The 57,671-nt window shown below is 39.3% G+C and carries 56 protein-coding genes, 1 other RNA gene and 1 riboswitch; of the genes, 15 read left to right on the forward strand and 42 right to left on the reverse strand.

Going from position 1 to position 57,671, the window contains the following annotated elements:
• Positions 1-816 (reverse strand): ABC-three component system protein (locus H9632_RS12100; RefSeq protein ID WP_318247696.1); only part of this gene is annotated, 816 nt, incomplete at its 3' end.
• A gap of 335 nt (positions 817-1,151) precedes the next feature.
• Here H9632_RS12100 and H9632_RS12105 point away from each other — a divergent pair.
• Together H9632_RS12105 and H9632_RS12110 are read left to right on the forward strand one after the other, a co-directional pair.
• Positions 1,152-1,637: a hypothetical protein gene (locus H9632_RS12105; protein ID WP_191704332.1), complete on the forward strand. Its 486-nt coding sequence runs from the start codon at positions 1,152-1,154 to the stop codon at positions 1,635-1,637.
• Positions 1,634-2,410, forward strand: coding sequence for a hypothetical protein (locus H9632_RS12110; protein ID WP_191704333.1), 777 nt, complete (start codon positions 1,634-1,636; stop codon positions 2,408-2,410). The genes H9632_RS12105 and H9632_RS12110 overlap by 4 nt, the downstream gene beginning before the upstream one ends.
• A gap of 73 nt (positions 2,411-2,483) precedes the next feature.
• On the opposite strand, the gene H9632_RS12115 is transcribed toward H9632_RS12110, so the two are convergent.
• Positions 2,484-3,830, reverse strand: coding sequence for a hypothetical protein (locus H9632_RS12115; protein WP_191704334.1), 1,347 nt, complete (start codon positions 3,828-3,830; stop codon positions 2,484-2,486).
• A 254-nt stretch (positions 3,831-4,084) separates the two neighbouring features.
• Between H9632_RS12115 and radC the strand changes: the two genes are divergently transcribed.
• Positions 4,085-4,690: a RadC family protein gene (radC, locus tag H9632_RS12120; protein WP_191704335.1), complete on the forward strand. Its 606-nt coding sequence runs from the start codon at positions 4,085-4,087 to the stop codon at positions 4,688-4,690.
• 221 nt (positions 4,691-4,911) lie between these two features.
• Here the strand turns inward: radC and H9632_RS12125 are convergent, their stop codons facing one another.
• On the reverse strand, positions 4,912-5,922 hold the full coding sequence (locus H9632_RS12125; RefSeq protein WP_191704336.1) for a hypothetical protein: 1,011 nt from the start codon (positions 5,920-5,922) through the stop codon (positions 4,912-4,914).
• A 331-nt stretch (positions 5,923-6,253) separates the two neighbouring features.
• On the opposite strand from H9632_RS12125, the gene H9632_RS12130 reads away from it, so the two are divergent.
• Both H9632_RS12130 and H9632_RS12135 read left to right on the forward strand, forming a co-directional pair.
• Entirely contained in the window at positions 6,254-6,490 is a 237-nt protein-coding gene (locus H9632_RS12130) for a MerR family transcriptional regulator (protein ID WP_191704337.1), read from the forward strand.
• Positions 6,491-6,594: 104 nt separating this feature from the next.
• The gene (locus H9632_RS12135) at positions 6,595-7,314 is read left to right on the forward strand and encodes a site-specific integrase (protein WP_191704338.1); all 720 of its coding nucleotides are present in this window, start codon (positions 6,595-6,597) and stop codon (positions 7,312-7,314) included.
• A gap of 126 nt (positions 7,315-7,440) precedes the next feature.
• Here the strand turns inward: H9632_RS12135 and ssrA are convergent.
• The 9 genes from ssrA to H9632_RS12180 form a co-directional block, all read right to left on the reverse strand.
• Positions 7,441-7,797, reverse strand: a transfer-messenger RNA (tmRNA) gene (ssrA, locus tag H9632_RS12140).
• Between the two features lie 247 nt (positions 7,798-8,044).
• On the reverse strand, positions 8,045-8,299 hold the full coding sequence (locus H9632_RS12145) for a hypothetical protein (RefSeq protein WP_191704339.1): 255 nt from the start codon (positions 8,297-8,299) through the stop codon (positions 8,045-8,047).
• A gap of 272 nt (positions 8,300-8,571) precedes the next feature.
• Entirely contained in the window at positions 8,572-9,036 is a 465-nt protein-coding gene (gene smpB, locus H9632_RS12150; protein WP_191704340.1) for an SsrA-binding protein SmpB, read from the reverse strand.
• A gap of 76 nt (positions 9,037-9,112) precedes the next feature.
• On the reverse strand, positions 9,113-11,521 hold the full coding sequence (gene rnr / locus H9632_RS12155; protein WP_191704341.1) for a ribonuclease R: 2,409 nt from the start codon (positions 11,519-11,521) through the stop codon (positions 9,113-9,115).
• Between the two features lie 244 nt (positions 11,522-11,765).
• Positions 11,766-12,512 carry an alpha/beta hydrolase gene (locus tag H9632_RS12160; RefSeq protein ID WP_191704342.1) on the reverse strand — a complete coding sequence of 249 codons (747 nt, stop codon included), beginning with the start codon at positions 12,510-12,512 and terminating at the stop codon, positions 11,766-11,768.
• 181 nt (positions 12,513-12,693) lie between these two features.
• A complete protein-coding gene (locus tag H9632_RS12165; protein WP_191704343.1) occupies positions 12,694-13,362 on the reverse strand; it encodes a M73 family metallopeptidase in 669 nt (222 codons plus the stop codon).
• A 27-nt stretch (positions 13,363-13,389) separates the two neighbouring features.
• Positions 13,390-14,004 (reverse strand): signal peptidase I SipW, encoded by a 615-nt coding sequence (gene sipW / locus H9632_RS12170; protein ID WP_191704344.1) that lies wholly within the window; start codon positions 14,002-14,004, stop codon positions 13,390-13,392.
• 44 nt (positions 14,005-14,048) lie between these two features.
• Positions 14,049-14,915 carry a hypothetical protein gene (locus tag H9632_RS12175; protein ID WP_191704345.1) on the reverse strand — a complete coding sequence of 289 codons (867 nt, stop codon included), beginning with the start codon at positions 14,913-14,915 and terminating at the stop codon, positions 14,049-14,051.
• 264 nt (positions 14,916-15,179) lie between these two features.
• Positions 15,180-15,788 carry a CalY family protein gene (locus H9632_RS12180; RefSeq protein WP_191704346.1) on the reverse strand — a complete coding sequence of 203 codons (609 nt, stop codon included), beginning with the start codon at positions 15,786-15,788 and terminating at the stop codon, positions 15,180-15,182.
• A gap of 1,000 nt (positions 15,789-16,788) precedes the next feature.
• A riboswitch (cyclic di-GMP riboswitch) is annotated at positions 16,789-16,872 on the forward strand.
• 56 nt (positions 16,873-16,928) lie between these two features.
• On the opposite strand from H9632_RS12180, the gene H9632_RS12185 reads away from it, so the two are divergent.
• Positions 16,929-17,582, forward strand: coding sequence for a LuxR C-terminal-related transcriptional regulator (locus H9632_RS12185; protein WP_191704347.1), 654 nt, complete (start codon positions 16,929-16,931; stop codon positions 17,580-17,582).
• A gap of 108 nt (positions 17,583-17,690) precedes the next feature.
• On the opposite strand, the gene secG is transcribed toward H9632_RS12185, so the two are convergent.
• From secG to H9632_RS12205, 4 genes are all read right to left on the reverse strand, one after another.
• Positions 17,691-17,918, reverse strand: a complete 228-nt coding sequence (gene secG, locus H9632_RS12190) for a preprotein translocase subunit SecG (RefSeq protein ID WP_191704348.1) — start codon at positions 17,916-17,918, stop codon at positions 17,691-17,693.
• Positions 17,919-18,044: 126 nt separating this feature from the next.
• Positions 18,045-18,890, reverse strand: a complete 846-nt coding sequence (locus H9632_RS12195) for an ABC transporter ATP-binding protein (protein ID WP_191704349.1) — start codon at positions 18,888-18,890, stop codon at positions 18,045-18,047.
• Positions 18,887-19,888, reverse strand: coding sequence for a FecCD family ABC transporter permease (locus H9632_RS12200; RefSeq protein WP_191704350.1), 1,002 nt, complete (start codon positions 19,886-19,888; stop codon positions 18,887-18,889). The genes H9632_RS12195 and H9632_RS12200 overlap by 4 nt, the downstream gene beginning before the upstream one ends.
• 17 nt (positions 19,889-19,905) lie before the next feature.
• Positions 19,906-21,027 carry an ABC transporter substrate-binding protein gene (locus H9632_RS12205; RefSeq protein ID WP_191704351.1) on the reverse strand — a complete coding sequence of 374 codons (1,122 nt, stop codon included), beginning with the start codon at positions 21,025-21,027 and terminating at the stop codon, positions 19,906-19,908.
• A 211-nt stretch (positions 21,028-21,238) separates the two neighbouring features.
• Here H9632_RS12205 and H9632_RS12210 point away from each other — a divergent pair, with 211 nt between their 5' ends.
• Both H9632_RS12210 and H9632_RS12215 read left to right on the forward strand, forming a co-directional pair.
• Entirely contained in the window at positions 21,239-21,880 is a 642-nt protein-coding gene (locus H9632_RS12210) for a phosphate starvation-inducible protein PhoH (protein ID WP_191704352.1), read from the forward strand.
• Positions 21,877-22,488 (forward strand): type 1 glutamine amidotransferase family protein, encoded by a 612-nt coding sequence (locus H9632_RS12215; RefSeq protein ID WP_191704353.1) that lies wholly within the window; start codon positions 21,877-21,879, stop codon positions 22,486-22,488. The genes H9632_RS12210 and H9632_RS12215 overlap by 4 nt, the downstream gene beginning before the upstream one ends.
• A gap of 61 nt (positions 22,489-22,549) precedes the next feature.
• On the opposite strand, the gene H9632_RS12220 is transcribed toward H9632_RS12215, so the two are convergent.
• Positions 22,550-22,759: a hypothetical protein gene (locus H9632_RS12220; protein WP_191704354.1), complete on the reverse strand. Its 210-nt coding sequence runs from the start codon at positions 22,757-22,759 to the stop codon at positions 22,550-22,552.
• A 183-nt stretch (positions 22,760-22,942) separates the two neighbouring features.
• Here H9632_RS12220 and H9632_RS12225 point away from each other — a divergent pair, with 183 nt between their 5' ends.
• Positions 22,943-23,881: a nuclease-related domain-containing protein gene (locus tag H9632_RS12225; RefSeq protein WP_318247697.1), complete on the forward strand. Its 939-nt coding sequence runs from the start codon at positions 22,943-22,945 to the stop codon at positions 23,879-23,881.
• Between the two features lie 69 nt (positions 23,882-23,950).
• On the opposite strand, the gene H9632_RS12230 is transcribed toward H9632_RS12225, so the two are convergent.
• The 3 genes from H9632_RS12230 to H9632_RS12240 form a co-directional block, all read right to left on the reverse strand.
• Positions 23,951-24,181, reverse strand: a complete 231-nt coding sequence (locus tag H9632_RS12230) for a hypothetical protein (RefSeq protein ID WP_191704356.1) — start codon at positions 24,179-24,181, stop codon at positions 23,951-23,953.
• A 520-nt stretch (positions 24,182-24,701) separates the two neighbouring features.
• The gene (locus H9632_RS12235; protein WP_191704357.1) at positions 24,702-26,117 is read right to left on the reverse strand and encodes a DHA2 family efflux MFS transporter permease subunit; all 1,416 of its coding nucleotides are present in this window, start codon (positions 26,115-26,117) and stop codon (positions 24,702-24,704) included.
• A 461-nt stretch (positions 26,118-26,578) separates the two neighbouring features.
• Positions 26,579-27,163 (reverse strand): TetR/AcrR family transcriptional regulator, encoded by a 585-nt coding sequence (locus H9632_RS12240; protein WP_191704358.1) that lies wholly within the window; start codon positions 27,161-27,163, stop codon positions 26,579-26,581.
• A gap of 261 nt (positions 27,164-27,424) precedes the next feature.
• On the opposite strand from H9632_RS12240, the gene H9632_RS12245 reads away from it, so the two are divergent.
• The gene (locus H9632_RS12245; RefSeq protein ID WP_191704359.1) at positions 27,425-28,144 is read left to right on the forward strand and encodes an L-2-amino-thiazoline-4-carboxylic acid hydrolase; all 720 of its coding nucleotides are present in this window, start codon (positions 27,425-27,427) and stop codon (positions 28,142-28,144) included.
• Positions 28,137-29,354, forward strand: a complete 1,218-nt coding sequence (locus tag H9632_RS12250) for a Zn-dependent hydrolase (RefSeq protein ID WP_191704360.1) — start codon at positions 28,137-28,139, stop codon at positions 29,352-29,354. The genes H9632_RS12245 and H9632_RS12250 overlap by 8 nt, the downstream gene beginning before the upstream one ends.
• Before the next feature lie 150 nt (positions 29,355-29,504).
• Here H9632_RS12250 and eno read toward each other — a convergent pair whose 3' ends face one another.
• From eno to H9632_RS12295, 9 genes are all read right to left on the reverse strand, one after another.
• Positions 29,505-30,797, reverse strand: a complete 1,293-nt coding sequence (gene eno, locus H9632_RS12255) for a phosphopyruvate hydratase (RefSeq protein ID WP_191704361.1) — start codon at positions 30,795-30,797, stop codon at positions 29,505-29,507.
• 75 nt (positions 30,798-30,872) lie between these two features.
• Positions 30,873-32,414 carry a 2,3-bisphosphoglycerate-independent phosphoglycerate mutase gene (gpmI, locus tag H9632_RS12260; RefSeq protein WP_191704362.1) on the reverse strand — a complete coding sequence of 514 codons (1,542 nt, stop codon included), beginning with the start codon at positions 32,412-32,414 and terminating at the stop codon, positions 30,873-30,875.
• Positions 32,407-33,168 (reverse strand): triose-phosphate isomerase, encoded by a 762-nt coding sequence (tpiA, locus tag H9632_RS12265; protein WP_191704363.1) that lies wholly within the window; start codon positions 33,166-33,168, stop codon positions 32,407-32,409. Before tpiA ends, gpmI begins: the two co-directional genes overlap by 8 nt.
• A gap of 243 nt (positions 33,169-33,411) precedes the next feature.
• Positions 33,412-34,596 carry a phosphoglycerate kinase gene (locus H9632_RS12270; RefSeq protein ID WP_191704364.1) on the reverse strand — a complete coding sequence of 395 codons (1,185 nt, stop codon included), beginning with the start codon at positions 34,594-34,596 and terminating at the stop codon, positions 33,412-33,414.
• Between the two features lie 370 nt (positions 34,597-34,966).
• Positions 34,967-35,980 (reverse strand): type I glyceraldehyde-3-phosphate dehydrogenase, encoded by a 1,014-nt coding sequence (gap, locus tag H9632_RS12275; RefSeq protein ID WP_191704365.1) that lies wholly within the window; start codon positions 35,978-35,980, stop codon positions 34,967-34,969.
• Positions 35,981-36,046: 66 nt separating this feature from the next.
• Positions 36,047-37,075: a sugar-binding transcriptional regulator gene (locus H9632_RS12280; RefSeq protein ID WP_225223820.1), complete on the reverse strand. Its 1,029-nt coding sequence runs from the start codon at positions 37,073-37,075 to the stop codon at positions 36,047-36,049.
• A 169-nt stretch (positions 37,076-37,244) separates the two neighbouring features.
• A complete protein-coding gene (locus tag H9632_RS12285; RefSeq protein ID WP_191704366.1) occupies positions 37,245-37,478 on the reverse strand; it encodes a glutaredoxin family protein in 234 nt (77 codons plus the stop codon).
• Positions 37,479-37,788: 310 nt separating this feature from the next.
• Positions 37,789-38,565: a TPM domain-containing protein gene (locus tag H9632_RS12290; protein ID WP_191704367.1), complete on the reverse strand. Its 777-nt coding sequence runs from the start codon at positions 38,563-38,565 to the stop codon at positions 37,789-37,791.
• Positions 38,566-38,612: 47 nt separating this feature from the next.
• Positions 38,613-39,200 (reverse strand): LemA family protein, encoded by a 588-nt coding sequence (locus H9632_RS12295; protein ID WP_191704368.1) that lies wholly within the window; start codon positions 39,198-39,200, stop codon positions 38,613-38,615.
• Between the two features lie 94 nt (positions 39,201-39,294).
• Here H9632_RS12295 and H9632_RS12300 point away from each other — a divergent pair, with 94 nt between their 5' ends.
• A complete protein-coding gene (locus H9632_RS12300) occupies positions 39,295-39,906 on the forward strand; it encodes a spore coat protein (RefSeq protein ID WP_191704369.1) in 612 nt (203 codons plus the stop codon).
• A gap of 184 nt (positions 39,907-40,090) precedes the next feature.
• Entirely contained in the window at positions 40,091-40,267 is a 177-nt protein-coding gene (locus tag H9632_RS12305; RefSeq protein ID WP_008406370.1) for a hypothetical protein, read from the forward strand.
• Between the two features lie 131 nt (positions 40,268-40,398).
• On the opposite strand, the gene H9632_RS12310 is transcribed toward H9632_RS12305, so the two are convergent.
• The 9 genes from H9632_RS12310 to H9632_RS12350 form a co-directional block, all read right to left on the reverse strand.
• Entirely contained in the window at positions 40,399-40,836 is a 438-nt protein-coding gene (locus H9632_RS12310) for a nucleotide-binding protein (RefSeq protein WP_191704370.1), read from the reverse strand.
• Positions 40,837-41,278: 442 nt separating this feature from the next.
• Positions 41,279-41,491 carry a hypothetical protein gene (locus H9632_RS12315; RefSeq protein ID WP_191704371.1) on the reverse strand — a complete coding sequence of 71 codons (213 nt, stop codon included), beginning with the start codon at positions 41,489-41,491 and terminating at the stop codon, positions 41,279-41,281.
• Positions 41,492-41,510: 19 nt separating this feature from the next.
• Complete coding sequence (locus H9632_RS12320; RefSeq protein ID WP_191704372.1) at positions 41,511-42,992, reverse strand: NCS1 family transporter; 1,482 nt, start codon at positions 42,990-42,992, stop codon at positions 41,511-41,513.
• 117 nt (positions 42,993-43,109) lie between these two features.
• A complete protein-coding gene (gene preA / locus H9632_RS12325; RefSeq protein WP_191704373.1) occupies positions 43,110-44,393 on the reverse strand; it encodes an NAD-dependent dihydropyrimidine dehydrogenase subunit PreA in 1,284 nt (427 codons plus the stop codon).
• An 11-nt stretch (positions 44,394-44,404) separates the two neighbouring features.
• On the reverse strand, positions 44,405-45,742 hold the full coding sequence (locus H9632_RS12330; RefSeq protein ID WP_191704374.1) for an NAD(P)-dependent oxidoreductase: 1,338 nt from the start codon (positions 45,740-45,742) through the stop codon (positions 44,405-44,407).
• A 108-nt stretch (positions 45,743-45,850) separates the two neighbouring features.
• Positions 45,851-47,248 carry a dihydropyrimidinase gene (gene hydA / locus H9632_RS12335; RefSeq protein WP_191704375.1) on the reverse strand — a complete coding sequence of 466 codons (1,398 nt, stop codon included), beginning with the start codon at positions 47,246-47,248 and terminating at the stop codon, positions 45,851-45,853.
• 625 nt (positions 47,249-47,873) lie between these two features.
• Positions 47,874-49,391 carry a CoA-acylating methylmalonate-semialdehyde dehydrogenase gene (locus tag H9632_RS12340; RefSeq protein ID WP_191704376.1) on the reverse strand — a complete coding sequence of 506 codons (1,518 nt, stop codon included), beginning with the start codon at positions 49,389-49,391 and terminating at the stop codon, positions 47,874-47,876.
• 15 nt (positions 49,392-49,406) lie between these two features.
• The gene (locus H9632_RS12345; protein ID WP_191704377.1) at positions 49,407-50,762 is read right to left on the reverse strand and encodes an aspartate aminotransferase family protein; all 1,356 of its coding nucleotides are present in this window, start codon (positions 50,760-50,762) and stop codon (positions 49,407-49,409) included.
• A 189-nt stretch (positions 50,763-50,951) separates the two neighbouring features.
• Positions 50,952-52,493, reverse strand: a complete 1,542-nt coding sequence (locus tag H9632_RS12350; protein ID WP_191704378.1) for a PucR family transcriptional regulator — start codon at positions 52,491-52,493, stop codon at positions 50,952-50,954.
• Between the two features lie 125 nt (positions 52,494-52,618).
• Here H9632_RS12350 and H9632_RS12355 point away from each other — a divergent pair, with 125 nt between their 5' ends.
• Complete coding sequence (locus H9632_RS12355) at positions 52,619-53,866, forward strand: Zn-dependent hydrolase (protein WP_191704379.1); 1,248 nt, start codon at positions 52,619-52,621, stop codon at positions 53,864-53,866.
• A gap of 177 nt (positions 53,867-54,043) precedes the next feature.
• On the forward strand, positions 54,044-54,301 hold the full coding sequence (locus H9632_RS18880; protein ID WP_225223827.1) for a Parvovirus coat protein VP1-like protein: 258 nt from the start codon (positions 54,044-54,046) through the stop codon (positions 54,299-54,301).
• 154 nt (positions 54,302-54,455) lie between these two features.
• On the opposite strand, the gene H9632_RS12360 is transcribed toward H9632_RS18880, so the two are convergent.
• The 4 genes from H9632_RS12360 to H9632_RS12375 all read right to left on the reverse strand — a co-directional run bounded on the left by H9632_RS12360 (position 54,456) and on the right by H9632_RS12375 (position 57,626).
• Positions 54,456-55,241: a basic amino acid ABC transporter substrate-binding protein gene (locus H9632_RS12360; RefSeq protein WP_191704380.1), complete on the reverse strand. Its 786-nt coding sequence runs from the start codon at positions 55,239-55,241 to the stop codon at positions 54,456-54,458.
• Positions 55,242-55,391: 150 nt separating this feature from the next.
• Positions 55,392-56,114, reverse strand: coding sequence for an amino acid ABC transporter ATP-binding protein (locus H9632_RS12365; RefSeq protein ID WP_191704381.1), 723 nt, complete (start codon positions 56,112-56,114; stop codon positions 55,392-55,394).
• Positions 56,115-56,816: an amino acid ABC transporter permease gene (locus H9632_RS12370; protein WP_191704382.1), complete on the reverse strand. Its 702-nt coding sequence runs from the start codon at positions 56,814-56,816 to the stop codon at positions 56,115-56,117.
• Positions 56,817-56,846: 30 nt separating this feature from the next.
• Positions 56,847-57,626: a basic amino acid ABC transporter substrate-binding protein gene (locus tag H9632_RS12375; protein WP_191704383.1), complete on the reverse strand. Its 780-nt coding sequence runs from the start codon at positions 57,624-57,626 to the stop codon at positions 56,847-56,849.
• Between the last annotated feature and the right edge of the window lie 45 nt (positions 57,627-57,671).

A 57,671-nucleotide genomic window follows, 5' to 3' on the forward strand; every position in this document is an offset into this window, starting at 1 on the left:
ATATATATATAATGATTTAGGTAATTTTTCATAATCTTTAGTTAAAATATTATGAATCTCAATTAAATTTATCTCTTTCTCATAATCTTCAGTACCTTTTTGTCTATGAAAATGTCTATAATTTATGTGTTTATCAATAAATCCCAAAAGGTTAACATACACACTTTCTTTATAGTCATTTAATAATCCTTTTTGTTCTAAATCTTGTTTCTTACCCGTAAATTCAAAGTATTCTTCAATTTTTTTCTTGGTCAACTCTTCTATATTTAATAAAGTACAATATAAATCACCATTAGAATATTCATAAATTGATAACTTCTTAAAAGCATCATCCAATAGGTTATTATCTTCTACATATTTATATAATTCAAAAGGGCTCATTTGAGTTTTGGATTTTGAACTTGAAGGTGCTTTTGAGGCTATTAATGCTTCTCTTAAAGTAGCAATATCTAAAAGAGTTTTTCCATTTGATTCAATACGTTCTGCTGTATGCAAATATGCTCTAGTAATTGATTTATAATTATCATATACAGATTTTCCAAGTAATAACCATATTGCATCCCTGTAATTACTTAAAGAATCTACCCCATAAGATTTCACTTGATGAATTTGAACATAATCTTCATTTTTAAGTATCGAAAAATCCTCTAAATACTCAAATTCCAAACTATACTGATTAATTAATTCAATATTTCCAATTGAATTAATCATATAATCGATTACAGCAATAATCGCTACCTTCCCTTGATAACAAAAACCATTCCAACTGTGTGTGGCATCAAATTCAATACTTTTATCAACAACTTTACTTTCCACTACTTTATATACCTCCCGAATTTATTTACAGTACTATCTCTCTTTTATATTGTAAGGTAATGTAAATTCAATAGTAACAAAATTCTAAACATAATTGTTAAATATATATTTCAACCCCAGTACCTGGTCACTTTAATTACAAAGAGGAGTACCCGTGTTTCATGCCCCACCCCTCTATACATAAGTCGCTATGTATCCATTTGGATATGTAGCGGCTTTTTTGTGTTACAGCGAAAAAAGGCGTAGTGAGAAGAGCGCCAGCAAGAAGGAGGCATTCTCATCAAGTTGACAGTGAAAAGTTATCACCAATATAAAAAGGTATCGGAGGAATAAACATGTTAAAACGATTTAAACAACGTTTCCAAGCATCGTCGTTAGAAGATGGTGTTGATTTATCAAGGAAGGAAATAAAGGAGCTACACATCGATTTAACGCACCAACTACAAACAGTTGAAGAGGCAGTATTAATTGCTATCGACAGAAATAATTACACGTTATTTTCCAATTTAGTCATTGAAAGAAAAAGAATTTCCATTGCTATTGATACCGTAGAAACGACAATCGATCAAACACATCGACGTCGTTTCTTTTCATCTACAAACATTAAAACATTGTCGACAAAGCTCGATGATTCAATCTCATCCATCAACAACAAATCAAGAATCATCGCTGCTAGCGTCATCAACCGCGCGGCAAAGAGTTTAGATTATAATTCTCAACTTAGTGAAAAAATGCAGCATTCTCTTCAACAATCATCGACACGTCTTTCTCAATTATCTAAGCAAGTCATCCAACAAACAAAGGAGCGAAAAAACAAATGAAACAATCAAAACAAGAATCCGCAAACAACATCGTTCAACTACAACAGGAATCAACATCAATTCCATCGTCGACATCAACACTACCTGATTTAATCATTACGTCGACAGAAGCAAAGGAACGTATCAATAAGCTTCAGGATTTTGTAAAGACGTCGATGGTACGCGGGGTTGATTATGGCTCAATCGATGGTTTCTCAAAACCTACATTATTAAAGCCTGGTGCTGAAAAGTTATGTGACGCATTTGGTTTTTCTAAAACAGTTGATGTCATCAATCGTATTGAACAATGGGAAGTTGGGATTTTTTCATATGAGGTGAAGGTAACATTATCAAATAAGAAAACAGGTGTTGTAGAAGCTGAGGGAATCGGTTCATGCAATAGCAAGGAGGCTTCTTTCCGCTACCAAGATCCTTTTACAATCGTCAACACATTACTAAAGATGGCAAAGAAACGTGCATTGATTGACGCTGTATTATCCGCTACTAGAACTTCCGGATTATTTACACAAGATATTGAAGACTTTCCTAAACCAGACCGTAAAGGAGGTGATGCCCCTGCAACAGAGCAGCAATTAAAAACACTATTTCGTATCGTTAAGCAAATGGACATGTCTAACGGTGTAGCAAAGGAGATGATGAAGATAAAATACGATGTCGACAAAAGCATCTTGTTGACGAAGCGACAAGCACATGAATTCACACAAGAATTATTGTTACTACAGTACGCTCAACAACACGGCAATGATGCTGTTATCGACCATATTCAGCAATAACAAAACCCATCCATTGCATAAGCAGTAGATGGGTTTTAAAATTTTTTTATAGAATAATTATGATTAAAACTAATCATCTATATTTGTTTTCCAAAACTTTTTCTTTAAACTTTAAAAACTCAATTATTGATGTTGGTTTGAAAAACTGATTAAACATTTTTTCAAAAATACCACCACCTAATATCTCTGTAATACCCTGATGCTCTATTTGAATTGCTTGTCCTTTGTACTCGAAAGGTTTTACGATATTGGGTACTTTATTAATTTTCTCAGTTTCTTTTTGCGTCAGCAGTTTGACATTAACTCCTGCTGTTATTAACATCTTAATCCATTTATCAAAATCTATAGACATCAAAATGTATATTTCACCACTTAGTATCTTAACTATATCATTTATACTGAAATTGCATAAAAAAAGTGGTCTTGCTGTTGGATCATATAAAAAAGTTTTTAAATCTATAGTTGGGAAATCAATACCACATGTCTTTTTCCAGCTTTCAAATGCTGTATGAATAGGAATATGCCTAGCATTATATACTCCAATAATTAAACATTCGTCAATAAGTCTTAAACTATAACTCTTTTTCTGAACTTCTTTAAGCATATCTCCTACAATATTTTCAAAGAATACCGGTTCGAAAACTTCTTCTGGAATAAATACGTTGTAACCAGAAGCCAAATCCTTTCCTTCTCCAGTATTTATTGTATTAAGCACTTCATGCGTTTTAATTTCTTGTTTAAGATATCTATCCATTTGCTTCATAAATTTTTTATCTTTATCTTTTACTGATTGATATAACGCAAATTCACAATTTGTTTCAAAAAAATGATTTAGTGTGTCTGAAATTTCTTCATTTATTCTTCCTTCTTTTAACTCTGCAAAACCTATTTTCTTAGAGTTAAAATCCATTACCATTAAATCTGCAATTTGTATAAAGGAAGTGATATCAGTTAATAAAGCGAAACTATGTACATCATTTTGAAATATCTCTTCCATGACTTTAATTTCATGTGCTAAGTTAGAATTATATATTTCCACTTGGGGATTATTTAAGAATAACCTTTTTACTTTTGTGCTATCAAAACTTAGTAAAGTCCAAGCAATAGAATCTGCAACTTTCCTTAGAATTACTTTTTTATATTGTACAGATTTGATTTTACCTTCTAAATCATTTATTAAATCTGTCTCTCTATTCTTTCTAGAAGTCTTAAGTCTATCCTTTAACTTCTTTTCTTCTCTACCAATAATCAATAAATTTTGTATTATCATTTTTTGAGTCTTCATAAAACCTTCATGTACTTTCCCTATAAACTCTATTGGAGGTTTTTTATAATTTTGAATTTCAACATGTTTTATACCATATTCTAATGCAAAAAATAATATAGACTTAAGCTCTTTTTGAAACTTACTATCTATCATTTTATCACCCCTAAATATTTTTATTAAATGGGAAATTTATTTAAAATATTATGAACAAAACTAATAAGTAAAATATTACATTAAAGCCCATCTATTGCAAATGCAGCAGATGGGCTTTTCTTTATCTAAATACATTTAACAGATGTATCTAGATGCGTTATCAACGTAATTCAAGTTTATCACACACAAGGGAGTGGCGTCGACGCTGCTCCTTTTTGTATTTAAAAAACTTATACAAATTGGAGGAATTAATTATGACTACAATTAACGAAAATACATTCAAATCATTAATCGCAACGACATTACGTGAAAAGGAAGATGGCTATATCCTTTCTGAAATCTTCACTCGCTATCCATCTATTCAGGAGTTATTAGATGTAACGGAAGAAGAGTTATTAAACATTAAAGGTATCGGTAAAACAAAAGCACAACAAATCATCGCCGCGCTTCAATTAGCTCGCATGAATCCAGTAACAACAGAGCAACGCTTCAAAATTCGTAGCCCACAAGATGCATACACATATCTACAAGATTTACAGCATCTACAACAAGAGCATTTCGTTGTACTAGGGTTAAATACAAAAAATGAAGTAACATTCCGTAAAACAGTCTTTGTCGGCTCTTTAAATGCATCCATCTGTCATCCTCGCGAAATCATGAAAGAATTAGTCAAACGCTCTTGTGCATGTGCAATCCTATCACACAACCACCCTTCGGGAGATACGTCACCATCTCCTGAAGACATCCAAGTAACTGAACGATTAGTAGAAGCTGGCCGAATCATTGGTATCGAAATTGTCGACCATATCATCGTCGGTTCAAATAAATATCTGTCGATGAAAGAAAAAGGTTATTTCTAAGCTATTTGAAGGTGCATATATTCAAGGCGTACCTTTTCTGCCATATTTCAATTAATGGGCGAAGAAATCATTAAAAATGTGATTCTTTGCTCTTATCCTCGTTAATTCAGGGCTTTTAAGTCATGGCTTTCTATAAAGAACACAAATATTAACTTAAAAGTTAAATGCTTATATTTATATACTAGCCAACCATGCGAATTGTAACATTGGATTTTAAAAATTTAATTAAATTTTGCAAAATCAAATTTATTGACACTTAATTGCTCAAGATTTTGAGTTATTATGGTTGCATTTTTAAGACGGAAATCATCATAGCTAGATTTAATTTTATAGAAACCTGCTTGGGAATATGATTGTTTTGTCTGACTCTCTCCTAATGTATGTATTTTTGTAACAAAAGCTATTAAACTACTTTTACTACGAGTACTAATGGTACTATCGCTTTCAATAAGATTCAAAACTCGCTTAAGTTCTGTACTTTGAATATTAAAGTTCAAATTTAAGCGTTTAAGATTCTTATTTAATAATGGTTTTATGACAGCAGAAGAAAGTATTTGAGAAGTAGTATTCTTCGAGTGAAGAATTCTTAAATCACTGCGACTCAGTTCACTCTCATACCTTAGACACCCTTTACTCTTTGGAATTAAAGTTATAAAGTCATCATGGTTTTTTTCATTCTCTTTAATTTCAGCTTGCTTATCATATACCTTCTCTGCTGTTGATTTCGCTTTCCAAACCACAGACTGAATTTTATCTTTCCCACTCGCTTTATAAGTAGTGTTTTTTCTTTTTTGAAGCACTTTTTTTGAAGCGTTTGATAAATACCGCTGCATATTTGAACCTACATTAAAGTTTTTACAGACATGCATTTTTTTTATAGTCCAAGAATCAACACCAGGTAACCTATTCAAAGAGACTTTTAATTTTTTGCATAGGAACACTTTTATCATATCCAGCGTCCACTTCATTTCATCATCATTTAATTCGTAAAAGTTTGTACCGTGTCTAAATTTCGGTAACGACACTTCAACTCGTAACCAACACTTTGTCGGTTCATCCTTATCGAATGTATAAGAAATAAAAGGCTCTCCTATAAATTCGTTCTCCTTAATGTTATAAAAACATTTAACACTGCCATTACTTTGACGTTCAGTCATTGACGTCCATTTTATTTCTCGAAGATCCTTCATAGTTAATCTAAGTGGAATATCAAACTTTATTGTATCTACCATAACTTATATTCCTTTCTTCTAAAGTAGACAGTTTTCTGTGTATTACTTTAGATTTGATATTTTCGCTTATCTTAATATACGTTTTATCAATTGTTCAACTAGGCTATAAAGTTCAATCTGTGAATATCTAAGCAAATTTGATAACTATCTCTCATAGTTATACACCGGCATATAATTCATAATTTCAAATCGCTTTAATAACTGTATTTAATTGGCCAAAAGCCATCGTACACACATCAAAAAAATACAAACCTCATTCAATGTTCAGGATGCTATGCTTGATACATCAAATGATATCAATTGAATTTATTTACAAAAGGAGCGAATAACAATGGATATTTTAAACTTAGAAAACCACATCATTCATACCATTGAAAAATCAATCACGAAATTATCGATTGAATATAAAGAATGGTTATCTTTAAAGGAAGGTGCATCATATGCAGGTGTTTCATACAATACGTTTATTAAATTTAGATCAATGGGGTTGAAAGTAACTGAAATCGATGGAGTGAAACGTGTTTCTAAAAAAGAAGTAGATCGATTTATGGAAAGTTATAGTTTTTAAACCCTTGCGAGAGGAACTAATCTTACACATTCATATATAATGATGTGGAGGTTAATCCTCTCCTTTTATATCTTGCCCCCGCAACGATACTAGGAGGAATAATAATGGCTCAAACGAGATCATCAATTAAAAGCTACAAAAACAAAAAAGGCGAAACACTTTATATGTTCCGAGTTTATTTAGGGATAAATGAATTAACAGGTAAACCTGATAATACCACTCGTCGAGGATTTAAAACTAAAAGAGAAGCTGAACATGCACTTACCAAAATTAAATTTGAAGTTTCTCAAGGAACATATAAATCATCAAGAGCTGAAACATTTCAAGATGTGTATGATTTATGGATTATTCAATACGAAAAAACCGTCGAAGAAAGTACTTTTGTTAAAACTATAGGCTATTTCAAAAATCATATACTACCAAGCATGGGCAACTACCGTATCGAAAAGATTACGATAGCAATTTGTCAAAAGCACTTTGATGAATGGGCTGGTAAAGTAAAAAAAGCACGAACTATCAAAGCCTATGCAAAAAAAGTTTTAGACTTTGCAATCGTTCATGGCTATCTTGCAACCAATCCTTTTACTCATGTCGAAACAAAAGTTAAACAAACTTATTCTGAACCAGTTAACGAGGAAGATGCAAACTTTTATACAAAGGAAGAATTAACTACCTTTTTAAACTACGCTGAACTTCATTTAGATTATAAAGCTTATACTTTGCTGCGTTTAATCTCTTATACCGGAATGCGAAAAAGTGAAGCATTAGCACTGACGTGGAATGATTTAAACCTTGTTGATAATGAGTTAAGGTTAAGCTGCTGACTATTTCCTGACTACAAATTGACTATTTTTCGATGAAATCAGATGAAACCAGATGAAATAAAAAAAGCGCCAAAACCCTTGTCTATCAAGGATTTTGACACTCAGTGAAATCATTTGATTTCCATTAAATGGAGACGGTGGGAGTCGAACCCACGTCCAGAAGCTCCAATACGCCGGCTTCTACGCGTGTAGTTTGTCTATTTGCAATTCGCGAATTCTTATGCCGACAGACAGGCGTCCGAATCGCTAACCTGGGAATCTCTTACCGTTGACTCAGGTGGTGCCAACGATCGTATCCCACTTAAGTTGAACCCAGCGTAGTCTACATGGGCGATAGACAGGCTGAGTGCTACGCAGTATTAAGCTGCGAAAGCGAAGTTTTGTTGTTTGCCAGTTATTATATAACTTCCGTTGTTGACGAAGACGAGACCTCCGACGCGCGACCAGAGCTTGAACCACCCCTGTCGAATCCGTAACGTCCCCGAGTAGTAGTAAACCCGAGTTAAGTTTCGGCATGAGCGAGATGCTCATTAAAACGTGTACCGTATGAGTAGATACACACTGGCTAGTACAGTAAATTATATGACAAAACGTGCGAGCTTGCAAGTAAATCCGCTTCGATTACACCTTGCCAATATTTGCTTCGCTCTCCATCGCAAAGCTACGATTCCGTCATCGCTTCATGTCCATCAAGCACATTTATGATTGTCCTGTTCTTTCCATGAACGGATCAACTGAATTGGCTTTGCCACTTTATATGGCCGACCCCATTATTTACAAGCGATTTCTCAGCTTTGTATAAACGGATGGCTGAAATATATTCACTTAAAGGCATTCCTACTTGTTCTTCAAAAACCTCCTCGTATTCCGGACATTTTATCGCAACCAGTTCTTCTACCATTGCCATACATTTAGGATTTTCACTATGTTTTTCAACTAACAAAACAATTCTATCTATGATTTCTGCATTGCGTATTCTTATCACCTGTTATATCCCCCTATTATTCTAGTACCTTTCCTAAAAATCACTTGTTCTACCTATAAAAATTCTCTATTTAATGTCCATTTTTAATTATTACCCACAAGTAAAATATTCAAAACCACTTTTTTCACACAAAAAAAGATATGTTAAAAGATTTTAAAACCTTCAACATACCTCTTAAAAAATCTTATACAAGCGACCTCAGCAAAAACCGGGCTGCTCCTATTCAATTTACTTATTAGGTAGTTACTCTTACTAAAAAAAAGAAATCCCGCTTACTGTTGGCGATCCTTGAAAGCACGCTCCATGTCGCGTTTTGCTTCCTTCTTCTTCATATCATGACGCTTATCGTAATCCTTCTTACCTTTTGCAAGACCGATTAGCAGCTTCGCATAGCCGTCCTTAATATACATTTTAAGTGGCACGATTGTATAGCCGTCACGTTTTACTGCACCGACTAACTCACTAATTTGCTTTTTATGTAAGAGCAGCTTGCGTTCACGTAATGGGTCATGGTTGAAGCGATTGCCTTGATCGAACGGAGAAATATGCATATTTTTAACCCATGCTTCGCCGCCCATCACACTAATATAAGCTTCCTTCAGCTGGACGCGGGCACCTCGTACAGATTTAATCTCTGTACCTGTCAGTACCATCCCTGCTTCAATCGTTTCTTCTATGAAGTAATCATGGCTTGCTTTTTTGTTTTGAGCCAAAACTTTACCTGTGCCTTTTGCCATCTCTTTAACACCTCTATTATCCACATAAGGGAGTGTGGCTATGATGCCGAAAATTGCATCATAGCTTCACACCTTATTATTTCTTTTTACTTTTTTTCTTTTTTCCTTTAGCGATGCCCTCGAAAAACTTCGGCTTATCGCCCGCTTTGCCTTCTTTTCGGCGTCCACGTGGATCACGGTCAGACGTGCCTGAACGTTTTGCTTTTTCAGGACGTGCCTTGCTTCCCCCACGTGCTTTGCGGTCACGTTTTTCGCCTGTGCGCTCAGCATCCTTGCCACGGCCTTCTCTGCGACCTGCATGGATTACTTTTGATGTTGGGCGACGAGCTGGACGTGGACTGCTCACCATGTCGACAATTTCAAAGTCGACTGAAGATTCCTCAATCACAACATTCGCTACACGGATCTTCACTTCATCCCCAATACGGAATTGGCGACCCGTACGCTCACCGATCATTGACATTTGACGGTCATCAAAGCGGTAGTAATCGTCGGTCATATTCGAAATATGCACAAGTCCTTCTACTGTATTTTCAAGCTCCACGAAAATACCGAAGTTCGTAATCGATGACACAATCCCTTCGAACTCTTCACCGATTTTGTCAGACATGAACTGTGCCTTCTTCAATGCATCTGTATCACGCTCTGCCTCTACTGCACGACGCTCACGGCTTGACGTATGTTCCGCAATTTCATCCATTACAGCACTCCACTGAACAACTGTTTCCTTCGACGTATCACCATTTACTAAATACGTACGAATTAAACGATGGACGATTAAATCCGGATAACGACGGATTGGTGATGTGAAATGCGTATAAAACTCTGTCGATAAACCGAAGTGACCTAAAGACTCCGCATAATACTTAGCCTGCTGCATCGAACGTAATAACATCGTTGAAATAACTGGCTCTTCTGGTAAGCCTTCAATCGATTTAATGACTTCCTGAAGTGCTTTTGGATGTACCGAGTTTCCTGTACCTTTTATCATAATACCAAAATTTGTCACGAACTCAAAGAAACGTTGTAATTTTTCTGGTTTCGGATCTTCGTGAATACGGTAAATGAACGGCAGCTCCATCCAGTGGAAATGCTCGGCAATTGTTTCGTTTGCCGCAAGCATGAATTCTTCGATTAGACGCTCTGCTACTGTACGCTCGCGTAATACGATGTCAGTCGGCCAGCCATCTTCATCAACTAATACTTTTGATTCCTTAAAGTCAAAGTCAATTGCACCGCGCCCCATACGTTTACTTCTAAGAATTTGCGCTAAGTCAGCCATATCTCTAAACATCGGCACTAATTTTTCATAGCGCTCCATTAGCTCTGGATTTTCATCCGGATTTTCTAAAATATTATAAACGTCCGTATACGTCATACGCTCCGTCGTGTTAATGACACTTTGGAAAATTTCATGCTTTACAACATGACCTGCTCCATCAATCGTCATTTCACAAGATAATGTTAAACGGTCAACCTGTGGATTTAATGAACAAATCCCATTTGACAAACGGTGTGGAATCATCGGAATAACGCGGTCTGTTAAATAAACAGAAGTCGCACGTTCATAAGCTTCCTCATCTAGTACTGAACCCTGTGTGACATAGTAGCTAACATCGGCAATATGAACACCTAATTTATACGTACCATCATCATTTTTGACAACTGTTACGGCATCATCCAAGTCTTTTGCGTCTGCACCGTCAATTGTTACGATGACTTCATTACGTAGGTCACGACGACCGACTAAATCCTGCTCCGTAATTTCCTCCGGTACATCGATTGCTGCCTGAACAACCTCTTCAGGGAACTCTGGCGGAATATCATATTTATAAAGGATCGATAAAATGTCCACACCCGGATCATTTTTATGACCTAAAATTTTCGTAACCATCCCTGTCGCTGATTTAGCTGCATCTGGCCAATGTGTCACTTCTACGACTACTTTATGTCCATCTACCGCGCCCAATGAATCTTCCTTCGCGATGAAAATATCCATATTCAGCTTTTTATCATCTGTAATAACAAAGCCAAAGCCACGATTTGCCTGGTACGTACCTACAAATGAAGTTTTACTGCGTTCAACGATTTTAACAACCGTACCTTCACGGCGGTCACCTGATTGTTCCTTTAATACACGGACCAATACAGTATCCTCATTTAGCGCCCCGTTTACTTCATGTGCTGGGATGAAAATATCATCCATGCCCTGTTCTTCCGGTGCAACGAAGCCAAAGCCTTTTGCATTCCCGATAAAGCGGCCGCGCAGTAAGTTCATGCGCTCCGGTAAACCATAACGATTCGAACGGGAGCGGACAATTAGTCCTTGTGCTTCCATTTTTACGAGTGTTTTAACTAATTCACGGAAATCATCCGCTTCTACCAATTCAAGCATATCTTCAATTTCCGAAACGGTCATTGGTTTGTAGCCATCGTCCTTCATCATATCGAGGACGCGCTGTTGTAATTCATTTTGTTGTGTCATGTATTATTTCCCTCCTTTGAACAGAAAATAAAGTTCAAGTTTACCTATAAAAAGTTTATAAAGGTCTTTCCTTAATAACCGTTGATTTTCGTTACGGTTACGCTTTCCGCGGGCACGGCCTGAGCCTGTAGTCTCAGGCGCGCGCTGTTCCCGCTGGAGTCGAACCTCCACTACAATCAACTACTGTACGGTTAAACATACTTTTCTTCTTTATAAATAAATTGAACAAAATTATTTCACATCATTAGACTGTCCAATCTAACGAATTTAAAAACGTGAGAACTTCTTCATGAAGCTTGTCTTTTTCTTTATCGAGTGTAATGACATGTCCTGATTCTTCATACCAGCTGATGGTTTTGTCGATGGATTCGACGGTTTCAAAGATGATATTGGCGGAATCGGGGTTGATGACTTGGTCGTTGCGCGATTGGATTACTAAAATCGGCGCATACAAATGGTCAATCGATTGTCGTACATCGTAGATAAGCTGCTGCAGTTCAGGTAATGAAGCCATGCCCTGCTCTTTAATTGCTTCAATCTCTAATTCAATTTCCTGTTCACTTTTACCTTGTTTTTTTTTGTATTGTTTTGCATAGTCAAGTACGCCTTCAAACATAATGTCTGTCGTGCGCATCGTCATCGGTGAGCACATTGTGACTACACCTTTCACCGGATGACTTGTCGCAAGCTTTAACGAAAAAACGCCACCGAGCGATAGTCCTGCAACGGCGATTTCCTCATAGCCTGCTTCCTTTAATGTAGTATACCCACTTTTTACGTCTTCCCACCATTCATCGGGATTGGAGACGATTAACTCTTCCGGTGGTACACCATGGCCTTTATAATGCGGTGCAAGCGATGTATAGCCTTGCTTTTCCAAAAAGCGGCCAAGCATCCTCACATCTGCTGAACTGCCTGTAAATCCATGTAATAATAATACCGCCCTTTTACCTGCCTGAAAGAAGAACGGTGAAGACATAGCTGTTTTCATGCTCATGGCTCCTATCTTATTCAAGATATGAAAAATACGATCCGTACACACCTACGAATCGATCATTTTGATGAATAACTTTCCATTTCTTCTATTATACTGTGTTTTGCCCCGTACTAAAAGAAAAAGCCCAACCTTGCAATAAATGCGAGGTTAGGCGTTTAATAAAATCCGTATAAGATTATTGAACAAATCTTAGCCTTCTGTAATAAATAATGATGATTAAGACAATCCCAGCTACTCCAAGAGCACCACCAATTAACATGAAATTAACTAAATTTGTTGTGCTGTCAGGTAAACGTGGACCTCCTGACATAGGACTTCCTGAACTATCTATCTTCCCTACCATCACTTCCTGAACAGTCTCTGTCTCACTGTCATTTCCTTCTGCTGTAAAAATGAAATCGAATGAGGCATGAAGTCCTTGGAATTCATTACCCAAGTGCTCTGGAAAACGAATCGTTACATCCAAATTTTCCTCGTTGCCCGTTGCCAGTTTTCTTATAGGCAACGATTTAAAGTCAGCTAATTTGTCTTGATACAATTCTTCGTCTGCAGCTTTTATTTCGAGTAGCAGTTCATTAAACAGCATTTCATCTCCACTATTTTGTATCTGCATGAGATAGTCAAAGTCTTTACTTCCAATGTTTTTGACTGTAATTGTCCTAGGCGCCCAATCACCAGGCTTCATATTCGTAATATCAAATAAGGTTTCCTCTGGTGAAAGGCTGATATTTATTTCATTATTTTCCGCAGTGCTTTCATCATCTGCAAACGCACTTGTTACGGAAAATAACGACATACAACCTAACAGCAAAAGCAGCGGTAAAATTTGAAACAGTTTTTTCATATAATCCTCCATATCCGTGCAATCGATTCAAGATGTGCTTTTCCCACTATCCTCTGTAATTACTTCCGCTTGTTTTCTCTGAGGGATTTCAATTAAAGCTAATGCTTTCCAAAGTGTAAATACTGAGTATAAAAGCAATAGGATGCCTGGTATAATCAATAAAAATGCACCATTTTTCGATGAAGCAAAGTTATTAAAATACCCAACGTACGGCAATGTGAAGCCTGTGTATTGTGCCACCACATTTTCAGCCATTACTGGATTCATATCCTCTGACTGGTTGTTATCACCCTTTGTCCGGTAAAGAACAGAATCCCCATTTGAAACCACCTCTGTAATGCGGTGAGTAACTAAAAAACCTTCTGCTTCCTGGTACGTGATAACATCCCCTGCCTTATAGCTCGTTTTATCCTCTGCAGTTTTGACAGCGATAATAGAGCCTGTTTGAATTCCTGGTTCCATCGATCCCGAAAGAACGGTTTTTAATTGATACCCGAAAAATTGAGGTTCTCCGCCCGACACTTTTGAAATAACTACGATGAAAGCGACGCTAATGAGAAGCGTCATTAAAATACCTGTAACAATATTATTGATCCATTTCATAATTTTGCTATTCTTTGATTTATTTCTTATACTTCTCATTCGTACCACCCTTTGTTATTAGTATTTTCTTTCAAAACGAAGATTTATGGCTGCAGTAGTGGCGAACCCTCGCTAGCTTCTTTAGTAGTTTCAGGGCTCCTAACCGGTTGAGTTGGACCTTCATTGTTCGATTTTTGTCCCATGTTCTCCTTGCTCTCACCTGAACCTTCTTTAGTTCCGGAATCTTTCTTCGCTTCTTTTTCCACAGGAGTTAATTCCTTTTGGTTTGGGGCTTCTGCCTTTTCTTTGTCACTAGCTGGAGCTTCCGCCTCTTCTGAAGCTTTTTCTTCGTCATTGGCTGGAGCATCTACATCTTCTGGTGCTTTGTCTTTTTCAGCTTCTTTTTCATCCTTCTCCGGATCTTTCTTGTCAGCTTCTTTGTCACTAGCTGGTGCTTCTACATCTTCTGGTGCTTTATCTTTATCTTTATTTTTATCTTTATCTTTATCTTTTTCTTCATCTTTCTTTACAGCTTCATTTTTATCTTCTTTTTTACAATCGACTTTGTCATTCGAAACAGGGACCACTTCTGTTACAGGCTCTGAAACGGATACTTCCGATACCGGTACTTGCAATACTGGTGCATCTGTTTTCTTACATGCTAAATCACTTGAATTACCTGCATCTATAGCTCCAAGTCCAGGAGCACCCACCACGATTACACAGTCCATTTCATTCTCTGAACTTGTTATAGCAACCGTTGCTGTTTCTTCCTGTGGAGGATTTGCCTTTTCTTCCTGAGAAGTATTTGCTGTTTGCTCAGTGCTAGGCTCGGATTCCTCACCCGGCACCGTCTCAACCAAGTCTTCCACCCCACAGGCTGGAGCTACTGGCACTTCCCATATACCTGCCGTGATGGTATCGCTAATGACAGACTGACTGCTGAGATAGGCGGATGTATCGGATGACAAATAATTGACTCCAAAAATAGCTAAATATCCAATAAGGGTTATTTTTAAATATAGAATCAGATTGTACTTCTTTTTCTTATATCTGCCTCGAGGTCTGGGGTTCAATCCAATACCGCCTTTCTAATTTCGTTAATTGGAGTTTCCTTAAATATATTCCTCAAAACACAAAAGCAATTTATACGCTGAGAAATATATATAAGGAAGAGTTCCGACAGATTTTACATAAAATAAGGGAGGAGAAGGGCTCTCCTCCCTAAAGAAATATTATTTTGCTACGCCCTTACCTTGTTTTGCCTCAAACTTCCAAGTTAATTGTAAAGAATCGCCTTGGAATTCATTTTGATCTGCGTTATTTTCTACAAATTCAAATTGAACCCCTAGAGTATCAGAATCTCCTGCTTTCAATCCACCACGTTCTTCAAAATATGGAATAAAGATTTTATTAGCAACAGCATCTGGTGTCATTCCCTTTAATTCTGCAAGAGTAGTATTGTAAATTACATTGTCTAACCAAATGCCACTAGCATTTTTATCTGGGTTCCACATGAAATTAACACGAATATGTTGCCCAAAATCTTCCACATTATCGCCATTTGCATCTGTTACCACATAATCTGTATCAAGCAACACTTTTGCAATGTCAAGTGAACCGTCATTTTTTAATGTAAATGATCTATTCATCCAGTCTCCAGGCTTAATATTATCTACATTGATAATTTCCGTAGGGTTAAGCGCTAAATCCAATGTACCTGCCTTGAATGTATTTGTGCTTGTTTCTGTATCACTGAAATATGCATAAGTTCCCCCGCCGATCATACTTACAGCTAGTGCTCCCGTTGCGATTCCCATTGCTAGTTTCTTTTTGATACTCATTTTAAATTCCTCCAAATAGTTTTTTAGTTTTTTTTTGCTCTTCCCTGGATCGTATAGAAAGTCATCTTTCTCGACGTTGGGTACGAGTTTCCTACACTTTGATAAAACATTATTTGATACCTTGCGCCAAATTCATAGTAAGGCAATTAAAAGCTAATGTCCTCCCCCTTTGCACTTCACTTTTCGACTATGAATGTGGAACTAGATTTAGTATAGACCGCCCCATAAATTTCCTCTCACCTCTAATGGGTGATTTTTAGCACTTTGGCATTCTACTTTCGAACTTACCCAACGGTATACTTTAGTGTTATCCGATATACTACTAATTGGTTAAACAGCATCTATAAATACTGATGTACCACCGTTTTATCTTTGTCCCATGAATACATCGGCTTCGATTTTTTCCCACATTGTTAATCATTGGAATTAAAATTGGTAAATACGACTATAATCAATTGACTTATTTTGATTTCCACTTTACATTAATAAGAAGTATTTTGTTTTACCTCCCCTATGGTTATTAGCTTCCAGAGGCGACCCTCACAATTCCTTTTGTTCTATTCTTAAATAAGATGCCTATTACTTATTTAGTGACGTGTTGCATTTAAACTATATAATCGTATTTAGAAAATATTGTCGTATCTATTAATGGTGCTAATCATTCGTAGCAGAATTTTTTAACTACCCTATGAACAACTAATGGTTCCAATGGCTTTTAAACTACTGCTCAGTCATCAAAAGTGGTAGATTATGCTCTTACTTCCAACATAAATAGATATAAAACGACGAGATAAGCAAAAAGATTACAAAGAAAGTGCTTAAGGTTAAATATATAATGACAAAAAATTCCAAGGATAACTAAGTATAATGAATTAGAGTTTTTAATTTTCGAATATCATATTTCCGAAGTAAATTCCACAGTAAATAGACCGAAAATTCCATCATCTAGTTCTTCAATCTTATTCAAAAATACACATACTACTTATTAACAGAACAAAGTTTTACATTAGGAGACTATGAAATACATCCTCAAACTGGGCACCTTGGATGTATGGAGTCAGTGGTGCAACCGGCCTCACTTCATTTGAAAGTCATTTCTTAGTAGCACTCTTTTTATATGAGTGGGGGGGCAATTTATTAATGAAAATTTTATTGGTGAATGATCAAGCAATCATTCGCAGAGGATTAATTTCCATTCTATCAACTGATGATAAACTAGAAATCATCGAAGAAGCGGGCAATACACAAGAAGCACTTGATATGCTTCAAAAAGAAATGCCGGATTTGGCAATTATTGATTTTCAGATAGGAGATGAATGTGGATTAAAATTGATTAATGAAGCGAGGAAATTAGGGTGCAAGTGCAAATTTGCGGTTCTTACCTTTTTAAAAGATATTGAATCATTTCAACGTGCAATGGCAATGGATGTGGTTGGATATATTTCTCTTAATTCACATCCAGAAGAACTCATTTATGCCATTCAACTAATTCAAAAGGGTAGAAAATATTATGACCCAGATTTAATCGATATGCTCGTACAAACACAAAAGGAGTCACCAATAGATGACAGCCGTCTAGCGCTCCTTACATCTAAGGAAAAAGAGGTATTAGAAAAGTTAGGAATGGGTTTTTCGAATAAACAAATAGCTCGTAGTCTTTATATATCAGAAAATACCGTGAAAAAGCATGTAAGCCAGGTGTTATCAAAATTGGAGCTTGGTGATCGTACGCAAGTTGCGCTTTTTGCGAATGAAACAGGGTTGGTTCAATTTAAGCATGATGTAGTGGTTTAATAACATAGTGCCATTGAATAATATTCCATTTTGAAAAAAACTGGTGAACAAAAAGAAAAAGCCTAACCTCGCAATAAATGCAAGGTTAGGCGTTTAATTTTCGTTCAATTAGAGTTTCGTAATAGCTAAAGCTAACACGAAGAATGCAACAGAAAGAACGATTGTTGTGCGGTGTAATACTAGATCCATCCCGCGAGCTTTCTGTTTACCGAATAGTTGCTCAGCTCCACCAGAGATGGCACCTGATAAACCAGCGCTTTTACCTGATTGTAATAACACGACAACGATTAAGGCTAAAGCTACGATCAGAAGTAATACTGTAAATAACGTATGCATTTGCTCCACCTCCTAAGTATGGACGTCACAATACCAAATAGTATATCAAACTGCGAACCTCTTTACAATATTTCTTGGAAATGCACAGCAAATTTTATCCAAATATAGCTTCGCGCAATCATTCACTTATTCAAAGCTATTAAATCGACATTCACTAATATCGCGCTTTGCAGCAAGCGCAAGTGGCACCATCGTTTCAAACAGTAAATCCTCTTCTTCAAAAATGAGCTTACGCAGTTCAATATTGAAGTACTCCTTCATGCGCGATTCCGTCATGACCTCCTGTACCGGACCGATCACCGCTTTCTTGTTCTTCGCAATCATCAGCACCTGGTCCGCTAAATAGAACGCATGGTTCGGATAATGTGTATTAATAATACATGAAATATTATGGTCTTTAGATAGGCGTTTTAACGTCTCTAAAATAACGACCTGCTTTTGCACATCCAAATGCGATTCCGGCTCATCCAATATTAAAATTTCCGGATTCGATACAAGTGTGCGGGCAATTAAAGCGAGTTGCAGCTCCCCGCCACTAACTTCATTGCACGACTTTTTCGCCAAATGCTCAATTCCGACTTCATTTAATGCCTGATGCGCCTTTTCATAATCTTCCTTGCGTGGCTTTGACAATGAGCCAATGTACGGCGCACGCCCCATCACCACTAAGTCTTCAATTGAAAAGCCGAACACCATTTTATGCGCTTGCGGTACATAGCCGATTTTCTTCCAAAGCTCTTTTTGCGAAACCCTTTTAAGTGGTACATCATCAATCAATGTTTCACCAACACGCCAACCGTGCAAGCCGGTAATACATTTTAATAGCGTCGTTTTCCCTGCGCCGTTCGGACCTAGTATCGCCATAATCTTTCCCGGCTCCAGAGTAAAGCTAATATTCGATTCATAAATAAACGGCTTTACTTCCTTCTTTTTTGCATAGCAGAAGTTGCCTTCACGTACTTCTATTTTCATGACCAGCTACCTCCTGTACGACGTAAAAGATAAGCAAAGAACGGTGCTCCGACAATCGCCGTTAAGATTGATAACGGAATTTCCGCCGCCGTTACCGAACGGGCCAATGTGTCGATTAATAACAAATACGCCCCTCCAAGTGCTATCGACACCGGTAATACACGCTCATTATTACTACCAACAAACATTCGCGCAATATGCGGAATAATTAATCCAACCCAGCCAACAATCCCCGCTACCGCAACGGCTGCCGCTGTACAAAGCGTAGCTCCTGCGATGACAAGCCATTTTAGGCGTGTTACGTTAATTCCTAATGATTTTGCTTCTTCATCAGGTAATGTCAATAAGTTAATACGCCAGCGCAATGCAAGTAATATCAGCATGCCGACTAAAATAATCGGGCCGGCTGTCCATAAATCACGGTATGAAGCTGTCCCTAAGCTCCCCATTAACCAATACGTAATGGCAGGCAGCTTTTCTTCAGGGTCGGCTACAAACTTTGTTAAAGAAATTAAGGCATTAAACAACGCACTTGTTACAACCCCTGCCAGCACGAGCATAAAGATCGGCATATTGCGTCCAGACCCACCGATTACATACGTAAAACCAATGGCTGCTAAACCAAAAATTAATGCCAAGCCTTGTGTTACATAACCATTTCCGAATAATAAAATCCCGATAGAAGCACCGAATCCTGCACCTGCTGCGACACCTAAAATGTCCGCGCTCACTAATGGATTGGCAAACATCCCTTGGAAAGCTGCCCCGGAAATGGAAAGCCCCGCACCGATCAATAGTGCGAGGATAATACGCGGCAGCCGAACTGTCATGACAACGTTATATTCCATTTGCGTCCAAGTTGCTTCTATCGGAAAAATATGTGAGCCTAAAATTTTTACGACCGTTACAAAATCTACTTCAAAGCGTCCAATACCGAGTGAAGCAATTGCAATAACGAGTGGTAAAACCCATAGTAAAATATTTTTCCACGTTTTCATAAGCGTCCCTCGATTTCTTAATACTTCGCAGCGTCAGAAGAAGGATGCAAAATGCGCTCTACTTCTTTATCTGTTAAGTCAAACCCGTAAAAGTCTTTGTAATAGCTCTTAATTTCTGCGTTCATATCATAGTCAAATAACTCAGGTTGGTTATTGTTCGCTAACCACTTCAGCATTAGCGGTGCATCCCCACTTGGCGGGAACCAACGATAAATACCTAATGGAATTTTATAAACCTGCTTATTCTTAACCGCTTCAACCTCGCTCCAGTCCTGACCTGGAATCGTATTGTTATATAGGTCCTCTGGTTGGATTTCCGTAAAGTTCGTTAAGTAAATGATTTCCGGATTCCAGTTATAAATTTGCTCCATATTCACATCTTTACGACCAGTTACTTCGTCTTCTGCTACATCATTGGCACCTGTTGCATTCAGCCATTGATTCCCAAAGAAGTTTTTACCGCTCACTGTAATTGCCTGCTCTGATAATTGATACATCATTAATGCATTTGGCTTCTGTTCTTTCGTTAAGCCAGCAATTTTTTCGTTAATTTCATTTTGTACCGCTGTACCGATTTCGATAAATTGATCTGCACGATCTGTTGTTCTTGCGATTTCACCCGTTAACTCCAGCCAGCTATTGAATGTTGCAAGTGGCTCTGCTGCCGCTGCATCAATTGCTTTAATCGCCACTGTATTAATACCGGCTTTACGTGCTTGCTCGATTGATTTTTCATCTGTAGCGAGCTCAAAAAATACGTCCGGGTTAATTTTCATTAATTCCTCTACGTTCATTTCACCATTTTGCACAAACGATGTATCCGCTTTTAAAATATCCGGTGACATTTTCGCTAAAATTGAATTTTCTGCCGCATTATAAGAATTCGGATGCATCCCTACAATTTCCTTTGTAGAGTTTGTCGCCACATACCATGTGTGGAAGTACGGTAAAATCCCGCCTGATACAATCGAATTCACTTCAGCAGGAATCGTTACCTCTGTTCCCGCCTGGTCAATGACGATTTTTTCTTCTGCCGTTGCCTGAACCTCTCCTCCAGAATTTGCAACCTCTTTATCTGAGCATGCTGCAAGTGCCATCGCCGCCACTGCAAGCGAACTTAAAATTGCTTTACGTTTCATTCCATCTGTCTCCCCTTACTGAATTTTTAATTACTATAGGGCTAATTTTTGGTTCACCTATAATAAAAAAATTATTATATTAAAAAAATGATTTGAATTAGTTACAAGATTGAGTATAATTGATAATGATTTTCAATGTCAATGATATTTCGGCTCTCAAATGAGAATATGTATCATTTAACAAAATTTAATTGTTTAAAGGAGAATTTTTATGTCGGAGTATAAAATAGTAAAGCTAGACGGCGGACATGCTTTTAGCTTAGAGGGACGCGCTATGAACGTCTCAAACGAACCAATGGACCATGTAACATTCCTTGATCAGTATGAAATTTCAACTGCTGACCTTTCCACATTCAATGTGTTGGTCGTAACGGACTTTATTGATCAGGAACATCTTTATGAGCAAAAACAAGTAATTGAGAACTTCTTAAATGAGGGGAAAATTGTTATTGCCAACACACATATTTTCCGCCCTTGGCTACCAGGAGCTGGTCTATTTATGCCAAAGGAAATTAAATCTCACGCGGATTATTTAATGGAGCCTGCTTCTGAAGGGACATTTTATGAAGGCGTGGACATGATGGAGCTTGCGTATCGTAAAGGAGTTTCAGGCTTCTATGCACGTGGCTCACACCCTGTAGTAAATAAAGAGTCGGAAGTCATTTTACAATATACAGACGGAACGCCAATCGTTTTCATTGACCGCACCGCAACAAAAGGAACTGTTGTCGCTGCTTCTTGCCGTGACTTTTTAACATACGCAACAGGTGAAAACTCTACACAGCTTATCGCACCGCAATTTTTGGCATGGCTGGATAAAGAATTACTACGCTTAAAAGGAGCTCAAGCATGAGAAAAATAGCAGTTTTATATAGCGGTCACGCACCACATTTTGTAACATTCAACACACCAAAATACAAACAATATTTCGATAAAATCATCTACTTACCTCGCTTTGCTGAGCAGGATTTAGACGGCATGGACGTATTAATCGTCCCTTCGCAATTGCACAACAAATTATTGCTAGAAGCGGCACCAGCCATTCGTCGTTTTGCCGATAACGGCGGCGTTGTCGTAGCATTCGGTCCTCAGCCATGGAACTGGATTCCAGGTCAAAACTGGGAAACACGCCCGACAAATTTCTGGTGGTGGCTTGAAAAGAATGCTGATAGCGGACTGCGCATGGTTGCACCGGATTACCCATTATTCCGTGATGGTTTCTTGGATGAAGCAGGTTGCACGTGGCATCAGCACGGCGTATTCCATTTACAGGAGGGCATGCAGTCACTCATCGATATGAAGGACGGCGGCTCATTATTATATGTCGATAAAGTCAGCTCAAAAGGCACTTGGATTGTCACAACACTTGACCCTGATTTCCATTTCGGCTCTTATTTCATGCCGGCAACGGAGAAGTTTTTAGACGGCTTCCTTCCATGGTTAGCTTGCGGGGAAATTTAATAGCATAGAAAAAAGCATGGTACCCGCAAAATGAATGCGAGTGCCATGCTTTTACTTATTATTAGTCGTTAGAATTTTCGTCTGTATCTAATTCAGTGTCCGCTTCGCCGTCGGTATTTACTTCACCTTCAGTACCTGCGTCACCATCAGTATCTAAATCTAGATCTACATTCGTATCATCGTTCGTGTCATCAACTACGCCGTCGTTTTCATCTTCAATAATAACCGGATCTTCGTCATCGTTACAAGCTGCGAGTGATAATGATAACACCGCTGCCGCCATAAGTGTAGAGTATTTTTTTAATTTCATAAATAAATTGCCTCCCTTACTGTTTGATGTTCTTTTCCCAGCATTGTTAAAAGAGAAACATATTTTTTCATTTTTCCTGCAAAAAAACATTTTCACCCTTTCTATTTTCCCATAAATTAGGATATTTTATAATGAGTACAGGAGGTGAAAAAATTGCAGCAATCGAGGCATTATTTATTTATCGAAACACTGATGAAGCGCATAAGGATGGATGATTCGGAGGCCTCAGCAATCCAGCAAGAATTTTACCGATTAGAGGCCGGCTTATCTGGAGAGCAAAAATTAAAGCGACTGCTAACGGATTTTTATTTTAAAACAGAATTTCACATCTTTTATAATTTTGAATGTAAAAATTCAAAAGGTTTTACCCATCAAATGGACGCATTGCTCCTTACACCAAATTTTGTCTTAGTGATCGAAGTAAAACAAATATCCGGTACCCTTTTCTACAAGCCTTCCCTGCATGAATTCTTCCGCGTACAGGATCAAATAAGTGAAAATTTCCCCAACCCGTTCGACCAAGCCTACCGTCACCAGCTTTTCCTGGAGCACCAGTTAAAGGCCTGGCAAATATCTATTCCCGTTTACCACATCGTCGTACTAGCCAATTACCGCGCAAAGCTCGATGAGTCCTTGAACAATTTTCCAATTATGCATATGAGCGGCATCCCCAGATTTATCGAAAAGCTCTATAAACAGCATCCAAAACCCCGAGCGCATATCACTTTTCTACAAAAACAATTCGAGCAATTATACGAGCCGCTCCCCCCACGCAGGACAATTGAAAAGCACCGACTCCGCACCGGCGTTTTATGTAAGCAGTGCGATTATGTAAACGAAATGCATTACAAGCAAGGCAATTTCATCTGTCCCGTCTGCGGCGCAAAAAGTAAGGAAGCCCTATATGAAACTTTATTACAATACAGAATTTTAGTCAGTCCCCGCATATCCAATAAAGCGTTCCGCGAATTTTTCAATATCCACTGTATCCATATCGCGTCCAAACTATTAGCAAAAGCCGGACTCGAAAAGCATGGGGCGAATAAAGGCACGTATTACATCATTCCCGAAAAGTTTGAATGATCACTCATGAAGGGACTTTTACTATGAAGTCCCTTCTTTTTATGCAATAAAAAAGCAGCACAATGGCTACTAATTTACAAAATACAATATTACAAAAACTATAAATAAAACGATGCCCAGTGGGACAGAAATTTTATCCAACATATTTTTTTTGCGAATAAAGCCTCCATACGCCACTAAAGCTGAAGCAATCGCAAAAATAATATACTCGTACTCATTAGGTTTAAACATAATCAATAAAAAAATCGCGAAAAAGCCGATGAGTACAGCATATACCCATTTTCTATCTATTTTTTCCATAAAGTAATAAACATCCCTTTTATTTCATTTATAGTAACAATACCATAATTATATTAAGAAAACATTAATACATAGGTAATACCTGCATCCCCTTGCCCACGGATTTTCTAATATATCGCGAAATGTTCTAATATAAATTTTTTTCTTCTAATATATTGCCGATTTTCTAATAAAAGTGCCCATTGTGCTAATAAGTCCTCCCAATGTTCAAATAAAACTCGGAAATGTGCTAATATCCCCTCACTATTTTCTAATAACCCTCTTCAATCTTCTAATAAAACCCACGCACCCACTTCATCCAACGATCCAACCCCGTCCCCACCCCAAATCCGCGTATCTTCTAATATCCCGCACAACTTTTCCAATAAACGCACTCAATCTTCTAATAAAACCCACGCACCCAGCAACCCACCCCGATTTTCTAATAAAATCCGCACCGCACGCGCCGAGCCACAACTCAGTCCCCACAACAAAAAAACAGCACCGGCAAAATACCGATGCTGCGAAGCCAACCAAATACTTAGTTCCCCACTGGCTTACTATTTTTCACGAAGAATGAACCTACTAACCCGATCACTGATACTACGCTTACTACAACGAAAGCTGTGTGTACACCGTGCGCGAGCATTTCTCCCGGTAATGCATTGCTGAACTTTTCAGCATAATTTTGCTGTCCAATTGTGAACAGCGTAATCGCGATCGCTGTACCTGAAGCACCTGCAATTTGTGTTAATGTATTTAATGCCGCTGAACCATCCGCAAATTTCTGTGGCGCTAATGAGTTCATCGCATTTGTTTGCGCCGGCATAATAGTCATTGATACCCCTACGAAAAATACACATAAGTTAACGATAATAATCCAAGTCGCTGTTGTAGCCGAAATTGTTGTTAAGAATACAACCATCGACACTAAAATCATAGTAAATCCAATACGTGTGAAGATTTTTGCTCCGACTTTATCGAAATTAGCACCAACGATCGGTGACATAATAATATTTAAAATATTCCCTGGCAGCATACATAAACCTGCAGTTAACGCTGCGAAACCTAATACTGTTTTCAAAAACATTGGTACTAATATTGCTACAGATAAAATCATGAACATTGACGCTACCATTAAAGCGACACCTAAACTAAACATCGGTGACTTGAATACCGATAAGTCGATCATTGGCTCATCCATTTTTGTTTGGCGAATACCAAATACTACTAATAACACTAACCCTACTACAAGCGGTACCCAAACGATCACTTCTGTAATCGATTGCTCTGCCAACGTAGCGAGGGCGAAAACAACACCGCCGAAACCTATTGTAGAGGAAACTAATGATAATAAATCAATTTTAGGTCGTGTTACGTTTGATACATTGTCTATTTTATTCCATGCAAAGAAAATAACGAGTGCATAAACAACAGCCATGATCCAGAAAATATATCTCCAGCTAAGTGAAGAGACGATTAACCCTGCGATTGATGGCCCTAATGCTGGACCTGCAGTTAAAATAATACCTACAATGCCCATTACTGCCCCACGCTTTTGCACTGGGAATATGAGCATTACGACACTAAACATTAACGGTAAAATAATACCCGTTGCGATCGCTTGTACAAAACGACCTACTAATAAAACCGTAAAATTCGGTGCTAATGCGCCTAATAACGAACCGATAATCGCAATCACTATTGCCGCCACAACTAATTGACGCGTTGTAAACCACCGTACTAAATAAGATGATAATGGAACTAATACTGCTAAAACTAAAAGATAACCAGTTGTTAACCACGCCGCTGATGCCGCGGATACACTGAAATCATCCATAATATTTGTTAACGCCATGTTTAAGGCTGTTTCACCGAATAGACCTAGGAACGTCCCGATCATTAATACCGCTGCCATACCTTTAGGGCTTTTAACATTGAAAAAAGGTGCTGCCACTTCTGTTTCCTCCTGTACTATAAAAACTTATTTATGAAGATGATAATTGCTACCTATCATACTTTTGCTGTTATATAACGTTTGCTTTGTTTTAACAGCACGCTTTACAATATAGCAAATTTTTTCGTAGAAATTCAATCTTTCCAGAAGAAAAACTAGACCAGTTGTTATAATTGTGAACATCCAATAACCATTTATAACCTTTTTGGGTATAAGCATCGTATACAAATATTCCCACAATCACTTTGAAAACGATTGCAAAATTTCAATCTAAATTTGAACAAATGGTGACAAAAGTTGATCCATCAACATTGGCGACTCATTTTATAGGCTTTGCTATGAAAAAAGTTTATTTATCAACACTTTTTCATCGGTTTCCCTAAAAAAAACTCCAATTGTGAACAACTTTTCACAGGAAAATTGGATCAAAAAAACCGCTAAGACAATTTTGCCTTAACGGTTCACTTATATTGCGCAAGTATTGCTGGGATTACTTTACTTATATTTAACAACGGTTCATTTGACCGCTGCGACAATGATAACGTCACCGCACCTTCAATCATCGCACTGACAACTTTACTAATGATGACAGCTGATTCATCGCTATAGCCGTTTGAAATTAGCTTCGTATAATAAATCGATTCCCAGTACTTATACGTATCTCCGCATGCTTTACGTAAACGTTCATTCATAAAAGCCGATTCCGCCGCAAGCAAACCAAAGGGCATAATTGAAAAAGAATGTTCCTCAAGTCCGCTCTCCATATCAAATAACTCAGCCATTGCTAAAATATGCGCATTTAACGCAGCCTCAACTTCCTCAAATTCATTCATATAACGCTGAATAGACGCACCAATTCTTCGCTTCGATAGCTCAATCGCCGCCTCCGCCAATTGCTCCTTGCCTTTAGGAAAATAATGATAAAGCGAACCTTTAGGCGACCCTGATTCCTGAATAATTTGATTTAAGCCTGTTCCGTGAAACCCCTGAAAATAAAAAAGCCTTGTTGCTGTTTCTAATATTTTATCTTTTGATTGCTTTGTCATGCTGCCCTCCCAAATTATAATGTCCGGTCTAATTAATTTATACTTATCGGTCTAACCTTATCACATAATGTCAAATGACGAAAAGCATCAGTTAAATGTTCACAAAATCTCAACAGTTCTCTTTCCTGCTTACTCTCTGCTGGATTCATATAAACTATTAAAAATCCAAATCGTTTACATAATTATTAGAATATTATAAAATAACCTAATCTTAAGTATATCACTAGGCTTTATATACTATTATTGTGGAGGCGATACATTATGGAACAACAGCCGGTTTCCATCAAACCATATTCAATGGAATACATGACAGCAATGCTTTTCACTCAAATCGAGACGAATGCCAAAGAAGCTTTCGGCCAAGAAGTCATACCGCTCATCCAAAACGCCATTAACTCATTTGGCTATTATAATGCAGAGCAAATTGCCATAAAAGCAACGTTGGAAGGATCTATTCACTCACTTTACGACTACATTCCCACTGACCATCAAGCGACGGACAACTATGAAAATGCAACGCCTTTTGCCTTATTCGCCAAGCTGTTTGCACAAGTAACAAAGCAAATTGTAGACCGCTACGGTAATGAAGGTGGAGAAGTGATAAAAAAAAGCGTATGGCAATTCGGCCAAAAACGTGGTCGGGGCATTGCACAGCGGGCTCGCATTAACGGGCAGGAAAACACGGTTGAGAACTATATTCCAAACTACGATATGGGACGCAGTGAGTTATTCGTAATGGAGGATAACTACACGCCAAATGAATTGGAGCAAACTTTTACGGGCTGTCCACTTGGCCAACAATGGGCTGACGACAATATGCACGAATACGGTATTTTGTACTGCCAAGTCATTGATAACTCCATTGCCTATGGCTACAACAACAAATTTGACGTTATTCACGACCAGTATTTACTCCGTGAAGGCCAGTGCCACTTCCGCTTCCAAATGAAAGAGAAAGGAATTGATCCTCTATATGATTAATGAAGAACGCTTACTGCTGCATCTAGCTGAACTTGCCAAAATCGGCTCTACTCCCGAGGGAGGGGTCAATCGCTTTTCATTTACCGCGGAAGAAATGGTAGCGAACCTCTATATAAAACAACTAATGGAAGCAGCCGGAATGACAGTATTTACTGATGCAATCGGCAATATTATAGGTGAATTGAACAGTCATATTGACGCTCCGGCCATTGTGTTAGGTTCACATATTGATACGGTTCCAAACGGTGGGCATTATGACGGTGCGCTAGGCGTATTAAGTGCGATTGAGGTAATCCATACACTACAAGACAACGACATCCCATTAAAACGTCCGGTAAAGGTGATCGCCTTTAAGGATGAGGAAGGGACACGCTTCCAGTTTGGTATGATTGGCAGTCGTGCAGCTGCCGGAACATTACAACTAGCAGATTTACAACGTACCGATGAAGAAGGTATTTCGATAGCGGAAGCGATGCAACAGGATGGGCTAGATGCCGCAAACGTGGCAGAAGCAAAATTATCGAATGTAGAATGCTATGTTGAATTGCATATTGAACAAGGGAAAGTACTAGAAAAGGCAGATATAGGTGTCGGTGTTGTAACAGGCATTGCTGGACCACTTTGGCAGCAAATTACCCTTACCGGTACAGCTGAACACGCAGGCGCAACACCAATGGCACTAAGACAGGATGCTTTAGTCGGCGCCAGCTTAATCATTGCGAAAATTGAAGAGCTTGCACGCCAGTATCCTGCAGCAGTAGCAACGGTCGGAAAGCTATCCGTATCACCAAACGGAGTCAATGTCATTCCTGGAGAAGTCACTTTTACGGTCGATATTCGTGATATCGAAGAGGAAGTCCGAAATGCATTGGAACAGGAAATCCACCAAGCAGCACAAGCCATCGCCCAAGAGCGCCAACTTACTTTATCAATTGAAACATTGCAAAGAGTGGCACCAGTTAAATGTGATACCGAAATACAGCAAATTATCGCACAAGCTATCGCAGACAATGGACAGCAGGTCGTCCATTTACCAAGCGGTGCCGGTCACGATGCGATGCAATTTAACGGACAATTCCCGGTAGCGATGATTTTTGTTCGTTCAAAAGACGGCATCAGCCATAATCCTAAAGAATTTACCTCAACAGAAGATATCATCGCAGGGGCAAATGTTTTAAAACAAACTTTACTACAGCTCGATCAGCGATAATCGCAGTGAAGCCAGCGACCCCTAGGGGACATAGTTAGCTGGAGCCGTGCCCGGGGAAAGCATCGGTCCCGCAATGGAAATCAACGGTTCAAGGCTATCTAATTATTAAAAAGGCCGGGACATATAAATGCCCCGGCCTCAAATTATTCATTATTTAATGTTATAGAAAGATTTTAATCCTTCAAAACGGCTAGTGTCGCCTAATTGATCTTCGATGCGTAGTAATTGGTTGTACTTCGCAACACGGTCTGTACGAGACGGTGCACCTGTTTTGATTTGACCCGCATTAGTTGCTACAGCGATGTCAGCGATTGTGTTGTCTTCCGATTCGCCTGAACGGTGAGAAATTACTGCAGTGTAGCCAGCACGTTTCGCCATTTCAATTGCTTCGAACGTTTCAGTTAAAGTACCGATTTGGTTTACTTTAATTAGAATTGCATTGCCAACGCCCTCTTCAATACCACGAGATAATTTTGCAGTATTTGTTACGAATAGATCGTCACCTACTAATTGTACGCGGTCACCGATGCGCTCAGTTAATAGCTTGTGGCCAGCCCAGTCATTTTCGTCTAAGCCATCTTCAATTGAGATGATTGGATATTTAGAAGTTAACTCTTCATACCAAGCTACCATTTCCTCAGAAGTTTTTTCTACGCCTTCACCAGCTAAAACGTATTTGCCTGTTTCTTTGTTGTAAAGCTCAGAAGAAGCTACGTCTAATGCGATACGGATATCATCGCCCATTTTGTAACCAGCTTTTTCTACCGCTTCAATAATAACAGTGATTGCTTCTTCGTTTGAGCTTAAGTTTGGCGCGAATCCACCTTCGTCACCTACTGCTGTGTTGTAACCTTTGCCTTTTAAAACTGCTTTTAAGTTATGGAAAACTTCAGTACCCATACGTAATGCTTCTTTAAATGATTTCGCACCTACTGGCATTACCATGAATTCCTGAATGTCTACATTGTTGTCTGCATGTTCACCACCGTTAATGATGTTCATCATTGGTAATGGAAGTTGCTTCGAGTTGAAGCCACCTAAATATTGATATAAAGGAATATCTAAGTAGTCAGCAGCGGCATGTGCTACAGCCATAGAAACACCTAAAATTGCGTTTGCACCTAATTTACCTTTGTTGTCTGTTCCGTCAAGTTCGATTAACGCTTGGTCGATTACAACTTGGTCCAATACAGAATATTGACCTTCTAATTCTTCAGCGATAATTGTGTTTACGTTTTCTACCGCTTTTTCAACACCTTTACCTAAGTAGCGGCCTTTATCTCCGTCACGTAATTCCACTGCTTCATATTCACCCGTTGATGCACCAGATGGCACGATAGCACGGCCAAATGCACCAGATTCTGTGAATACTTCTACCTCTACTGTTGGGTTACCGCGAGAGTCTAATACTTCACGAGCGTATACTTGAGTAATGAATGGCATAATTAAAAATCTCCTCTGTCAATAAAATTTATTAGGTGCTTGCACAATGACAAGCGATATAATTAACCGCACGAATTACTTTTCGCTTGGCATAACTAACGATTTCCCTGTCATCTCGGCAGGTTGGTCAATCTCAAGCAAATCAAGCATAGTAGGTGCCAGATCCGCTAAAATTCCATCTTCATAAAGCATCACACCAGGCTTTGTCACAATGACCGGCACTGGATTTGTCGTATGTGCTGTCATCGGCTGATTATCCAATGTTACAACTTCATCCGAGTTACCATGGTCTGCAGTAATAATTGCATGGCCACCTTTTGCTACAATTGCATCGACGATTTTTCCTAAGCACTCATCGACCGCTTCAATCGCTTTAATCGTTGGCTCCAGCATGCCTGAATGCCCTACCATATCCGGATTAGCAAAATTTAAAATAATAGCATCGAATTTATCTTCTGCAATGGCATTCAATAAAGCATCCGTCACTTCATAAGCACTCATTTCAGGCTTCAAATCGTATGTCGCTACTTTCGGAGAAGCGATTAAAATACGCTCTTCCCCTACAAAGGTAACTTCACGACCTCCACTCATAAAGAACGTCACATGTGGATACTTTTCCGTTTCAGCAATACGTAATTGTTTCTTGCCTGCTCTAGAAATGACCTCACCAAGTGTATTTACAAGGTTGTCATTATCATAGGCAACATCAGAAACCACATCATCACTATAATGTGTGAAAGAGACAAATTTTAAGTTTTTCGGATGTTTTTGTGATAACGGAATGCCATCACATTTTTCACTTGTAAAAACCTGCGACAATTGAATCGCACGGTCTGGACGGAAGTTAAAGAATATAACGGCATCATTCGTATCAATTGTATCGACCGGCTTGCCCTCTTCTGTCACAACAAATGGCACAACAAATTCATCATGAATTTCGCGCTCATACGATGACTCTACACCAGCAGTAGCAGAAGAAGCTGTCTGTCCAACACCATCAACTAAAGCGTTATATGTCAAATTGACACGTTCCCAGCGACGATCGCGGTCCATTGCATAGTAGCGACCATGAATCGAGGCAAACTTCCCAACACCAATCTCCGTCATTTGCTTTTCTGTTTCCATAATGTAGTCAAGCGCTGTCGTCGGTCCAACATCACGACCATCGAGGAAGCCGTGAACATACACTTGCTCCAGTCCATTTGCCTTTGCTAGTTTCAATAGGGCAAACAGATGCTCATAGTGACTGTGTACGCCACCATCTGAAAGCAGCCCCATTAAATGTAGCTTCGAGCCATGCGCCTTTGCATGTTCAACTGCAGCTAAAAATGCTTCATTTCTGAAAAAATCGCCTTCACGAATTGATTTATGAATACGTGTTAGATTTTGATAAACAATGCGCCCTGCACCGATGTTTAAATGTCCTACTTCAGAGTTCCCCATTTGGCCCTCAGGTAGACCTACAGCTTCCCCGCTCGCAGTTAATGTAGCGTGCGGGTAAACATTCCAGTAGCGGTCAAAATTCGGTTTATTTGCTTGTGCAACGGCATTTCCTTTTACTTCATCACGAAAAGCAAAACCGTCCAAAATAATTAATGCAACAGGTTGTTTAGGCATTTGCTGCCGCCTCCAATAATTTTAAAAATGATTCCGGCTGTAGGCTAGCACCGCCAACCAATGCGCCATCAATATGTTCTTGCGCTAATAGCTCTTCAATATTTTCAGGCTTTACGCTGCCGCCATACTGAATACGTACTTTTGCAGCTGTATCCTTGCCGTATAATGTTTCGATAGCTAAACGAATTGCGCAGCATACAACATTGGCATCCTGAGCAGTAGCAGTTTTACCTGTTCCGATTGCCCAGATTGGCTCATAGGCGATGACCATATGTTCAACCTCAATTGGTGCAAAACCTTCTAGAGCTTTTGTAATTTGACGTGCTACCTTTGCTTCTGTTTGTTCAGCTTCACGCTCTTCTAACGTTTCGCCACAGCAAACAATCGGTACAATTCCTTGATTAAGTGCTGCACGAATTTTTTTGTTAATCGCTTCATCCGTTTCGTTAAATAGTTCACGACGCTCCGAATGGCCCAAAATAACATAATCTACATTAATATTGGAAAGCATCATAGGACTGATTTCACCTGTAAATGCCCCTTCATTTTCGTAATGCATATTTTGTGCGCCAATTGCCAGACTCGAATCTTCTGATGCTACGACAAGCGTAGGTAAATATAGGGCGGGTGCACAAATGACTGCATCAACTTTATCAGGAGATGGAATCTCTTGCTGAATTGCCTCCACAAAGTCCACTGCCTCATCAAATGTTTTATACATTTTCCAGTTTCCTGCTATGATCGGTTTTCTCATTCAAAACCCTCCGTTTTTAATTATTTTGTTCATTAACACATGTTGTTTTCCGCTACGGCGGGCGCTTTCCCCAGGCACGAGGCCAACACGATGTTGATCACAAAAGCGTTGCCACAGGACGTGGCGTTTTTAGCTTTTGTTCCCTGCGCTCTCCCTTGTGCGGTTCCCGGTGGAGTCGCCGCCTTCGCTCCAAACAACTAATATTGTGTTGGCACAAATAATTTTAAAAATTAACTCTATAAATTATTTATCGTTCAATGCAACAATACCCGGTAATTCCTTACCTTCCATTAACTCTAATGAAGCACCGCCGCCTGTTGAAATATGGTCCATTTTAGATGCTACTTCGAATTTTTCTACCGCTGCAGCTGAATCACCGCCACCGATAATTGTGTAGCCGTCTGTTGTTGCCATTGCATCCGCAACTGTTTTCGTACCGTTTGCGAATTTTTCCATTTCGAATACACCCATAGGTCCATTCCAAATGATTAATTTTGATTGCTTAATGACTTTTGCATAGTTTTCAGCAGTTTTTGGTCCGATATCTAGACCCATCCAGTCAGAAGGAATTGCATCGATTGCTACTACCTTTGTGTCGGCATCTTTTGAAAATTCGTTTGCTACGACTGCATCGACTGGCATGTGCAGCTGAACGCCTTTTTCTTTTGCTTTTTCGATAAAGCCTTTTGCCAGCTCGATTTTGTCTTCTTCCAGCAATGATTTACCGATATCATGACCCATTGCTTTTACAAATGTGAATACTAAGCCACCACCGATAATTAGGTGATCCACTTTATCTAATAAGTTTTCGATGACACCGATTTTATCTTTAACTTTTGCGCCACCAATAATTGCTGTGAATGGACGCTCCGGATTTGATAAAGCTTTCCCTAATACATCTAATTCTTTTTCCATTAATAAGCCTGATACAGCTGGTACATGCTTCGCAATACCTTCTGTTGAAGCGTGTGCACGGTGAGCTGCACCAAATGCATCATTTACGTAAAGGTCTGCTAATTTTGCAAACTCTTTTGCCAATGTCTCGTCGTTTTTCTCTTCGCCTTTATGGAAGCGCACGTTTTCAAGAAGAATGATGTCGCCGTCTTGCATATTGTTTACCGCTGCTTCTACATCTGCACCAATCGATTCATCAAGCTTCGTAACAAGCTTGCCCATTAATTCAGAAAGACGTTCACCTACTGCTGTCAAACGCATATCTTCATTTACTTCACCTTTTGGACGGCCAAGGTGTGAAGCTAAAATAACTTTTGCGCCCTTCTCTACTAATTGCTCAATTGTTGGAATGGCTGCACGAATACGCGTTTCATCCGTAATTTTTCCCTCTTCCATTGGCACATTAAAATCAACACGTACAAATACGCGCTTCCCTTTTACATCTACATCATTCATTGACTTCTTTAAAAACATAAAGAAAATCCTCCTTTAAATTCGATCGTGAAATTATTGTGTGGATAGTATACTCGTTAGTTAAAATAGTATCAAACTTCAATAATGCTGTCTTGTGTCGCCTCTGATTTCCCTCGTATTCGTTATTATTTATGACGAAGATGAATCATTACGCTTAAATCCCCAAACAATATGTATGTACCCAATTTTCTTATATTCAAAAAAAGAGCGGTCGGGTAATTCCCTGCCGCTCTTTTACCCTTATATATTATAAGGTCTACACCTTTTAAAGGCTATACTTTTTATGTCAAATTCTAATTAATATGTCACATATTTTCTTTGTTCTTCAAAAAGTATGTCACAATTAATTTACAATTCAAAATCGCTTGTTTTACGCTTTATCAATTCCTTGTTTAGCGATATATAACGCTAGATCCATTAGTCGAGTAGAATACCCGATTTCATTGTCATACCAAGCTACTACTTTTGCCATGCGGTTTTCCATAACCATTGTTGATAAGCCATCGATTGTTGATGATGCCGGATTACCGTTATAGTCAATCGATACTAGTGGCAATTCATTGTAGGCAAGAATTCCTTTTAATTGACCTTCTGAAGCCTCTTTTAATGCGGCATTGATTGAATCTGCTGTTACGTCTTTATCCAGCTCTACAACTAAATCCACACAAGATACGTTCGGTGTAGGAACACGCATTGAGAAGCCGTCCAATTTGCCCTTTAATTGTGGCAATACTTTTGATACTGCTACTGCCGCACCTGTAGTTGTCGGAATCATTGATACCGCGCCAGCACGTGCACGACGTGGATCCGAGTGCGGGAAGTCAAGGATACGTTGGTCATTTGTATACGAGTGAATTGTTGTCATCATACCGCGCTTAATACCGAATTGTTCATCCAATACTTTTGCAAGCGGTGCTAAACAGTTTGTCGTACAAGAAGCGTTTGAAATAACGTCCTCTGATGGGTCATAATCTGTATGATTTACGCCCATAACATAAGTCGGCATATCGCCTTTTGCTGGTGCTGAAAGAATCGCTTTTTTTGCACCTGCTTCAATATGCTTCGATACTTCTTCCATTGAACGCCATCTGCCCGTACATTCTAAAACAACATCCACACCAATTTCGCCCCATGGTAATTTCGCAGGATCTTTTTCTGAATACACTTGAATGCGTTTGCCGTTTACGATAAATGCATCACCTTCTGCCTGAACATCTGCATCGTATACACCATGTACTGAGTCATACTTCAATAAGTGTGCAAGCTGCCCGGCATCTGTTAAATCATTTACTGCAACAACTTCAAATTCCTCGTGCTTCATTGCTTCACGGAATACTAAACGTCCGATTCGACCAAATCCATTAATTGCTAATTGTAATACCATGTGAAATTCCTCCAATATATTTATTATTTAAACAGTATGTGTAATGGACATACTTTTAAAAACAACTTATTTTTCTAGAATTGTATTTGCGGTTTGCTCATCCGTAATTAAAATCGTCTGCTTTACTGCATTTTTGAAATAAGCCTGTATTGCAGCCGCCTTATTTCTGCCTGCCGCAATAGCAATTACATGTTGCGCCTTATTTACATGCTCAAGCTGAATACCGATTGTACGTAAATGATGAACAATATCGCCATCTTTATTGAAATAATAGCCAAACGCTTCCGCAACGGCTCCTTTTTGTTCAAGCAGCTGCTGCTCTTCGTGTGTGCTATTGCGACGAAGTGCCATTTCCTGAGCGGCTCCTATGCCATGAACGACAATATTTACCTGCTCATATAGTTCAATCATCTCTTTAATAATCGGCTCATCCTTCATCGCTTCATAAGCCTGCTCACTTAAATGTTCTGGTAAAAACAAAGTACGATATTTTGCTCCACACCTTTTGGCAAATTTGGAGACAACTGTATTTGCTTGGAATGACATCTCATCACCCATACCGCCTCGAGCTGCTATAAAATTCGCATCACCCAAAACCGTATTTGCTGTTAAATACTCTTTCATCGCAGCAACACTGCTTCCGCCAGTCACAGCAATCTGATCTTTGCCGTTAGCTACCTGCAGTAACGTCTGTGCCGCTTCTTTACCGAGCTGTTGCTTTACAGTCATATCCTGTTCCGCATCACCCGTCACAATAATAACGCGTGCAATCCCGAACATCTCTGTAAGCTGTTGTTCCATTGCCACAATACCGGACAGCTCCCGATGTAATTCGTAAAGCTGTTCTAATACTTCATACCCTTTTGGCGTACAAATCATGCCCTTTTTCTGAATCGAAATCAATTGCTGCTCACTAAGGACGGTTGTTTCATTCCGAATATCACGCTCTGTCATCTGAAGCTGCTCTACTAAAGCACGCCTGCCAATCGGTCCGAATGTCGATATTGCCTGTAATACACGAAACCTCTTTTGAAAGAGAGAATCGATTTCAGGCATTAGTTTACGCTCTGCTGCAAAAAACGAAACATCAGTCAAAAAACCACCTACTCGACTATATTGGACAGATTTTGTCCCACGTATTATTTTTTGGTCCCACTTAAGGCAAAAAAAATAATTCCTGCCTTTATTATAAAATGTATAATAATGTTTTGCAACTTATATAGTTGTCGGAATTATGACTTTCATCAAAAGTAGGGCACTCGCATCAATCTCCGAGCGCCTCATATAATGTTGCATAATCAAGTTGTCCATATTGAATAACTTTCCCATCCCGCTCAACGACAGGGATCATCAGCATATATTTTTCATGTACTTCATCATCTTTTTCAATATTATAGTGCTCGATTGTAAAGTCGATATCTTCCTGGACAATTTTTAATGTATGGAGCCCTTCCACGCAAAGTTCACAGTCCGGTTTAGAATAAAATTTAATAATCATGCTGTTTCCTCCCTTTTTTAGTATTATAGCCGGGGAAAATGGAAATGGGGGAGTCTTTTATTAGAAAATCTTTGCAACATATTAGCACTTCCAACTAACATATTAGCACTTTAATAACACTTATTAGCAAATGAACCCCACTTATTTGAACATCCGACACTTTTATTAGCAAATCAACATTTTATTAGAACAATCGCAAAACATATTAGAACATCCCGGGCACATATTAGAAAACCGCCGCCGCACTCCATCTCAAAAAAAGCACCTTACCCCCTAAAAGAGTAAGATGCCCATAGACCACACTTAAATCCTAAAACTTCCTGCCTGCTCCGCCTCCGAATGATCCGCCACCGCCGAAGCCACCAAAGCCGCCGCCAGAAGAGCCTCTTCCTCCACCGAAACCGCCGCCGAATGCTCCCGGGAATCCGCCGCTTCGGTATACACGACGAGCTGTACGTCTGCGTCCACCTGGGCCTCCGCCACCACCGAACTTCGTAATGAGGTAATATAGAATGATGATAAAAATAATAAAGCCAATGGAAAGACCGTCATCATCACTCGATGAAACAGGCTTCACTAAATCGGCGCCTCCTGCTTCACCACCCATTTCCTCATAAAAAACAGAGAAAATATTTGCAAAAGCATTCGTATAATCCTCATTCTCTAAATAAGGCATCATATAATCATCAATCATACCGCCTAGCTTGCCGTCCGGGTAATCGCCCTCTAAGCCGCCGCCGACCGTAATCCATACATCATTTTCTCCTGGACCTTGCTCAGTCGTAGCAAAAATCAGCATCCCATTATCCTCGTTCGCACCACCGATTCCCCATTGCCGAATCGTTTCTGTTCCGAATTCATACGCATCCAGACCACCGATCGTATCAATGGTCATCATGACGATTACATTTCCTGTTGAACCTTCCAATGCTTTTGCCGACTGGATCAGCTGTTGTTCCACATCATCGGATAAAACATTCGCATAATCATAAACGTAAGAATTATAAGCTGGCTTCTCCGGTATAGCGGCCATCGCCTGAAGCGGAAAAGCCAGAAATAATATGAAAAGCGAGACAATCCATCTCATACGCAACCCCCTTTTTAGAAATTTCGAACCTTGCTCATAAAATTCTATTAATCAAAATCTACAGCCGGTGCTTCTTCCACACCTTCTTTAACTTCAAAGTAATCTTTTTGCTCAAAGCTGAACATCCCAGCGATTAAGTTTCCTGGGAATCGGCGCACAGTATTATTAAATTGCTGCACCGTGTCATTATAATCCTTTCGCGCTACCGCTAAACGATTTTCCGTTCCAGCCAGCTCATCCATTAAACGTGTAAACTGCACATCCGATTTTAAAGTCGGATAATTTTCAATCACTACTAATAATCGGGATAAAGCAGAAGATAAATCATTGTTTGCTTCCGCTGCCTCTCCAACTGTATTTGCATTGCCATATTGTGTACGGGCATTTGCAATTTGTGTAAATATCTCTTCTTCCTGCTTCGCATAACCTTTTACGGTATTCACTAAATTCGGTACTAAATCAAATCGGCGCTGCAACTGGTTTTCCACTTGCGCCCATGCAGCATCCACCGTTTCTTCCCCGGTCACTAAATTGTTGTATTTCGGTACGACAATCATTGCCGCAATGACAATGACAGCGATAATGGCAATGACCGTAATTAAACCGGCACTACCTCTTTCATTTTTTGAATACACTTACTTCATCCCCTCTTTTTAAAAAAATGCGTATAAAAATTTTGTTCAATTCCACAATAAGAGCGTACGAAATTCTTAATATGGAGGTTACTGAATGTTTACCCAATCATCCCAATCACAAGATAACCAAATGCCCTTCTCTATGAATCATGGTGCCCATGAATTACTGGATGTTCATGAAGTACTAAGCGCTATGATCGGCGGATTGAATCAATACGTTTTATTGCGTGACCAAATTCAAGATCCAGAGCTACTTTCTATTATGGATCGACAATACCCATTTATGCTAGACGAGTACAACATTACAATGGAAGCCTACAAAACAGGCCACGATCCAAAGCACCCAACACGCAGCTACAACATGCAGACAAATAATGATACAAATTACGGTATCAAACCAGGCGAGCCAAAAAAACCAATTACTTCTGCTAACGAAATTAATGACGCGATCATCTCAGGCTTTATGCTGAGCTGTCATAAAGCAGGCGCAGCAGGGAAAACGGCTGCAGCTTTAGAGTGTACAAACCCAGTAGTACGTCGTGTGCTACAGGACTCAGTACCAAACTGTATCGAAATGGCCTACGAATTATCTTTGTATCAAAACAAAAAAGGGTATTATCAAGTACCACAACTTTCGCAGCAGGATATGAATACGATGCTCAATATGTATGGCCAAGCAGAGCAAGCTAAAAATATGCCTAACTAATCCCTAATAAAGTATACGAATTAATTCTTCCAATAATTATTGGCTTTGAATTAATAATAATACATTTAAATTGTGGATTTCCAATATTTACTTGCACATATTAAAGAATATACTTCCGCGAACGAGCAAACACTAATATTGGTGTTGTGATCACCTAACCTACTACGATGAAGGAGGCGCTTTTATGAAAAATATTCGTGAAGGTTTAATTCCGACTGTACTTGGATCAGCTGTAACTGCAACAGGGTATGCGATGAAACAAAAAATCGGTACGAACAAGATGCTTGCCAATACCATTTTCGGTTTCGGTCTAGCCCATATTGTATTGGGTGCAATTGACCTTGTAGAACATCGTAAGTAGAAAGAGCAGGAATAACTGCTTTTAACGAAGAAGCTGGCTCAAAGGATAACCTTATTCTTTGCAGTCAGCTTTTTCTTTATATAAATAAAATACCCGACTTTCTATGCACTTAGAAAGTCGGGCAAGTTTTATTAGATCATTTTGTAGCCGCACTCCTCACAGAAATTTTTAGACTCATCGTAAAACTCGTTACAATTAGCACAGATAAACGTTTGCGTGACCTCAATAATATCTATAGATTCCCCAATCAACTCCTCTTCAACACCCGCTGCCTTACTACGATCATTTAATTCTTCAATTTCCTGTTCCAACAGTGCAACAGCCTTTTCCTTCGCTTCAATTTGCATAAGCTGATAATTCACCATACTCACTGAAAATAAACTATTTCGATTCAAATTAACGATTTCTCCGATTTCCTGTTTAAGCACCTTTATTTCTTCTTCAATAACTCCAATTTGCTTTCGCAGTTTAGAACGGTCGACAGCAAAAGACGTTTTATTGCTAAGTGTCGTGACTTTCTCATTCACTTTTTCCTTCCACTTTTTAAAAGTCCCTTTCTTTTCTCCCATAAAAGCCCTCCACTTCATTGAAAAATTTTCTTGAAATCAACTAGTGCATCCACTGTTTTTTTAAAATATGTATAAACATGTCGAAATATGCTTTTAGCAAATAAGGGGAAATTTTTCCGTTATTTAAAGGAAACGCAAATATCTAGCGAAAATAAGAGGAAAAATTTCCGTTATTATGAAAAAATCCTTCTATTTCAGCCTTAAACGAGTAAATAAAGGGAATTCCTTCCGCTATTTTGACCGTTTTTCAATGAAATCCCTAAATAAGGGAAATTTCTCCCGCTATTTCTATCCAAACCGCCGCCCTGCTCTTCCAGAGGCGCATCTCATTTGCAAATAAGGGGAAGTTTTTCCGATATTTTTATCCAAACTCCTCTCCCCGCACCTCCAGAATATAAAAAAAGCGCATCTCATTTAAGAAATGCGCCAAGCAATCACCTATTCAACTATTGATTTGTTCGTATAATTTACTTGAAAAATATTTCCGCGCATCCGCCATTTTAATATGCAGCATACGTTCTTCGTTGCTATCTTCATTAATAAAAGTAACGAAGGCACCTTCTAAATTTTCGTGTATGCTTTTAAAAATAAAATTATCGGCAAGTAATTCATCAATCTGCAAAATTTCTTTTGCCACAAATTCGAATTCTGACATCGTCGCACCCCATTTACGTTTAATCTGTAGAAGCTGTTTGTTGAACACCAATCGGTTCTGGCGTCACATCAATTTCCCAGCTGCGTCCTGCTGTAATGCCTAAATACTCCTCATCACTTGGATTCGTAATTTCAGCTTGCGGATACTTTTTGAACCACCAGAATTTCGCCAGCACATAATAGATTGCCGCCCCTACAAAGAAGCCGATTAGTGAAGAAAACGATGGCCAAATATTTGCGATTAATCCACCAAGTACCCAAGCGATAATTCCCGCTACATTGACACCTTTTAAATAACGATATTGTCCGTCTATCTCGTATAGATCCTTTACATTTACTCTTCGCTTACGAAGCAAATAGTAATCAGCAAACAAAATACCGACAATAGAGGATAGAATTCCACCAACAACTAGTAAAACGCTATTTAAAATATCAAACAAACTCCACGGTTGAACAACAGTCCCTACAATACCAGCAATGACTACACCTACCCAGAACGGTACTTTCGGGCCGCCGATATTCGAGAAGATCGTCGCCGCCGGAATAACGTTTGCGGAAGTATTTGTCGACCATTGAGCCAATACGATCATGGATAATAGCATGACAAGGACAATACCTCCTGCTGCTTGCTGAAGTGCGTTAACCGGGTCACCTGAACCAGTAGCCATATAACATACCGCGCCAATAACAATCATCAGCGTATTAAAAATAGGCTGAACAACGAGTGAACCTAATAACTGTGTTTTATTTCGTTTGAACCAGTTACGTTCATTTTTCGGTGCTTTAAAGTGACGTGAAAGTGTAGGCATATCTGCAGCAAGTGTAGCCCAGAAGCCCATAATTGCCATAGCGACAATCATAAATGCCGTAAACTGTTCAAAGCCTGTTTGTGGCGCTTCCACCCACGACCATACCGCTTTTCCTTGTTCCTTTGCTTCAGCCGATAGCTGCAAGTACATCCAAATCGAAATAAAGATGATGATTGGTGCAGCAAAATCAGCGAAACGCTCAATTGATTTAATCCCTAACGATACGTTGAATAACTGCAATGTCGCAAAGACAATAAAACACACAAACCAATTATCGAAGCCTATCATAATATTTAAAATTCCATTGATTGCAAGGGCTCCGAAGTACGTATTAATACCAAACCAACAAGATGCCGTAAATGCACGTGCAAATGAAGGAAGATGTGTTCCAATCGTTCCGAACGGTGCACGCATATACACAGGAAATGATAATCCGTGTTCTACACCGATATCACCAATAACGACCATAAAAATACCAATTAAAATCGATCCTACCAATGTCGCAAGGATAAGCATCGGCATACTTAAATTAATAATTCCGCCAGCACCTATCGCAAATGCGGCCAGTACAATAGCCATCCCTACCCAGATAACGCCAAAGCCGAGCACTCCAATACTGCGATTCTCATGTGAGACAGGAAGTAAATCAGGTGATTTTAAATAATTATTATTCGAGCTTTTTGGATTGGACATCGCTACACCTCTCATTATTCAATTTTTGGGCCCACAGGACGTGGTCAGGCAGCCGTTGTCGCACGATGCGACGCTGTTAGGCTGACATACATTCCTTTAAAAATATTTACCAGGGGACTACCTTGCAATACTTGAACTATTTGCTGCAAACCCCGAAATTAATGACTGTCTTTCGTTCCATGTCATTGGCGGCTGTGTATGCACTAATTCCTTCATCGTAATGGCACCTTCTGCCGGACATACGATTGAACATAAGTTACAGCCTACACAGTCTTCCTCACGAACTTTCAGCATCGGACGACCGTCTTCCGTATACAGATCGATACATTGATGAGACGTATCTTCGCAGGCAATATGGCACTTATTACAGTTAATACAAACATCATTGTTGATTTCTGCAACAACTTTATAATTTAAGTCCAGATCTCCCCAATCCGAGTATTTAGGAACTGTTTTTCCAACTAGATCCATAACAGACGCCAAGCCTTTGTCATCTAAATAGTTACTTAAGCCATCAATCATATCCTCTACAATGCTGAAGCCGTGGTGCATAGCTGCCGTACACACTTGCACACTTGTAGAACCCATCAGTATAAACTCAGCAGCATCCTGCCAGTTTGAAATACCGCCAATGCCTGAAATCGGTACATTGATATACGGATTTCTTGCACATTCACCTACCATGTTCAGCGCAATCGGCTTAACCGCTGGACCACAATAGCCTCCGTGAGCACCTTTGTTACCAACGTGCGGTATTGTATTCCAAGAGTTTAAATCTACTCCTGCCAAACTATTGATTGTATTAATCATACTAATCGCATCAGCACCGCCGCGTATCGCTGCTTCAGCCGTTACCGTAATATCAGTAATATTCGGCGTCAGCTTAACAATGACCGGTACTTGAGCATATTCCTTCGCCCAATACGTCTGCTTTTCCACCAGATCCGGCACCTGACCAGAAGCGGCACCCATGCCACGCTCGGCCATTCCATGGGGGCACCCAAAGTTTAATTCAAAGCCATCGACCCCGACATCTTGTACTTTTTTTACAATTTCATGCCACTTTTCAGCTTTCGGCTCGACCATTAATGAAGCAATGATCGCGTGATTAGGAAATCGTTTTTTCGTTTCATAAATTTCTTTCAGGTTCACTTCCAGCGGCCTGTCTGTGATTAACTCAATATTGTTGAACCCTGCCACTTTTTGACCATTAAAACTTACAGCTGCAAAACGGGAAGAAACGTTTAAAATAGGGTCCCCCAACGTTTTCCAAACAGCTCCACCCCAGCCTGCTTCAAAAGCACGTTGGACTTGATAACCCGAGTTTGTCGGTGGTGCAGATGCCAACCAAAATGGATTCGGTGACTTTATACCAGCAAAATTTATACTTAAATCAGCCATGTGAATACCCCCTATGCGATTTCTGAATTTGCATTTAGTTCATAATGAATTGCGTATGCCGAATCTTTCCCTTGCTGCGCTGCGGATACAACTGTCGCTTCACCGTACCCATTGCCGTAAATTACATCGCCGCAAGCGTAGATTTTCGGATTCGATGTCTTTAAGCTGTTCATCTCGACATCAATGACTCCACGAGTATTCGCCAACCCAAGATGCTCAATTAGCTCATACTGCTTCGCTTGACCAATTGCCCGAATGACAGCATCCGTTTCAATTACAAATTCAGACCCTGGAATCTCCGTTAACGTACCTTTTCCATTCTCGATATCCGTTAGCTTCATCTTAATGCATTCCAACCCGATTACTTTGCCGGCTTCGTCACCAATTACACGCTTCGGTAATGATAACCATCTAAATTCAACACCGTCTTGTTTAGCAAAATCATATTCAAAATCATAAGCCGTCATTTCTTTTGATGTACGACGGTAAACGATTTGAACTTGCTCTGCACCCAATCTAACTGAACACGTCGCCGCATCAATCGCTGTATTACCAGCACCAATCACGACTGCTTTTTTGCCTAGCATTTTATCTGTAAACGAAGCTTTCGACTCTTTCACAAAATCGATTGCATCATATACGCCTTCCAAGTGTTCACCCTCAATATTCAGCATCGGTACTTTCCCCATGCCAACAGCTACAATAATGCGGTCAAAATTTGCAAGGAGATCATCAACTAATACATCCTCACCGATTTTTGTGCTCGTTTTAATTTCAACACCAAGGTTTTGTACTTGCTGCACTTCCCACTCCACAACGTCCTGTGGCAGTCGGAATGAAACGATGCCGTAATAATTTAAGCCCCCTGCTTTTTCATCCGCTTCGTAAATTGTCACGCCATATCCTAATAACGCCAATTCACGTGCAGCAGATAATCCAGCTGGTCCACTTCCAATAATTGCTATTTTCTTACCGTTTGCAGGTTTTGGCGTAAACAGATTCACATCGGATTCACGAAGCCAATCTGTTGCATAGCGCTGCAGGTGACCAATTTGTATCGGCTTTTCCTCACTGTTCAACACACAAGCTCCCTCACAAAGCTCGATTGTCGGACATACACGTGCACAGCTCGCTCCTACTGGGTTCGCCTCCATAATGACACGAGCAGAGCCCTTCATATTATTCGAAGCAATTTTCTTTATAAAGCTTGGAATATTAATGCTTGTCGGGCACGCTTTAACACAGGGTGGATCGTAGCAATACAAACATCGATTTGCTTCCACGGTTGCTGCGTATGTTGTTAAACCATCAAATATTTCTTCAAAGTTTTTCGCTAAACTATTGCTCATTTCATAACAACCCTCTCCAGTTTGATTTGTTATTACTTTTTAAAGGCAGTTTTTTGAGTGAACTCAAAAAAATCTGGACGCAATTACACTGAGGCGTAATTGATTATGCTATGAAGTTACTTTAGTGGAGCTCTTCACTTCGCGGCGAATATACTGACCACTTCCAAGCTTGCCGACGAACTTTTTATCTTGAATAACATAGTCGCCGCGCACCAACACACTTGTTGGCTCACCCGTAATTTCCAGCCCTTCAAATGCGTTGTAGTCAACATTCATATGGTGCGTTTCTGCCGAGATTGTCCGTTTTGCTGTTGGATCGAATAATACGATATCGGCATCCGAACCGACCGCAATTGTTCCTTTTTTAGGGAACAGTCCGAAAATCTTCGCAGATTGCGTAGAAATCATGTCAACAAACTCATTTTCCGTAATACGACCTTTTGCTACGCCTTCCGAATAAAGTACAGAGAAGCGATCTTCAATAAATGGTCCACCGTTCGGAATTTTCGAGAAGTCATCCTTCCCTAATGTTTTCTTGCCATTAAAGCTAAACGAGCATTGATCAGAACCAATCGTTTGAAGCTGCTTGGCCTTCAGTGCATTCCACAATACTTCCTGATGCTCTACAGGACGCAGTGGCGGTGACCATACATATTTCGCCCCTTCAAAATTCGGCTTTTCCAATGCTGTTTGGTCCAACACTAAATATGGCGGACAAGTTTCACCTAAAACGTTGTAGCCTTTATTACGGGCAGAAATGATTTCATCGACCGCTTCTTTACACGTTACATGCACGACATAAAGCTGTGCACCTGCCAAATTCGCCAGCTCAATCGCACGCTTAGTCGCTTCACCTTCAACTTCCGGCGGACGAGTCAATGCATGATAAATCGGCTCCGTCTGTCCATTTGCCTTCGCCTCTTCTACCAGCTCATCAATTACAGAACCATTTTCACAATGCACCATAACAGTTGCACCTAATTGCTGCCCGACTTTAAATGCCTGGAACAATGTACGATCTGTCGCTTGGAATTCCTTTGCATATGCCAAAAACACTTTGATCGAGCTTATCCCACCCCGCTCTAGTGCTTCCGGTAATTCTTTTAAGCGCTGTTCATTTAAATCACCAATCATTAAGTGGAATCCATAGTCGATCACGGCCTTGTCCTTTGCCTTGCCATGCCAAGTATCAATCGCATCCATTAATGTCGGAGAGCCTGCACTAATACAAAAATCAATAATTGTCGTCGTTCCACCAAAAGCTGCTGCAATGGTTCCTGATTGCCAATCATCATCTGTTACCGTATTGTTGAACGGCATATCCAAATGGGTATGAGGGTCAATACCGCCCGGAAATAATAGCTTTCCTGTAGCGTCAATAATTTCTGCATCCACGTCTTGGATACTCGCTGCAATCTGCTTGATAACGCCATCCTCAATCAGCACATCACCTTTATACGTATCTGCAGCCGTAACAATTGTTCCCCCAGTAATGATCTTTTTCATAGTAAACCCTCCTATTTTTCTAGTAATTTAGCTAAGTTCCAGAAAGAACCGTTGAAACTCCTCTTTGCATTTTAGTCTGAATTTTCAATAAATTTAAGACGCAATGAGAGCAATTTAAGAATATTTAACTTCTAGGAAGCATATAATTAAATATATATTATTATATGTCAATATTTATAACATAATATTTAATTATTCTAAATAAAACTTTAAAAAGTTACTTCTCCCCTTCATATCATTAACTTTACTCGACAGTTGATTAAAAATTAATATACAAAAGGTAATTTTTCCACTAATCTTTTTAGACACAACGTAAAAAGCGAAAAGAAAAAGCTATTTTCATGTGACATTTTATGACATGATTCGCTATTTCCGCAAAAGAAAGATTTTCTAATAAACTTAAAAATATTCTAATATATTCTTATTTGTTCTAATATAAGTTTGATCTGCTAATAAAACCTCAAAATGTTCTAAAAAAGGTGCACATTGTTCTAAAATCCCCTCTCAACCTTCTAATATCCCACCCGCAATTTCTAATATCCCCCACAATTGTTCTAATAAATTCATTTACATATAAAAAACAGCCTGATCCATTTCCCGGAATCAGGCTGTTTCCCATATTATTTTAGTCGTTGCTCGGAAACGCGAATGTCGATGCAGTCGTTTCTGTCGTTTCCGGCCAGCGCTCGGATATCGTTTTCGTCTTTGTAAAGAATCGCGCCTGATCAGGACCAAACATGTGCCCTTCACCAAAACGTGACCCTTTAAAGCCGGCAAAGTTATGATAGCCTACCGGAATTGGAATCGGCACATTAACACCGACCATACCAACATCTATTTCCGTAGTAAATTTACGCGCTGCAGCACCATCATTCGTAAAGATCGTAACACCGTTTGCCAACTCCTGGTCGTTAATGAAATCAATCGCCTCCGAAAGCGAACCTACGCGCACAACATTTCGAGCCGGTCCGAAAACTTCCTGATCGCAAATATCCATCTCCTTAGTTACATTGTCCAATAGTGTTGGACCTACAAAGAAGCCTTCCGAGTCTTTCACAATATCCAATTCACGACCATCATTCACAACTGTTGCACCTTGCTGCTCAGCTAAATCAATCGCTTTTAAAATACTTTCTTTGGACTCTTTCGAAATTACCGGTCCAAAATCCGTCCCTTCCTCTGTGTAGCTGCCAACTTTCAACTTACTTATTTTGTCTTTTAAAATCGCTACTAATCTATCAGCTGTTTCTTCACCAACCGGCACAATAGTAGAAATTGCCATACAACGCTGAGAAGCCGCGCCGTATGCAGCACCAATAAACGCGTTCGCCACCTGCTCTAAATCTGCGTCTGGCATGACAACCATATTATTTTTTCCGCCACCTAGAGCCGTGACACGCTTACCATATTTAGCACCTGTTTCGTAAATATATTTAGCTACCGGAGTTGACCCAACAAATGAAATTGCCTGCACAGTCGGGTTTTCTAAAAGCTCATTTACCGCTTCTTTACTCCCGTTCACTACTGTCCAAATGCCATCCGGTAAGCCTGCCTTTTTCCATAGTTCACTTACAAATAGCGAAGTCATCGGCACCTTTTCGGAAGCCTTTAAAATGACTGCATTCCCAACAGCAATCGCCATCGACGTTTGCGCCAGCGGTACCATGATCGGGAAGTTAAACGGTGAGATAGCAGCTACGACACCTAGCGGATACTTCGCCGAGTAGGCATTAATTTGACCGCCAACATTGACCGAATACTCCCCCTTCACAAGGTGAGGTGCCCCGATCGCCAAATCGACAGACTCCAATGCCCGCGTCACTTCCCCGCGCGCGTCTTCCAACGTTTTACCGCTTTCCGTACATATAATATCCAACAGCTGCTCCATATTTTCCGTAATTAAATAGCGGAAGCGCATTAAAACTTCAGCTCGCTTAGCAACAGATAAATCTCTCCACGCAGGAAAAGCCGCTTTTGCCGCTGCAATAGCTTCACGTGTTTCTTCGGCTGTTGCAATCGGTACTTCAGCAATCACCTCGCCGGTAGTTGGATTGTAGACTTTTGAATAGCTTCTGCTTTTTCCCTCGACTAATTCCCCATTTATAAAATGCGTTAATCTTTTTACCGAAACTGCTTCTGTCATTATGAATGTCCTCCTCTATTTAATGCTGTTTAATGCCTCTATCAATGTCGTTGCAATAAAGTCCTTTTCCTCTAACGTAATGGAAAGCGGTGGTGAAAGTGTTAATACATTATTGAAGTCCGCCACTGTCACACCATTTTTACCGATAATAACGCCCTTTTGCTTACAATAGCCAATAACCGCATTGACCTTATTGATATCTAGAGGCGCCTTCGTTTCTTTATTTTCAACAAGCTCGATTCCTATCAATAAACCTTTACCTCGAATATCCCCAACGTAAGGATGATCACTTAAATTTTCCGTTAAAGTTGCTTTAAGTGATTCCCCAAGCATAGTAGATTGATCAAATAGATTTTCGCGCTCCATTATTTCAATATTTTTTAAAGCGACCGCACAAGCTACCGGTGAACCGCCGAATGTATTAACGTGACGTAAAAACTCGTAGTCCCCTTCAGCTACAAACTGCTCGTAAATTTCGCGACGGATGGCAGTAGCGGATAATGGCATATACGCACTTGTCAGCCCCTTTGCCATCGTGACGATATCCGGCTTAATTCCGTAGTTTTGGAAGCCAAATGCTTTCCCAGTTCGCCCAAATCCGCAAATAACCTCGTCAATAATGAGTAACGCACCGTGCTTTTTACACACCTCCTGAACACCCTGCAAATAGGCCTCATTCGGGACGATCACCCCGCCACCAGTTATGATTGGCTCCATAATAACAGCGGCAATCGTTTCAGACATTTCCCATGTCATCACCTGGTCCAGGTTTTTCACACTTGGCAATGTCGTTGGATCTTCACCGTTCATTTCTTCCGGATTGCGGTATTGGTCAGGTGGTGCTACATGCAAAAATCCTGGAGCAAGTGGCTCATATTTATATTTACGCTGTGCCTGCCCTGTAGCCGCTAAAGCACCCATTGTATTCCCGTGGTACGCACGATAGCGGGAAACAATTTTATAGCGATTCGTTTCACCTTTTTGCTGATGATATTGTCGTACTACTTTAAATGCAACCTCATTTGCTTCTGAACCACTGTTGGAGTAGAAAACGACATATTCATCGCCAAGCAGCTCGCTAATTTTCTGGCTTAGTAAAATTGCCGGAGTATGCCCATATGTGAGCGGTGTATAGGAGTTTTTAAGCATTTGCTCATAGGCTACTTCTGCAATTTCCTTGCGCCCATAACCAATATTCGTACACCATAGCCCCGCCATCGCATCCAAATATTTATTGCCATCGATATCCGTCAGCCAAGCCCCTTCCGCTCTATCCACAATAAACGTTGCATCCGGGTTATAAGGTTTCATCGAATGCCATACACGCTTCTCGTCATTTGCCTTCCAGTTATACTCTACATATTGGCTCATGCATTTCCCTCCTAAATTTCAGAACTTACCTCTATTTTCGCTTATCGAACTTATTAGGGCACTATACATTGTGTAAAATGGTTTTTTGCATCCACTTCACATTAAGGTAATTAGTTGGTTCATCATTAGTAGGTTAGAATGGTGTCTATGTAGTACGATCCCCCGGGAAAAAACGTCACATCCGCAAGATTAGGTGACTTTCATCCCCTCATAATAATTATGCTTTGTCATCAATAACATGAGTTCCAAACATAAACGATTTTCATAATTCATAAAATCACTACCAATAATCTGCTCCACCTTTTCAAGACGGTGATACAGCGTTTGACGCACAATAAATAATTTTTCGGCTGTTTCCTTTTTCAATCCATTGCACTGAAAAAAGATATCTAATGTTTGAATTAAGTTCGTATTGTGCTTGCTGTCGTAATGACTCAACATTTCAATCTTTTCCTTGGCGGCCTGCATTAAACTATTGTTATTTTGTAAAACCTTTACCATATGATAAAGAAGCAGTTCATCATAGAAATAGGAAAGCTCCATATTCTTCATCCGTATTTGAAGCGTCTCCTGTGCAGTTTGATAGCTTTCCTTTAATTCATTGTAATGGGAAACATATTTGCCTACCGCAATGAGCGTATCTAGCCTGTACTGATTGATAAGTTCATTCATAGCTCGCTTCATTCGCTCTTTATACGTATCTGCCTGTCCTAAATCATTCAGTATAAATATTAAATACTGGGACTGCTCCACGATAAAAGTGTAAAAGCCCTCCTTTTGCAGAGCCTGACGGAGATTCATTTTATAATTAGTCAAATCCTGTATAATATTCTTTCTTCGCATCTGATGAATCATAACCATCCAACCGCTTTTCTTTAACTTTTGGTCTGATTCTTCAATAAAATAAAGCATTTCATCATCGCTGTTTTTGCCTTCCAGCCATTTCTCGAAAAATTTCCGATTTTCACTTTCAAGCTTTTCTTCAATATATAAATCTCTTAAGACAAACTGAGACAATGTAACGACTGTACGATCCAAAATTAATAAATCCAATTCTGTTATTTCCCTTTTCTCAGAATAGATATGAACCGTTCCATACACTTGGTCAAATAAAGTCATTTCAAGACTTGCTTTATTCTTACTGCTTAGACTATTAATGTAATATTTATAATTTTCAATCTTTTTATCCGGGATTGCGAGGCTTGTTCCTTTATTTACCTCAAAGTAAGTATTCACATTTAAATACTTTTGCATGTACTGCAGAATTTTCGCTTTGTCATTTACCTTCAAAACATAGTTGTTTATTTTTTGGGAATATTCCTCCAGCTGCCTCAATATATCGTATTGCTGATGGATAATTGCTGTATGCAAATCCTGCGTAATTCCTATAAACGGCACGATTTCCTGAAAAACGATAAGAGGAAAATCCAGACTATTCGCTAAATTTATGACACTTTCCGGTACGACCTGAATATACATCCCGAGTTCAATGCACAGTCCTGCTACTTCCAGATCGCTAAGCTGTTGAACAAAATTTAAAAACCCTTGCTCGTTGTCCTTTAAAATAACGCCCGTTGTTAAAATAAGCTCATTCCCTTTAATTAGCTGCTTCACATCGATAACTTCCAATATATGAATCCATTTTATAGCATGATTTAAACCTGTTTGACCTGCAACAACTTTGGCAGATTCAAAGTATTTTCGATTTAGAACTTCTCTTACAGTTATCATAGGCAGCCTCCTCTAATTAACAATTCGTCCATACAATTATTGTATCATTTTACATTAGGTATATATTAATTTGTTATATAAAAATGCTAATGTATATATATTAATGGAATAAAGGGGGACTCCTAATGTTAAAAACCAATCGCGAACGACTAAAAAACAGTATTGAGTTATTCAGTCAATTTGGAGCTACGGAAAATAACGGTGTCACACGTTTAAGTCTTTCCCATGAGGATATTCTGGCGCGCAACAAATTGAAGGAAACTTGCGAACAGCTTGGAATGATTGTCACGACCGATGATATGGGTACAATGTACGCAACACTTCCAGGCAAATCCAACAATTTACCGATTGTGATGGGCTCACATTTGGATTCCGTTATTAAAGGTGGACGCTTTGATGGCGTTCTAGGTGTTTTAACTGCTTTAGAGGCAGTCCAAACAATAATTGATGCCGGACTAGAACTGAACCACCCTCTAACAATCGTGAACTTCACAAACGAGGAAGGCGCACGCTTTGAGCCTTCGTTAATGGCTTCTGGCGTTCTTTCAGGAAAATTCGAAAAGGAAAAGATGCTCGCTTCCACAGACGTAGAAGGCGTAACCTTTGAACAAGCCCTAAAAGAAAGCGGCTATGAAGGTGATATAGCAAACCGTCTAACAGATGCTCATGCCTATTTAGAGCTTCATATTGAGCAAGGCCCCGTACTGGAACACTATGAAACTGAAATTGGCATAGTTGAAGGTGTGCTTGGCATGGTCTGCTATGACATTACTTTGACTGGTGAATCGAATCATGCTGGGACGACCCCTATCTCAATGCGTAAAGATAGTATGTTTGCCGCAATGCAAATTATTTCAATCCTGCAGAACAAACTAAAACAGCTCCCTGATGATCTTGTTTACACAATCGGACGCATTAATGCCTATCCGAATATTCATACAGTCATTCCAAACAAAGTAACATTCTCGTTAGAATCCCGCCATCAAGACCCTTCTGTTATCGCGCAAGTAGAACAAATCATTTTTGACCTACCAAAGGAAATAGAAAATTGTCAGCTTAGCTATTCAAAATTATGGAGCCGCGATACTGTTCATTTTGCACCGGAAGTTGTGGGTGCTGTAGCAGCAAGCGCTGATGACTTAGGCTATTCAAGCCGACATATGTATAGCGGTGCCGGCCATGACGCCCAATTTATTGCCGGCTATATTCCTTCCACAATGATTTTCGTTCCAAGCGCAAACGGCTATAGCCACCGTGAAGATGAGTACACTTCATTCGAGGAATGCTCAAAGGGTGCCGATGTCCTTGTAAATGCCGTTTTGAAGGTTGCAGAAAGTTCCGTTTTGCCCGTAAATTCCGTGAGTATGAAATGATTGATTTTACTTTTATAAAGAGAGGCTGCACGAACGCCTCTCACCTATCCATCTTTTACTATTTTCCGGCAAAGTCTTATGCATTGTTTTCACCTAGTTATAAATAGATTAGCCCTTCCCTTCTTATATAGGAGAACATACTATATGTTAACTATTAAAAGAAGGGAGATTAAAATAATGAGACGTCAAATCGGTTTCTGTTACCCTGGTTACCGATACTGCGGACCAGGGTGTTCCGGTCCCGGTGCACCAACAAATGCAGTAGATAACTGTTGCCTGCACCATGATGCGTGCTATTACTATGGATACGATAAACGATATTGCGATGCGCTATTCCAGCATTGCTTAAGTCAATACAAATATGCTCCCACTAAAATGGGGAAAGACGCAAGATTATTCTCCAAAGCCATCCACATTAAAAATAATCTTCTATAGCGATAAAAAATAGGCATGAAACCACTTGTTACAAGGTTTCATGCCTAATCTTCTATAAAAAAACTAAATTTGGGACATAGGCTCAGGCCGTGCCCCCGGAAAGCGTTCCCGTAACCGAAATCAATTCTGACGGAAGTGGAAAATGTTTTCCCTCTTAGTCAATCTTCTGTCCTGTAATTTCTTCAAGCTTACCGTTTTCTTTAATTTTCTTTAAGCCTTCATTTAAGTGATTCAATAGCTCAGTGTTCCCCTTTTTCACCATGAAGCCGTAATATTCTTTTTCAAACTGATCCGATTCAATCGCTTTTAAGCCGGAATTCGGATTGTTCTTTAAATACTCTAATACTACTGCATTATCACCGATTGCTGCCGCTGCTGCACCATTAATTACTTCTTGGAAGGCAACTGGCTGGTTTTCGTACGCTAAAGTTTTTGAGCTCGTTTTACCTTGCAGTTTTTTTGCCGCTTCATGACCTGTTGTATTAATTTGTACAGAGATTTTTTCATCTTTTAACTCATCCAGTGTTGTAATTGGTGAATCTTCTTTTACGACAATCATTAATGTCGCTTCGTAATATGGATCTGTGAAATCAAATGTTTGTTTACGATCATCTGTAATTGTAATTCCTGATGCCCCTAAATCCAACTCACCATTCTTTAGCTGTTGGAATACCGGCTCCCAACCGACATTTCTAAATTCGATTTCCGAGCCCATCTCTTCACCGATTGCATTCATAATATCTACGTCGATCCCTACAATTTCCCCTTTATCATTCATCGATTCAAACGGTGCAAAAGTAGCTTCCGTGCCGACTAATAGTTTGGAAAAATTCCCTTCCGCATCTGCACCAGAAGTTTCTTTATCCCCAGTACCACACGCAGTTAAAACTATTGATAATGCCACTAGCAGCATCATTGTTAACCATTTTTTATTCGACATTGTAAATCCCCCTATGTATTTTATGTTATAATTATACATTTTTCGAATATAGTAAAACAATATTTATTTTTGAATTTTCAAATATTTCATACTGTAAAAAAACTATCTTCACTATATTTTAATATAGTAAAAGATAGCTTTTTTCTATCTCTATAATACTTTCCCTAAAAATGCTTTCGTACGTTCATTTTGTGGATTGCCGAATACGTCTTCCGGATGACCCTGTTCTACAATATATCCGCCATCCATGAACAGTACTCGGTCACCTACTTCGCGTGCAAAGCCCATTTCATGTGTGACAACAACCATCGTCATACCTTCTTTGGCAAGGTTTTTCATTACTTCTAAAACCTCTTTAACCATTTCAGGGTCCAGCGCTGAGGTTGGCTCATCAAATAGCATTACTTTTGGCTTCATTGCTAAAGCACGTGCAATTGCAACACGCTGTTGTTGACCGCCTGATAATTGCTGTGGGTAATTATCCGCTTTTTCACGCAATCCAACTTTATCTAAAAGCTCCATTGCCAATTGCTCAGCATCTTGTTTGTTCAAGTTTCGAATTTGCATTGGCGCCATCGTAATATTATCAATGACCGACATATGCGGGAACAAGTTAAACTGCTGGAATACCATCCCTACTTCTGTTCGGATTTCGTTAATATTTGTTTTTGGATCATTAATTTGGACACCATTAATATAAATCGCGCCATCTGTAACTTCTTCCAGTAAATTCATGCATCGGAGAAATGTCGACTTACCCGATCCAGAAGGTCCAATAACACAGACTACTTCTTTTTCCTGCACTTCATAATCAATTCCCTTTAACACTTCGAGCTTGCCAAAATGCTTGTGTAAGTTTTCTACTTTAATCATTTACGCCCGCTCCTTTTTCTTACGTGGGTTGTAATTGATATCGACCCGTTTTTCGATAAATGCAACGAGCTTCGTTACGGCGTATGTTAATACAAGATATAAGAACGCTGCAAATAAATATGGCTCCCAGAAACGCTGATACGTTCCGGCAACGACTTTACTCACATATAATATTTCTGCACCGGCAATAACCGTTACAAGAGATGAATCTTTCAATAATGCAATAAATTCATTCCCCAATGGTGGAATCATACGACGGAATGCTTGAGGTAAAATGACTTTACGCATCGCCTGAGAGTGTGTTAAACCTAAAGACCTTGCTGCTTCCATTTGCCCTTTGTCTATTGATTGAATCCCTGCACGGAAAATTTCCGCATTGTATGCCGCGCTATTTAAAATTAATCCAACGATACCCGATACCCACCAACCTTGTGATGAACCAAAAATAGTTGGAATAACAGCTAAGTGAATTAATAATAATTGCACTAGCAATGGTGTACCACGGAATACGTCTACATAAATTTTAGCCGGCCAATAAATCAATTTTTTTTTCGAAACTTGGCCTAACCCTAAAAGCAGACCGAAAATGATACCACCAATATAACCACATGCTGTTAAAACAATAGTCGCCCAAAGTCCTTTTGCATATAGCTCACGGTAGTTCCAGATAATTTCCCAACGGAAAAAATCAAAAAACTCCATCTGAAACCCTCCAATAAATTAAAATATTGCTTATTCGATTTCTGTACCTGTAATTTCAGCTAACTTGCCATTAGCTTTAATCTTTTGCAGACCTTCATTTAAAATATTTAACAACTCTGTATTACCTTTTTTCACCATGAAACCAAAGTAATCCTTTTCAAATGAATCGTCTTCGATTGCTTTTAAACCTGAATCAGGATTGTTTTCTAAGTATTCCAAAATAACAATATTATCTCCAATTGCTGCATCTGCAGCGCCTGTTAATACTTCAGTAAGGGCAATCGAGAAGTTTTCATATCCTAAAATATTTGAACTTGCTACCCCCTGTAAGTTCTTAGCTGCTTCATGACCTGTCGTATTAAGCTGTACGGCTACTTTTTTGTCTTTAATATCTTCCAAAGAGGCAATTGTCGAACCTTCTTTTGTCACGATCAATAATGTTGCTTCATAATATGGGTCTGTGAAATCAAATGATTGTTTACGCTCATCTGTAATCGTAATTGCCGCTGCACCCATATCAATTTCCTCAGTTGTTACTTGGCTTAACATTGAATCCCAGCCTACATTTTTAATTTCTGTTTCAATGCCCATCTCTTCGCCAATTGCTGCTAAAATCTCAGCATCAAAGCCTACTACATTCCCTTTATCATCTAAATACTCAAAAGGAGCGTATGTCGCTTCCGTACCGGCTACGATTTTTGTATATTCTTTATCCCCTATAGATGTTTTTTCATCTGCACCACATGCTGTTAATATCATTGAAGCTGCTGCTAAAGGAGCTGCCCATTTAAATAATTTTCTAGCGTTCATTATGAATATCCTCCTGGATTTTTAAGTTTTTTAATTAATATCTTG

The organism is Solibacillus merdavium, assembly GCF_014836935.1.
Taxonomy (GTDB): domain Bacteria; phylum Bacillota; class Bacilli; order Bacillales_A; family Planococcaceae; genus Solibacillus; species Solibacillus ferritrahens.

Coding starts and splice junctions, on each gene's coding strand:
- radC (WP_191704335.1), top strand. CDS start 4,085: ATGACTACAATTAACGAAAATACATTCAAATCATTAATCGCAACGACA.
- H9632_RS12210 (WP_191704352.1), top strand. CDS start 21,239: ATGTCGGAGTATAAAATAGTAAAGCTAGACGGCGGACATGCTTTTAGC.
- sipW (WP_191704344.1), bottom strand. CDS start 14,004: ATGAGAAGTATAAGAAATAAATCAAAGAATAGCAAAATTATGAAATGG.
- H9632_RS12185 (WP_191704347.1), top strand. CDS start 16,929: ATGAAAATTTTATTGGTGAATGATCAAGCAATCATTCGCAGAGGATTA.
- H9632_RS12250 (WP_191704360.1), top strand. CDS start 28,137: ATGATTAATGAAGAACGCTTACTGCTGCATCTAGCTGAACTTGCCAAA.
- H9632_RS12285 (WP_191704366.1), bottom strand. CDS start 37,478: ATGATTATTAAATTTTATTCTAAACCGGACTGTGAACTTTGCGTGGAA.
- H9632_RS12365 (WP_191704381.1), bottom strand. CDS start 56,114: ATGATTAAAGTAGAAAACTTACACAAGCATTTTGGCAAGCTCGAAGTG.
- rnr (WP_191704341.1), bottom strand. CDS start 11,521: ATGACACAACAAAATGAATTACAACAGCGCGTCCTCGATATGATGAAG.
- H9632_RS12305 (WP_008406370.1), top strand. CDS start 40,091: ATGAAAAATATTCGTGAAGGTTTAATTCCGACTGTACTTGGATCAGCT.
- H9632_RS12290 (WP_191704367.1), bottom strand. CDS start 38,565: ATGAGATGGATTGTCTCGCTTTTCATATTATTTCTGGCTTTTCCGCTT.
- H9632_RS12130 (WP_191704337.1), top strand. CDS start 6,254: ATGGATATTTTAAACTTAGAAAACCACATCATTCATACCATTGAAAAA.
- H9632_RS12270 (WP_191704364.1), bottom strand. CDS start 34,596: ATGTTTTTAAAGAAGTCAATGAATGATGTAGATGTAAAAGGGAAGCGC.
- H9632_RS12205 (WP_191704351.1), bottom strand. CDS start 21,027: ATGAAACGTAAAGCAATTTTAAGTTCGCTTGCAGTGGCGGCGATGGCA.
- H9632_RS12135 (WP_191704338.1), top strand. CDS start 6,595: ATGGCTCAAACGAGATCATCAATTAAAAGCTACAAAAACAAAAAAGGC.
- H9632_RS12200 (WP_191704350.1), bottom strand. CDS start 19,888: ATGAAAACGTGGAAAAATATTTTACTATGGGTTTTACCACTCGTTATT.
- H9632_RS12105 (WP_191704332.1), top strand. CDS start 1,152: ATGTTAAAACGATTTAAACAACGTTTCCAAGCATCGTCGTTAGAAGAT.
- H9632_RS12240 (WP_191704358.1), bottom strand. CDS start 27,163: ATGACAAAGCAATCAAAAGATAAAATATTAGAAACAGCAACAAGGCTT.
- H9632_RS12350 (WP_191704378.1), bottom strand. CDS start 52,493: ATGATAACTGTAAGAGAAGTTCTAAATCGAAAATACTTTGAATCTGCC.
- smpB (WP_191704340.1), bottom strand. CDS start 9,036: ATGGCAAAAGGCACAGGTAAAGTTTTGGCTCAAAACAAAAAAGCAAGC.
- H9632_RS12370 (WP_191704382.1), bottom strand. CDS start 56,816: ATGGAGTTTTTTGATTTTTTCCGTTGGGAAATTATCTGGAACTACCGT.
- H9632_RS12115 (WP_191704334.1), bottom strand. CDS start 3,830: ATGATAGATAGTAAGTTTCAAAAAGAGCTTAAGTCTATATTATTTTTT.
- hydA (WP_191704375.1), bottom strand. CDS start 47,248: ATGAAAAAGATCATTACTGGGGGAACAATTGTTACGGCTGCAGATACG.
- H9632_RS12315 (WP_191704371.1), bottom strand. CDS start 41,491: ATGTCAGAATTCGAATTTGTGGCAAAAGAAATTTTGCAGATTGATGAA.
- H9632_RS12160 (WP_191704342.1), bottom strand. CDS start 12,512: ATGAAAACAGCTATGTCTTCACCGTTCTTCTTTCAGGCAGGTAAAAGG.
- H9632_RS12310 (WP_191704370.1), bottom strand. CDS start 40,836: ATGGGAGAAAAGAAAGGGACTTTTAAAAAGTGGAAGGAAAAAGTGAAT.
- H9632_RS12195 (WP_191704349.1), bottom strand. CDS start 18,890: ATGAAAATAGAAGTACGTGAAGGCAACTTCTGCTATGCAAAAAAGAAG.
- H9632_RS12165 (WP_191704343.1), bottom strand. CDS start 13,362: ATGAAAAAACTGTTTCAAATTTTACCGCTGCTTTTGCTGTTAGGTTGT.
- H9632_RS12215 (WP_191704353.1), top strand. CDS start 21,877: ATGAGAAAAATAGCAGTTTTATATAGCGGTCACGCACCACATTTTGTA.
- H9632_RS12355 (WP_191704379.1), top strand. CDS start 52,619: ATGTTAAAAACCAATCGCGAACGACTAAAAAACAGTATTGAGTTATTC.
- H9632_RS12230 (WP_191704356.1), bottom strand. CDS start 24,181: ATGGAAAAAATAGATAGAAAATGGGTATATGCTGTACTCATCGGCTTT.
- H9632_RS12245 (WP_191704359.1), top strand. CDS start 27,425: ATGGAACAACAGCCGGTTTCCATCAAACCATATTCAATGGAATACATG.
- H9632_RS12320 (WP_191704372.1), bottom strand. CDS start 42,992: ATGTCCAATCCAAAAAGCTCGAATAATAATTATTTAAAATCACCTGAT.
- preA (WP_191704373.1), bottom strand. CDS start 44,393: ATGGCTGATTTAAGTATAAATTTTGCTGGTATAAAGTCACCGAATCCA.
- H9632_RS12300 (WP_191704369.1), top strand. CDS start 39,295: ATGTTTACCCAATCATCCCAATCACAAGATAACCAAATGCCCTTCTCT.
- H9632_RS12375 (WP_191704383.1), bottom strand. CDS start 57,626: ATGAACGCTAGAAAATTATTTAAATGGGCAGCTCCTTTAGCAGCAGCT.
- H9632_RS12180 (WP_191704346.1), bottom strand. CDS start 15,788: ATGAGTATCAAAAAGAAACTAGCAATGGGAATCGCAACGGGAGCACTA.
- gpmI (WP_191704362.1), bottom strand. CDS start 32,414: ATGCCTAAACAACCTGTTGCATTAATTATTTTGGACGGTTTTGCTTTT.
- H9632_RS12330 (WP_191704374.1), bottom strand. CDS start 45,742: ATGAGCAATAGTTTAGCGAAAAACTTTGAAGAAATATTTGATGGTTTA.
- H9632_RS12125 (WP_191704336.1), bottom strand. CDS start 5,922: ATGGTAGATACAATAAAGTTTGATATTCCACTTAGATTAACTATGAAG.
- eno (WP_191704361.1), bottom strand. CDS start 30,797: ATGCCATTCATTACTCAAGTATACGCTCGTGAAGTATTAGACTCTCGC.
- H9632_RS12110 (WP_191704333.1), top strand. CDS start 1,634: ATGAAACAATCAAAACAAGAATCCGCAAACAACATCGTTCAACTACAA.
- secG (WP_191704348.1), bottom strand. CDS start 17,918: ATGCATACGTTATTTACAGTATTACTTCTGATCGTAGCTTTAGCCTTA.
- H9632_RS12340 (WP_191704376.1), bottom strand. CDS start 49,391: ATGACAGAAGCAGTTTCGGTAAAAAGATTAACGCATTTTATAAATGGG.
- tpiA (WP_191704363.1), bottom strand. CDS start 33,168: ATGAGAAAACCGATCATAGCAGGAAACTGGAAAATGTATAAAACATTT.
- gap (WP_191704365.1), bottom strand. CDS start 35,980: ATGGTATTACAATTAGCAATTAATGGATTTGGTCGAATCGGACGTTTA.
- H9632_RS18880 (WP_225223827.1), top strand. CDS start 54,044: ATGAGACGTCAAATCGGTTTCTGTTACCCTGGTTACCGATACTGCGGA.
- H9632_RS12345 (WP_191704377.1), bottom strand. CDS start 50,762: ATGAGCCAATATGTAGAGTATAACTGGAAGGCAAATGACGAGAAGCGT.
- H9632_RS12360 (WP_191704380.1), bottom strand. CDS start 55,241: ATGTCGAATAAAAAATGGTTAACAATGATGCTGCTAGTGGCATTATCA.